General features: G+C 59.1%; 45 protein-coding genes and 3 pseudogenes (1 of these 48 only partly in view). 27 read left to right on the forward strand and 21 right to left on the reverse strand.

Going from position 1 to position 50734, the window contains the following annotated elements; translation table 11 throughout:
• A protein-coding gene (locus GRX64_RS04400; RefSeq protein WP_166264037.1) for a DUF5666 domain-containing protein crosses the window boundary here: on the forward strand, positions 1 to 973 show its 3' portion. 473 nt of this gene lie to the left of the window's left edge; the window shows 973 of its 1446 coding nt (coding positions 474-1446); the start codon falls outside the window, past its left edge; its stop codon occupies positions 971 to 973.
• 12 nt (positions 974 to 985) lie between these two features.
• On the opposite strand, the gene GRX64_RS04405 is transcribed toward GRX64_RS04400, so the two are convergent.
• Positions 986 to 1954, reverse strand: a complete 969-nt coding sequence (locus GRX64_RS04405; protein ID WP_166264039.1) for an NAD(P)H-dependent flavin oxidoreductase — start codon at positions 1952 to 1954, stop codon at positions 986 to 988.
• A gap of 102 nt (positions 1955 to 2056) precedes the next feature.
• On the opposite strand from GRX64_RS04405, the gene GRX64_RS04410 reads away from it, so the two are divergent.
• From GRX64_RS04410 to GRX64_RS04430, 5 genes are all read left to right on the forward strand, one after another.
• On the forward strand, positions 2057 to 2791 hold the full coding sequence (locus GRX64_RS04410) for a DsbA family protein (protein WP_166264041.1): 735 nt from the start codon (positions 2057 to 2059) through the stop codon (positions 2789 to 2791).
• 103 nt (positions 2792 to 2894) lie between these two features.
• On the forward strand, positions 2895 to 4298 hold the full coding sequence (locus GRX64_RS04415; RefSeq protein WP_166264043.1) for a DEAD/DEAH box helicase: 1404 nt from the start codon (positions 2895 to 2897) through the stop codon (positions 4296 to 4298).
• A gap of 14 nt (positions 4299 to 4312) precedes the next feature.
• On the forward strand, positions 4313 to 5143 hold the full coding sequence (locus GRX64_RS04420) for a CvfB family protein (RefSeq protein ID WP_166264045.1): 831 nt from the start codon (positions 4313 to 4315) through the stop codon (positions 5141 to 5143).
• Between the two features lie 84 nt (positions 5144 to 5227).
• Positions 5228 to 6250, forward strand: a complete 1023-nt coding sequence (trhO, locus tag GRX64_RS04425) for an oxygen-dependent tRNA uridine(34) hydroxylase TrhO (protein ID WP_166264047.1) — start codon at positions 5228 to 5230, stop codon at positions 6248 to 6250.
• 113 nt (positions 6251 to 6363) lie between these two features.
• The gene (locus GRX64_RS04430; protein WP_166264049.1) at positions 6364 to 7098 is read left to right on the forward strand and encodes a DUF481 domain-containing protein; all 735 of its coding nucleotides are present in this window, start codon (positions 6364 to 6366) and stop codon (positions 7096 to 7098) included.
• A gap of 14 nt (positions 7099 to 7112) precedes the next feature.
• Here GRX64_RS04430 and GRX64_RS04435 read toward each other — a convergent pair whose 3' ends face one another.
• The 4 genes from GRX64_RS04435 to GRX64_RS04450 form a co-directional block, all read right to left on the reverse strand.
• The gene (locus GRX64_RS04435) at positions 7113 to 9365 is read right to left on the reverse strand and encodes a glycosyltransferase (protein WP_166264051.1); all 2253 of its coding nucleotides are present in this window, start codon (positions 9363 to 9365) and stop codon (positions 7113 to 7115) included.
• The gene (locus tag GRX64_RS04440; protein ID WP_166264053.1) at positions 9362 to 10435 is read right to left on the reverse strand and encodes a lysylphosphatidylglycerol synthase transmembrane domain-containing protein; all 1074 of its coding nucleotides are present in this window, start codon (positions 10433 to 10435) and stop codon (positions 9362 to 9364) included. The genes GRX64_RS04435 and GRX64_RS04440 overlap by 4 nt, the downstream gene beginning before the upstream one ends.
• 130 nt (positions 10436 to 10565) lie before the next feature.
• Positions 10566 to 11567, reverse strand: coding sequence for a DUF6160 family protein (locus GRX64_RS04445; RefSeq protein ID WP_166264055.1), 1002 nt, complete (start codon positions 11565 to 11567; stop codon positions 10566 to 10568).
• A 198-nt stretch (positions 11568 to 11765) separates the two neighbouring features.
• On the reverse strand, positions 11766 to 12425 hold the full coding sequence (locus tag GRX64_RS04450; protein WP_166264057.1) for a GntR family transcriptional regulator: 660 nt from the start codon (positions 12423 to 12425) through the stop codon (positions 11766 to 11768).
• 299 nt (positions 12426 to 12724) lie between these two features.
• Between GRX64_RS04450 and GRX64_RS04455 the strand changes: the two genes are divergently transcribed.
• Together GRX64_RS04455 and gloA are read left to right on the forward strand one after the other, a co-directional pair.
• The gene (locus GRX64_RS04455; RefSeq protein ID WP_166264131.1) at positions 12725 to 13930 is read left to right on the forward strand and encodes an alkane 1-monooxygenase; all 1206 of its coding nucleotides are present in this window, start codon (positions 12725 to 12727) and stop codon (positions 13928 to 13930) included.
• A 251-nt stretch (positions 13931 to 14181) separates the two neighbouring features.
• Positions 14182 to 14730: a lactoylglutathione lyase gene (gene gloA, locus GRX64_RS04460; protein ID WP_166264059.1), complete on the forward strand. Its 549-nt coding sequence runs from the start codon at positions 14182 to 14184 to the stop codon at positions 14728 to 14730.
• Positions 14731 to 14802: 72 nt separating this feature from the next.
• Here the strand turns inward: gloA and GRX64_RS04465 are convergent, their stop codons facing one another.
• The 8 genes and pseudogenes from GRX64_RS04465 to atzF form a co-directional block, all read right to left on the reverse strand.
• Positions 14803 to 15747 carry a DMT family transporter gene (locus GRX64_RS04465; protein WP_166264061.1) on the reverse strand — a complete coding sequence of 315 codons (945 nt, stop codon included), beginning with the start codon at positions 15745 to 15747 and terminating at the stop codon, positions 14803 to 14805.
• 254 nt (positions 15748 to 16001) lie between these two features.
• Entirely contained in the window at positions 16002 to 16661 is a 660-nt protein-coding gene (locus GRX64_RS04470) for a LutC/YkgG family protein (protein ID WP_166264063.1), read from the reverse strand.
• Positions 16658 to 18136, reverse strand: coding sequence for a LutB/LldF family L-lactate oxidation iron-sulfur protein (locus GRX64_RS04475; protein ID WP_166264065.1), 1479 nt, complete (start codon positions 18134 to 18136; stop codon positions 16658 to 16660). The genes GRX64_RS04470 and GRX64_RS04475 overlap by 4 nt, the downstream gene beginning before the upstream one ends.
• Positions 18133 to 18927 (reverse strand): heterodisulfide reductase-related iron-sulfur binding cluster, encoded by a 795-nt coding sequence (locus GRX64_RS04480; RefSeq protein ID WP_166264133.1) that lies wholly within the window; start codon positions 18925 to 18927, stop codon positions 18133 to 18135. The genes GRX64_RS04475 and GRX64_RS04480 overlap by 4 nt, the downstream gene beginning before the upstream one ends.
• A gap of 264 nt (positions 18928 to 19191) precedes the next feature.
• Entirely contained in the window at positions 19192 to 19470 is a 279-nt protein-coding gene (locus GRX64_RS04485; RefSeq protein WP_166264067.1) for a ComEA family DNA-binding protein, read from the reverse strand.
• 471 nt (positions 19471 to 19941) lie between these two features.
• Positions 19942 to 20985: a 2-dehydropantoate 2-reductase gene (locus tag GRX64_RS04490; protein WP_166264069.1), complete on the reverse strand. Its 1044-nt coding sequence runs from the start codon at positions 20983 to 20985 to the stop codon at positions 19942 to 19944.
• A gap of 131 nt (positions 20986 to 21116) precedes the next feature.
• Entirely contained in the window at positions 21117 to 21857 is a 741-nt protein-coding gene (locus GRX64_RS04495; protein ID WP_166264071.1) for a GntR family transcriptional regulator, read from the reverse strand.
• A 19-nt stretch (positions 21858 to 21876) separates the two neighbouring features.
• Positions 21877 to 23712, reverse strand: a pseudogene (gene atzF / locus GRX64_RS04500) (allophanate hydrolase).
• A 477-nt stretch (positions 23713 to 24189) separates the two neighbouring features.
• Here atzF and urtA point away from each other — a divergent pair.
• The 15 genes and pseudogenes from urtA (at position 24190) to urtE (GRX64_RS04575) (ending at position 37015) form a co-directional block, all read left to right on the forward strand.
• Positions 24190 to 25500: an urea ABC transporter substrate-binding protein gene (gene urtA, locus GRX64_RS04505; RefSeq protein WP_166264073.1), complete on the forward strand. Its 1311-nt coding sequence runs from the start codon at positions 24190 to 24192 to the stop codon at positions 25498 to 25500.
• Between the two features lie 161 nt (positions 25501 to 25661).
• Positions 25662 to 27263, forward strand: a complete 1602-nt coding sequence (urtB, locus tag GRX64_RS04510) for an urea ABC transporter permease subunit UrtB (protein WP_166264075.1) — start codon at positions 25662 to 25664, stop codon at positions 27261 to 27263.
• A 192-nt stretch (positions 27264 to 27455) separates the two neighbouring features.
• Positions 27456 to 28535 (forward strand): annotated as a pseudogene (gene urtC, locus GRX64_RS04515) (urea ABC transporter permease subunit UrtC); the annotation flags it as partial.
• Between the two features lie 116 nt (positions 28536 to 28651).
• The gene (gene urtD / locus GRX64_RS04520) at positions 28652 to 29476 is read left to right on the forward strand and encodes an urea ABC transporter ATP-binding protein UrtD (protein WP_166264079.1); all 825 of its coding nucleotides are present in this window, start codon (positions 28652 to 28654) and stop codon (positions 29474 to 29476) included.
• A complete protein-coding gene (gene urtE / locus GRX64_RS04525; RefSeq protein ID WP_166264081.1) occupies positions 29476 to 30174 on the forward strand; it encodes an urea ABC transporter ATP-binding subunit UrtE in 699 nt (232 codons plus the stop codon). The genes urtD and urtE (GRX64_RS04525) overlap by 1 nt, the downstream gene beginning before the upstream one ends.
• Entirely contained in the window at positions 30171 to 31103 is a 933-nt protein-coding gene (locus GRX64_RS04530; RefSeq protein ID WP_166264083.1) for an urease accessory protein UreD, read from the forward strand. The genes urtE (GRX64_RS04525) and GRX64_RS04530 overlap by 4 nt, the downstream gene beginning before the upstream one ends.
• A 377-nt stretch (positions 31104 to 31480) precedes the next feature.
• On the forward strand, positions 31481 to 31783 hold the full coding sequence (locus GRX64_RS04535) for an urease subunit gamma (RefSeq protein WP_166264085.1): 303 nt from the start codon (positions 31481 to 31483) through the stop codon (positions 31781 to 31783).
• 10 nt (positions 31784 to 31793) lie between these two features.
• On the forward strand, positions 31794 to 32111 hold the full coding sequence (locus GRX64_RS04540) for an urease subunit beta (protein WP_166264087.1): 318 nt from the start codon (positions 31794 to 31796) through the stop codon (positions 32109 to 32111).
• Entirely contained in the window at positions 32108 to 33811 is a 1704-nt protein-coding gene (gene ureC, locus GRX64_RS04545) for an urease subunit alpha (RefSeq protein WP_166264089.1), read from the forward strand. The genes GRX64_RS04540 and ureC overlap by 4 nt, the downstream gene beginning before the upstream one ends.
• A gap of 35 nt (positions 33812 to 33846) precedes the next feature.
• Positions 33847 to 34386: an urease accessory protein UreE gene (ureE, locus tag GRX64_RS04550; protein WP_166264091.1), complete on the forward strand. Its 540-nt coding sequence runs from the start codon at positions 33847 to 33849 to the stop codon at positions 34384 to 34386.
• Entirely contained in the window at positions 34370 to 35071 is a 702-nt protein-coding gene (locus GRX64_RS04555) for an urease accessory protein UreF (RefSeq protein ID WP_166264093.1), read from the forward strand. The genes ureE and GRX64_RS04555 overlap by 17 nt, the downstream gene beginning before the upstream one ends.
• A 32-nt stretch (positions 35072 to 35103) precedes the next feature.
• Positions 35104 to 35742 carry an urease accessory protein UreG gene (gene ureG / locus GRX64_RS04560; protein WP_166264095.1) on the forward strand — a complete coding sequence of 213 codons (639 nt, stop codon included), beginning with the start codon at positions 35104 to 35106 and terminating at the stop codon, positions 35740 to 35742.
• Between the two features lie 41 nt (positions 35743 to 35783).
• Positions 35784 to 35969, forward strand: coding sequence for a hypothetical protein (locus tag GRX64_RS04565; protein ID WP_166264097.1), 186 nt, complete (start codon positions 35784 to 35786; stop codon positions 35967 to 35969).
• A gap of 111 nt (positions 35970 to 36080) precedes the next feature.
• Positions 36081 to 36317 (forward strand): annotated as a pseudogene (locus GRX64_RS04570) (ABC transporter ATP-binding protein C-terminal domain-containing protein); the annotation flags it as partial.
• Positions 36317 to 37015 carry an urea ABC transporter ATP-binding subunit UrtE gene (gene urtE / locus GRX64_RS04575; RefSeq protein ID WP_166264099.1) on the forward strand — a complete coding sequence of 233 codons (699 nt, stop codon included), beginning with the start codon at positions 36317 to 36319 and terminating at the stop codon, positions 37013 to 37015. The pseudogene GRX64_RS04570 and the gene urtE (GRX64_RS04575), both read left to right, overlap by 1 nt.
• A gap of 163 nt (positions 37016 to 37178) precedes the next feature.
• Here the strand turns inward: urtE (GRX64_RS04575) and GRX64_RS04580 are convergent, their stop codons facing one another.
• The 4 genes from GRX64_RS04580 to GRX64_RS04595 form a co-directional block, all read right to left on the reverse strand.
• Positions 37179 to 39308 carry an acetate--CoA ligase family protein gene (locus tag GRX64_RS04580; RefSeq protein ID WP_166264101.1) on the reverse strand — a complete coding sequence of 710 codons (2130 nt, stop codon included), beginning with the start codon at positions 39306 to 39308 and terminating at the stop codon, positions 37179 to 37181.
• Positions 39298 to 41247: a TRAP transporter permease gene (locus GRX64_RS04585; RefSeq protein ID WP_166264103.1), complete on the reverse strand. Its 1950-nt coding sequence runs from the start codon at positions 41245 to 41247 to the stop codon at positions 39298 to 39300. The genes GRX64_RS04580 and GRX64_RS04585 overlap by 11 nt, the downstream gene beginning before the upstream one ends.
• Before the next feature lie 86 nt (positions 41248 to 41333).
• On the reverse strand, positions 41334 to 42335 hold the full coding sequence (locus GRX64_RS04590; protein ID WP_166264105.1) for a TAXI family TRAP transporter solute-binding subunit: 1002 nt from the start codon (positions 42333 to 42335) through the stop codon (positions 41334 to 41336).
• A gap of 145 nt (positions 42336 to 42480) precedes the next feature.
• On the reverse strand, positions 42481 to 43278 hold the full coding sequence (locus tag GRX64_RS04595; RefSeq protein ID WP_166264107.1) for an enoyl-CoA hydratase/isomerase family protein: 798 nt from the start codon (positions 43276 to 43278) through the stop codon (positions 42481 to 42483).
• Between the two features lie 234 nt (positions 43279 to 43512).
• Here GRX64_RS04595 and GRX64_RS04600 point away from each other — a divergent pair, with 234 nt between their 5' ends.
• From GRX64_RS04600 to GRX64_RS04610, 3 genes are all read left to right on the forward strand, one after another.
• A complete protein-coding gene (locus tag GRX64_RS04600) occupies positions 43513 to 44463 on the forward strand; it encodes a LysR family transcriptional regulator (protein WP_166264109.1) in 951 nt (316 codons plus the stop codon).
• A gap of 242 nt (positions 44464 to 44705) precedes the next feature.
• Positions 44706 to 45551 (forward strand): transposase, encoded by an 846-nt coding sequence (locus GRX64_RS04605; RefSeq protein WP_166264111.1) that lies wholly within the window; start codon positions 44706 to 44708, stop codon positions 45549 to 45551.
• A 238-nt stretch (positions 45552 to 45789) separates the two neighbouring features.
• Positions 45790 to 46149 (forward strand): YajD family HNH nuclease, encoded by a 360-nt coding sequence (locus tag GRX64_RS04610; protein WP_137435457.1) that lies wholly within the window; start codon positions 45790 to 45792, stop codon positions 46147 to 46149.
• A 103-nt stretch (positions 46150 to 46252) separates the two neighbouring features.
• On the opposite strand, the gene GRX64_RS04620 is transcribed toward GRX64_RS04610, so the two are convergent.
• Entirely contained in the window at positions 46253 to 46597 is a 345-nt protein-coding gene (locus tag GRX64_RS04620; protein ID WP_166264113.1) for a DUF2956 domain-containing protein, read from the reverse strand.
• A 233-nt stretch (positions 46598 to 46830) separates the two neighbouring features.
• Between GRX64_RS04620 and GRX64_RS04625 the strand changes: the two genes are divergently transcribed.
• A complete protein-coding gene (locus GRX64_RS04625) occupies positions 46831 to 47550 on the forward strand; it encodes a glutathione S-transferase (RefSeq protein WP_282433926.1) in 720 nt (239 codons plus the stop codon).
• Here GRX64_RS04625 and GRX64_RS04630 read toward each other — a convergent pair.
• From GRX64_RS04630 to GRX64_RS04640, 3 genes are all read right to left on the reverse strand, one after another.
• Positions 47491 to 48690: an MFS transporter gene (locus GRX64_RS04630; protein ID WP_166264115.1), complete on the reverse strand. Its 1200-nt coding sequence runs from the start codon at positions 48688 to 48690 to the stop codon at positions 47491 to 47493. The genes GRX64_RS04625 and GRX64_RS04630 overlap by 60 nt on opposite strands.
• A gap of 131 nt (positions 48691 to 48821) precedes the next feature.
• Positions 48822 to 49490, reverse strand: coding sequence for a thiaminase II (gene tenA, locus GRX64_RS04635; RefSeq protein ID WP_166264117.1), 669 nt, complete (start codon positions 49488 to 49490; stop codon positions 48822 to 48824).
• A 68-nt stretch (positions 49491 to 49558) separates the two neighbouring features.
• Positions 49559 to 50239, reverse strand: a complete 681-nt coding sequence (locus tag GRX64_RS04640; protein WP_166264119.1) for an arginine N-succinyltransferase — start codon at positions 50237 to 50239, stop codon at positions 49559 to 49561.
• Positions 50240 to 50734 lie beyond the last annotated feature (495 nt).

The following is a 50734-nucleotide window of genomic DNA, read 5'->3' on the forward strand; positions in this document are numbered from 1 at the left end:
CGTGCGTGTAAGCGGTTGGCGACTGCAGAGCGGGCGCTTCCGTGCCAGCTTTGTGCGCGCCACCGAGACCCGTTTCGACGACCCGAACGATACCGAAATCGAAGGCCCGATTGCCAATTTGGACACGCTCGCCCAGACCTTTCAGATCGGGGGCATCACCGTTGAATACGGCATCGAAGCAGTGATGTACAGCGGACTGACGGAGGCCGACCTGGTCAATGGCCGAGCGGTGGAAGTGGAAGGGCAATTGCGGTTGGGTCGCCTGGTTGCGCACCAGATACAGAATGACGACCATCGTCGCTTCAGTAGCACCGACGGCGGCGGCGCCCTGATTGAGGGACCGGTCTCAGGCAACGTGTCCGATCGGCAATTCCTGCTGGCAGGCATTCTGGTCAGGATTGATGACAATACCCGGTTCGATGAAGGGCTCGTTGAAAGCGAACTGGGAAATGGTCTTTTGGTCCGGGTTGCGGGCGAGTTTTCCAATAATGTACTGATCGCCCGCCACATTGAGCGTCGGGATGCCGATGCCAGTGTCGATGCGGAACTGATTGCGGTGGATCGCAGCGGCAGACAGCTGAATGTTGGCGGCGTGCTGGTGAGGCTGACCAACAGCTCGCTGATTGAGGACGACGAGGGCAACAGTCAGCGTCGTACCCTGGATGACCTGATGCCGGGCGATCGGCTGGTGATTCAGGGCGTCCAGCGGCTGATGCCTGACCGGTTTCTGACCGCGTTCAAAATAGCACGCAGCGGTGCCGGCGAGACGGACTATACGCTGGAAGGGACTGTCAGCGAGACGTCGGCGGACGCCATGACGGTGCTCGGCGTCACGCTGCGGGCGACACCCGCGCAGCTCAGTGCGGTCTCGGGAGGCGACAGCGTGAGGCTGACCTACCGGATGACCGCAGGCGGCGAGTTTGAGGTGATTTCCGTTGACTGGGTTGGCGCGGCAGCCGGGCCGGGTACCTGAACCTCGCGTGGTTCAGAGCGTATCCAGCCGGTCCTTTGCGGCACGATACTGCTGTGACAGGCGTTCCACCAGTGTTGCCACCGGCACCACGTCGGTGATCTGACTGACCCCTTGCCCCGCGGACCAGACCGTTTTCCAGGCCTTGGCCTCGTCGGTTACCGGCTTCAGCTTTTCACCGTAATCAACCGCGCCGGGTTGATTCAGCTTGTCCATGGGGTAGCCGGCGGCTTCCAGGCTCTGGCGCATGAAGCTGGCCGGAATACCGGACACGGCTGGGGTGTACATGATGTCGCCGGAGACCGCGGCAATCACCATGTGCTGATACGCTTTTTCGGCCAGGGATTCGGTGGTGTTGATGAACCGCGTCCCCATGTAGCAAAGGTCGGCCCCCATGGCCTGGGCTGCCAGTAAGTCTTCGCCATTGGACAGAGCGCCCGCCAGAATAATCGTACCGTCAAACACCTCACGGATTTCATGCACCAGCACAAACGGATTGATCGTGCCGGCATGACCACCGGCACCGGCCGCCACCGCAATGATGCCATCAACGCCGGCGTCGGCCGCCTTGCGGGCGTGTTTTTGATTCGTTACGTCATGAAAGACCAACCCGCCATAGCCGTGCACGGCTTCGACGACCTGGCTGGCGGCACCCAGTGACGTGATGATGATCGGCACCTGGTGCTTAACGCACAGCGCCAGGTCGGCCTGCCACCGCGGGTTGGTCTTGTGGACGATCAGGTTGACGGCGTATGGCACGGAGGGGGCGTCCGGATAGCGCGCCTGGTGCTCCGCCAACCCATGCTCCATTTGCACCAGCCATTCTTCAAAGCCTTCACTGGTGCGCTGGTTGAGGGCCGGAAAGCTGCCCACGATACCGGCTTTACAGCAGGCCAATGCCAACTCCGGGCCGGATATCAGAAACATTGGGGCGGCGATCAACGGCAAAGATAACGGCCGTTGCAGGGATGGCGAGACGGGCATGATGGCTCCTGTTACCATGGGCGGCTGAACGTATCAGGGTCGGCCTGATCGGTGGCAATAACTGATCTTAGCCGCTTACGCATTGAATCAAAAGGAGCTGTTATGGGCGAAGCAAAGCGACGTAAAGAGAGTGGGACACCTGGCCCGCAAAAATCCGAACCGAAGAAGCGGACCTGGCTGCCAAGCGCGGCGGTATCGCTGGTCGCCATCCTTTTGATCGGGGTGTTTTTCATTACCCGGCCGCCAAGCCCGGACTCCGGTGCCCTGCCAGTTACCGCCGATGATGCGGAGGCGTTTCCAGCCCAGCTGGATCGCTACGGCGTATCCGTGGGTGCTGAAGATGCACCGGTGGTCGTGCGTGAGTTCGCCGACTACCAGTGCCCGGCCTGTGGCCGTTTTGCCAGCGCCAGTCAACGGTTGAAGAAACAGTACGTGGAGACGGGCAAAGTTCGTTTCGTGTTTTTTGATTTTCCGCTCAAGCAGCATGAAAATGCCATGCCCGCCGCCCAGGCTGCCCGTTGTGCCGGTGATCAAGACGCTTATTGGCCGATGCACGACCGCCTGTTTTCGGCTCAGTCCGAATGGAACACCAGTAGCACACCGGTTGAGGTATTTACCCGTTATGCCGGTGAGCTGGGGCTTCAGGAGCGTCGGTTTAAATCCTGCCTGACGTCGGAATTGCATCTGGAGGATGTGACTCAGAGCCGACAGGTGGCGGTTCAATTGAGGGTTGCCAGCACGCCGACCGTCATGGTTGATAACATCCGTTTGACCCAGCCGGGCTGGGCCCAGCTATCGGCGGTGGTGAAGCGCGAATTGGCCGGCGCAGTAGAATAAACACCTACCATTCCCCGAAACCGCTTTAAAACCCGTATAATCGCGCGAATAGTGGCCATCCCGTGACAGGGGTGGCCCATTCTGTTTCTTTTAGGGTTTTCTCATGTCTTTTGCCGCACTCCAGCTATCCGAACCATTGCTCGACGCACTCGAAGAGCGTGGCTACACGCAGCCGTCCCCGATTCAGGCCCAGACTATTCCGGGTATTCTGGAAGGCCGGGACATGTTGGCGGCGGCTCAGACCGGTACGGGTAAAACCGCGAGTTTTGCCTTGCCAATTTTGCAGCGCCTGTCCGGCGGTGAGTCGGCGCGCAGCAACTCCGTCCGGGCATTGATTCTGACACCGACGCGGGAACTGGCGGCCCAGGTGGGCAGCAGTGTGGCACTCTACGGCCGCCATCTCGAGTTGCGCTCCGAGGTGGTCTACGGCGGCGTTCGCATCAACCCGCAAATGATGAAGCTGCGCAAAGGCGTAGACATTCTGGTCGCCACCCCCGGTCGACTGATGGATTTGTTTCGTCAGAACGCTATCAAGTTTGACCAGCTTGAGACCCTGGTGCTGGACGAAGCCGACCGTATGCTGGATCTCGGGTTTATCACCGACATCCGGAAAATTCTCGAACTGTTACCGGAGAAGCGCCAGAATCTGCTGTTTTCCGCCACCTTGTCCGCCGATATTCGCCTGCTGGCCCGGGGCTTCATGCACCACCCGCTGGAAGTCGACGTCAGTCCAAAGCAAGTGTCCGCCAGTACGGTGCAGCACAGCCTTCACCCGGTCGACAAGAAGCGCAAAGGCGAAATGCTCAGTCACCTGATTCGCTCCAAAGGCTGGTTTCAGGCGCTGGTGTTCGTGAAAACCAAAAAAGGGGCCGATCGACTGGTTCGGGAGCTTTACGCCGATGGCATTGGCTGTACCGCCATTCATGGCGACCGCAGCCAGGCGATGAGAACCAAGGCACTGGAAGATTTCAAATCCGGCAAAATCGGTATTCTGGTGGCCACCGACGTGGCGGCCCGGGGTCTGGATATTGAAAGTCTCCCGCTGGTGGTCAACATGGACCTGCCCAAAGTCGCGGAAGATTATGTCCATCGCATCGGCCGGACCGGTCGCGCGGGCAGCAAAGGTCGTGCGGTGTCGCTGGTGAGTCATGACGAGGTGGTAGAGTTGCGCGCGATTGAGCGCCTGCTGGGTAAACGCATTGTGCGGGATAACATCAACGGCTTTGACCCCGAACACAACGTACCGGTGTCGCCCGACCCCACCGCAAAACCCAAAAAGGTTACCAAACCCAAAAAGCCCAAGCGCTCGAAACGGCCCGACGGCAAATTGGGCGCCAAGAGAGGGCCGAAAAAGGGCGGGCCGTCCAAAGCCGGCAAGGCCGGTAAACCCGGTGTGGGCAAGAAACCACAGAAGACCGGCTCGTCAGAGCCCAGACCGCCCCGACGGACGCCGCCGAAACCCGGCAACCGTCCGGCCCGTAGCGGCCCTGCGAAATCCGAACAATGAAGGCCGGAGTGACTATGATCGACGTGGGTCGTTATGCCCGTTTGAAAGTCCTGCGCATGGAGGACATTGGTGCCCGGCTGGATGCCGGCACCATGGGTGAGTTATTGCTGCCCACCCGCTACGTGCCGGAAGGCTGCCAGCCCGGTGACAAACTGATGGTGTTCGTGTCGCTGGACTCGGAAGACCGGCCGATTGCCACCATGGAAAAGCCCAAAGCGCAGGTCAACGAGTGTGCCTGGCTGAAGGTGGTTTCGGTGTCCAGCGTCGGCGCGTTCCTGGATTGGGGGCTGTCAAAAGACCTGTTCGTGCCGTTCTCCGAGCAAGGCGTGAAGATGCAGGAAGGGCGCTTCTATCTGGTCTATATCTACGAGGACAACACCGGACGGTTGGCGGCAACCACCAAACTCAACCGGTTCATCAAAGACCGTGCCGAAGGTCTGGCCAGCAATCAGGAAGTGAGCCTGCTGATCGCGGACAAGACCGATCTGGGTGTCAAAGCCGTTATCAACCACGAGTTCTGGGGGCTGCTTTACCACGACCAGTTATTTACGCCGGTGCGCAAAGGGCAGTCGGTATCGGGATACATCAAGCGCATCCGGCCCGATGGCAAGATTGAACTGAGCCTGTATCAGCCCGGCTATGGCAAGGTCAGCGACTTTGCCGAAACCATTATCGATGCACTGAAGGCGAACGAAGGCTTTTTGCCACTGAACGACAAAAGCGCACCCGATGCCATCTACGCAACCTTCAATGTCAGCAAAGGGGTGTTCAAGCAGGCCATCGGAGCCCTCTACAAAAAGCACCTGATTGTGATCGAAAAGAGTGGCATCCGGTTGATTGAATAAACAGATCGGTTAAAATTTGTCCGCCAGGATTCCTGGCGACCATATCATGCTCCGGATTTACGGTCCGGCCCGCAGGAGAACACTATGACAGACCAAGCGGTCGCAGACGTCGTTGTCTGTGCACTCTACAAATTCGCAGTACTGAATGATTACACCGCACTTCGCCAACCGTTAAGCCAACTGATGGCCCAGCATCGGGTCTGCGGCACCCTGCTGCTTGCCCGCGAGGGCATTAACGGCACGATCGCGGGCAGCCGCCAGGGCATTGACGCCATCAAGCACTGGCTGGGCCAGGATGAGCGTTTTGAGGGCATCGACTACAAAGAGTCCTATGTGGACGAGCAGCCGTTCAAGCGCAGCAAGGTCAAGCTGAAGAAAGAAATTGTCACCATGGGCGTGGACGGCATCGATCCCCGTCGCATTGTCGGCACCTATGTGCAACCGAAGGACTGGAACGACCTGATATCCGACCCTGAGGTGCTGGTGATCGATACCCGCAATCAGTACGAAGTCGAAATCGGCAGCTTCCAGCATGCGGTCAACCCGGCGACCGACACGTTCCGCGAGTTTCCCGACTACGTAAAGGACAATCTCGATCCCGCCCGGCACAAAAAAGTCGCAATGTTCTGCACCGGCGGTATTCGTTGTGAAAAATCGACCGCCTACCTGAAGGAACAGGGCTTTGATGAGGTCTATCACCTGCACGGTGGCATCCTCAAATACCTCGAAGAGGTGCCGCCGGAGCACAGTCTGTGGCAAGGCGAATGTTTTGTTTTCGATGACCGGGTCACGGTGAATCACCGTCTGGAGCGAGGGGATTTCGATCAGTGCCATGCCTGTCGCCGTCCCATTACGGAAACCGACAAGCAACGGCCGGAATATGAAAAAGGCGTCAGTTGTCACCAGTGCCTGCACACGCTGACGGCCGCCCAAAAAGCACGGTTTGCCGAGCGTGAGCATCAAATGCGCCTGGCCCAGCAACGGGGCGAGGCCCATGTTGGTGGTGAGGCCGGGCGCATGATCGCCGCCCGAAAAGCCGAAAAGCGAGCCCAGCGTGAGCAACAGGCCGAGAAAAGCCGGGCCGGGGAACAGCGTCGCAATGGCTAGCTGGCCACTGACTTGACCGGGCAAACTGCAAGGCACAGAGTGACTGGCGGTGATCGTGATGCGTCCTAACCCCGTACGTTATCGGAATCAGTCAGTTGCAGATTGGAGATGTCATGCAGTTTCCCAAAATGATGATGTGTTTGTTCATGGGGATGTGCCCGCTGGCGTTTGGCCAGAGCACGGGGGAGACCTGGGACGGCGAGGCCGAGTTGGGGGCATTGATCACCTCGGGCAACAGTGAGGAAACCAATATCAACAGTCGCCTGGGGCTGGTGCATGAGACCACCAGCTGGCGGAATTTGCTCGAACTGCGGTCGCTCTACTCCGAAGCCGACGATGAAACGACGTCCGAGCGTTACAGCGCTTCTGCGGAAACGAACTATAAATTTTCCGAGCGCCAGTACTGGTTCTTAAGGGGCGCATATGATGACAATCGGTTCACCGGTTACGATTTCCGCACCTCCGCGACCACGGGTTATGGTCACCGGGTCTGGCAGAACGGCGAACGCTCTTTCCTGGATTTATCGGTGGGTGCGGGTTATCGCTTCAACAAGCTCAAACAGCCCAATGAGGCGGGCCGGCGCAGTGAACAGGAGGCCATCGCCCGCCTGGCCGGGCAGTATGATTATGCCCTCTCTGACAACGCGCTGTTCCGACAAAAACTCAGTACCGAAGTTGGCCTGGATGGAAACAACACCATCAGTGAGTCAGAAACCTCGGTGCAGGCCTCGGTGGTGGGCAATGTGTCCATGAAAGCGGCCTATCTGGTCAAGCACGTGTCCAATCCGCCCGCCGGCGCCGAACGAATCGATACCGAAATGTCCCTGTCGCTGCTGTATGGCTTTTAGCACCCCCGACCACCTCAGGCGCCGGGCTCGGCTGCCGCCTCGGGTTTCGGTGCGGAGCGTTTGGCCTTGTCCGCCAGCACCGTGGCGTAGATCTCCTTCACATCACCGGCGAATTGCTCAATAGAGTAATCCTTGGCGAAAGCCGTAGCATTCTCCGACAGGGTCCGGCGTAGGGTGTCGTCTTCCAGCAGGCTGGTGACTCTGGCACGCCACTGGTCCCGGTTTTCAGGTGTCTTGAAGCCGTTGTAGCCCTGTCGTACCACATCATCAATACCGCTTGAGCGCACGGCCACCACCGGCAGTCCGGCCGCCATCGCTTCCAGGATAACCATCCCCTGAGTTTCGGATTTGGACGCGAACAGAAACACATCGCCAAGCCGATAGTAGGTGGCCATGTCTTCCGGCGCCACCGCGCCGACCAGAGTAAAACAGTCCTGCAGGCCAAGGTCGTCAATGCGGGCCTGCAAGCGCTCGCGCTGGTGGCCGTCACCGATCATCAGAAACCGGAATGGAATTGCGGTGTGCTCTTTCAGACTGGCGATGGCCTCGATCATGAAATCGATGTTCTTCTCATTGGACAACCGCGACACGCTGATAAACACCTTTTCATCGCCGATACCGAGACGGTTGCGCAGGGCCTCAATGTCCTTGTTCTCGACACCCTGGAAACGCTCAAATTCAATGCCCGTGGGCTGCACGTAGGTCGATGATTTGACCCCGATCATCCGCAGGTATTCCTCGGTGGAGTAAGTGGGCACAATTACCGCGTCGCACTTGTTGGCAAAGCGTTTGATCAGGGCGTGGGAGATCAGGTTGCGAAACAGCATGCCGGGCAGCGGCACAAAGTGCGCGTAGTGTTCAAGACGCGTGTGATAGGTGTAGACCGCCGGCACATTCAGCCGGTGAGCGACAAAAAGCCCCAGCGATCCCAGCCAGAAGGGGTGGTGCAAATGGATGATATCCGGCCGGAAGGCTCGCACCTGACGCCGAATCCGGCGCAAGAAGATGTTCGCCAGCCGGAACTCGCGCTTTTCCCCCATCGCCAGCAGTGATGGTACCCGCAGCACGTGGTCCTCCTCGGCGGGCTGGTCCCGGTAGCGGGGCGCGACGATCAGGGTGGCGTTGCCGGTGGCCTCCAGGCCCCGATGCAGGCGTTCAATGGAAATCGGCACGCCCCCGATAAAGGGCAGGTAATTATTGGTGAACATCGCAATGCGCAGGGGCTGCTGCAGCCAGGGCATTGGGTCCAGGTCGTAATCGGGGTAGTAATTCTTGCCCACAAAGACCAGGGCGTAGAGCTTCATTGCCACCAGTGTGAGCACGCTGACCAGCAGAATAAAATTGACGTAACCGACGTAAAACAGCGAGTAAATGAAAAACCACAGGCTTTCCAACTGCTTGAATATGGGGTGTTGGCCGATCATTAACGGCACCACTTCGGTGGTGACACCCTGTTCCGAGACCGACACCTTTACGAAATGATAGAAACTGGTGTCGTTGTTCAGTACCAGGCCGCCTGCGCCACCGGTGGTAATGAACTGGGTGCCGTCCCGGTCCTGTTCGACATACTGTGAAATATTCGCTGAGAACACTGCATCGACGTGGTGTTCCCGGATCAGTGCCAGGAGCTGGTCCCGGAATTCGGGTGGTTGCAGGTAATCGTCTTTCTGGTCAAACAGGACATCCTGGCGGCCATGCAGCACGGGGTGCCCGGTAAAGAGAAACGTGTGGGCGGCGTCCTGCTGCTGGAGAAGGTCGCGCAGCCACCGGATTTGCCAGCGCCAGGCCGTTTTGTTGGTGCTGTCCAGGAAGATAAAGCGACTGTTGCCGGTGCGGACACTGAAAAAGTGCGGCCCGAAATGCTCGTAGAACCGGAAGCTGCCAAAATTCTCATACTCGTGCTGGCCGAACGTCAGCAGGTAGGGCATCTTCAAGTGCGTCAATGTCCCGTGCAGGGCGCGGTATTTGTCTTCACTGCCGCCGCTAACCGCGTTGCCGGCCGAGACCATGAAATCCACGCCCGAGTCATTGAGCATCGGAATGATTTTGCGCTCAAAAATGCCGACAGAATTGTTGATGTTGCCCACCACGGCAAAACTAAAGCTTTTTTTATCATCGAGCTGGGCGTGGAGGCGTTCCACCTGGGTGGTGTGCACCGCCTCAAAGTTGGCTTCAAACAGGTTCAGATAGGCCTTATAGCCCACCAGTGCGCAAACGATCACCACGTTAATATAGAACAGGGCTTTGGTGCGGCTGCGACGGATCATTGAGTGTCCTTCCGGCTACGGGCCAGTTCCCTCTGTAAAATTACCAGGCCAACCGCCATGCCAATGTAAATGGTCAGCAGCCGCCACGCGACAATCACCAGTATAAGGTGATTCCCGGTCAGTATATCCCGGAAAAAACTGCCGAATACCCCTTCCGATATGCCTGACGCGCCGGGAGTGGGCGAGAAGTACATGATAAACGTTGTGACCACCAGTAACCCGATGGTGGTGAGGTAGTTGACGTCATACCCAAGGCTGTAGATGAGCAACGCCGGAAAACTGAACAGGCTCAGCAGAAAGCAGGCTGTGAAAAAGATCGACAGCAACACGCTGCGCCGCGGGCCGTGCAGATAGACGCTGAAGCTGTGAGAAAACCGCAGCATTTCGCGTCGGGCTTTGTACTGCCAGCGGTTGTGGCGGCGTTCGCCCACCAGGTGCAGCTTGCGCATCCCGTGCAAAAGTCTGGACAGCGGTCCAATCAGCCAGTGAGTTCGGAACAGCACCACCGCGAAGAAGCCCAGGTAGGCCATGATCAGGACCGCCAACGCCACACTCAGATCGTTCAGAATGGGTTGGTTGTCCAGCGCTTGCAGGGTGAGCAGAAACACCGGTGTGAGGGAAAAAATAAACGCCACCGCCAGCACGGTGCGAATGGTGGTCGCCGCCGAGGCCCGCCCAATCGGTACGCCATGGCGTTGCAGGTACCAGATTTGAGCGACTCCACCGCCCGTGGCCATGGGTGTGACGTTGGACACGAACAGGTTAATGAACACGAGACGAAACAACGCCTTGAAGCCCAGTGTGTGGCCGAGGGCCTTCAGGGTGAAATACAGGCGCAGGCCGTCGGACACAAAGTAGATCGTCAGCAGTGCCAGCAGGCTGGCGAGGCTGACGGGGTCAATCAGGCGGGCATCAAAGGCAATGCTTTTGTCGGCGAACTGGTCATACACGGCATACAGCCCGGCGCCGGTCAGGCCAATAAACAGCAAGCCGAACAGCGTCAGACGCCGCCAGGGGGTGCGGGACGACTTGTCGGTTGCGGTCTGGTCGAAAGAGGTCTGGTGTGTCATGCAAGGCCCGTCAATCTGTGACGGCGCAGTTTACTGCGTTGGATAGGGGGGCTGTCCAGTGACCGCCCCCAACAATGGCCGGGTGGGCGGTTCAGGCGTGCGCGATGCCCAGCTTGAAATGAGCAACACCTCAGTGGCCGTAAACCATCATCGAGGTGTCGGTAATGGCGAAGTCGGTGAACGATACGGCGCCAATACTGGTCCCGCCCACTCTGAAAGTCGGCATGTCAATGTCGGCACGGAACTCAACGTCGTGAATGGACAGGCCGTCGTTGCCGGTCGCCGCGCTGGTGCCGGCAGACAGTTTGGCGGTGGCACTGGCCATGCCGAAATGACCAAGTGTGTCGGCACCGCGGCGGTTATGGATCTGGAGCCCCTCAATGCCGACGGCGGCAAAGTTGAAAATCAGGAGCGCGTCGGCGGCGTCCCAGTTCAGGCGGCCGTTGGTAATTTCAAAATGGGTATCGAGCTGGAGCTCGGAACTGGAAACTTCATTGCCATTGGCCAGGGTGCGGGTGTCGGTGCCGTTATTGCGAACCACAATGTCCGTCGGGCCGACATAGCCTTCGAGCAGGACGTTCGAGAACAGCGTTGCGTTGCCATCGGACCCTTCGGTCTCAATGCTGTCCAGTGACAGCCCGAAATCAATGGCGTGCAGGTAGTCGTCAAGCTGGGTCGGGTCGCCGCTGGCAGTGGGCCCGATGTGAATCACCAGATCACCGTGGTTAAACGACTGACCAAACTGGCCACCCACCGCATAGCGTGTCAGTGCGTCGGCGACATCCGGGTTGGCGGTATTCAGCAGACCGGCATCGGCACGCCGGGCAAGTTCAGAAAAGCCGTGCTCGAGCACCTCGCCATCACCGGCCAGGTCGAGGGTGATTTTCAGGTTATCCAGTACACCGCCACCCTGACCTGACAGGCTGAGATTGTTAATGCTCAGGGTGCCTTCGTCCTGCCAACTGAGCCGTCCGACATTGACCTGGGTCTCAAGCTCAATGGTGACGCCGGCGGTGCCGGTGATGTCGCCGAGTGCCGAATCGTCGATGGCCTGAATGTCGGCGAGTGCGGGCAAGGCAAGGCTTGTTGAAACAGCAAAAAAAAGGGCGCGTCCCTGTCTGAGGCGAATCATGGCTGACCTCTTGCGTGTATCCAGTCGGGTTGTGTTTATGGGGCAATTCGGACCGCAGGGGACAGCATAACCGGCGCAGCGTTACATCCCGTTACATTAGAGGCGTTGGCAGCGTCAGTCTGTGCGTCGGGTCACAGACTGGCTTCCGCTGGCGATTGTGGGAGGCAACAAGCGACGGCCGCTCGCCCGACACAGACACTAGGGTGACAGGGCCTGCTGAATGAGCTGTTTCTGGTGGTTCGCAAATACGGCCACCTGCCGCTCCGCTTCATCGGCGTCCCGGACCAGAATTGCCTGGGTCAACTGACTAAAGAACGCACTGGTTCGGGCCAGATCCTGGTGGTAGCGGTCAGCGCAGAGGTAGTAGGTGCGACTCACCGCCGGCTTGAAATTCGTCAACGCCTCACTCAGATAGGGATTGCCGACCACCTCACAACAGGCATCCATCACTTCAAAACTGGCCTGCACCACCGCCGACACATTGGGCGTGGGGGCCTGAATGATCTGTACGACGGCGTCCACCCGAGCCATCAGACAGGTTTTGTCCTGGTCCTGCCAGCGCTCGCACAGGCGCCTCGCCAGCATAATCAGCAAGTGCATATAGACATCGTAGAGTTCCGCTGCGTGCTCGGCATCCAGCTGTGAAGCAGACGCACCCTTGCGCGGCGTGATGTCCACCAGGTGCCAGCGTTCCAGCGTGTACAATGCCTCTTTGACCGAGGCCCGGCTGACCCGAAGTTCGGCGGCGATGGTCGCCTCCTGCAGGCGCTCGCCCGGTTGCACCACACCGGTCATGATCCGGTCCGCCAGATAATTCGCGATTTGTTCGGCCAGAGTGTTGGGAACCTGAAACTCCATAACGGTGCTCTGTGCTGACGTGATGGGCCGCCAGGCCCTGGTTTGCGGTATCGCAGTTTAGCACAGTCGCGGGTGAGCGACGGCGTCGGGTTCCGCTTCAGATGGCCGCGTCAGCGGGTCGGGTGCCGGCAGATTTGAGCCGAAACAGGCAATCGTGAAAATCATTGACGTCTGTAATATTGTAGGACAATAATGCAGTTAGAATGACGACCGCCGCAGGGCAGGTCGCTGACAGGTAGTGCGCAGTGCCAACGCCCTTTACCGTGAGAGGTTTCGTCGTGAACAACACCGAAGTGACCATGACACAGGACCCGGTTCGCCGGCGCCTGTTGCTGAAACTCAAGAAATACAGCTTCCTGATTGCCATGTTGCCGTTGGCACTGCCGGCCCTGCTGCTGTCCGCCGGGACTGCGACGGACTTGATCAATGTGTTTGCCTGGGGCGTGCCGGTGGTGGTGTTTGGGCTCATACCACTGCTCGATGTCGTATTGGGGCAGGATGCGCTGAACCCGGATGAACAATCCGATGTGCCGCACATGAACAGCGAGCGGTTCTATCAGGTCATAACGCTTGGCTGGGTTGCGGCGTTTGCAGTATTGCTGGTGTGGGCGATGCAGGTGCTGGCATCCGGCGTGTTCACCGTGCCGGGCGCGATTGGCTGGGTGTTTTCCATCGGCATTGTGGGTGGCCTTGGCATCAATGTCGCCCACGAACTGATTCACAAGGATGGCACCTTTGAAACCCGGGCCGGCGGGCTGCTGTTGGCGCTGGTGTGTTATGGCGGCTTCAAGGTCGAGCACCTGCGAGGGCACCATGTGCACGTGTCCACTCCCGGAGATGCCTCGTCCGCGCGCTACAATCAGTCGCTGTACCAGTTTTTACCGCAAGCCTACGGTCGCAATTTCCTCAACGCCTGGCGGCTGGAGGCGGAGAAACTCCGGCGCAAGGGGCGGTCCCCAGTGAGCTGGCACAACGAGCTGGTGTGGTGGTACGGCATATCATTGCTGGTGCTGGCAGGTTTCACCGCGACCTTCGGATGGCTGGGTGCCGGGTACTTCCTGGGCCAGAGCTTCATCGCCTTTACCCTGCTGGAAGTGGTGAATTATCTGGAGCACTACGGCTTGCACCGTCGCATGTTGGAGAACGGACGCTACGAGCGGACCCTGCCGGAGCACAGTTGGAACTCCAGCTATTTCCTCACCAATGTGTTTCTGTTCCACCTTCAGCGCCACAGCGATCACCATGCCTTCGCCAAGCGGCGTTACCAGGTACTGCGGCATCACGATGTAGCACCGCAACTGCCCGCCGGTTACGCCTCCATGGTGGTGCTGGCCCTGCTGCCACCGCTGTGGAAAAAGGTCATGAACCCACGGGTTGAGGCCTACTACAAAGGCGAGGAGCATCAACTGAGCGAGGAGCCCGGAGGCTCAAAAGACACCAGACGCAGCGGCACCCACGGGGACATCTCAACCGCGGTTCCGGGCAATGAGGTTCGGTCCGTTTGAACCGTGTGCCTTGTCTAAGCGGACAGTACCTCAAACTGAAAGCACCGGCGGCGTTTGCGGAGCGCTTCGGTGGGTATTCAGTTGAAGGGTGGGTATTCAATTGAGGGTTGGGTATCCAACTGAGGGGCGTGTCTCTGACCGAGGGGTCCTACGACGTATTGCTGAGTGGCCGAGCGCCGGTTGCCCTTGAAAACCCCTTATCCGGCACACAAATATAATGCTTAAACCTATCACGACGGATGGAGCGTTCCATGCACCGCCATTTCGAAGAAGCCCCGGGCCTACACGACGAATCGGTTCCCGAGACCGAAGGGTACGTGTTCAATCAGACCATGATGCGCATCAAAGACCCGGAAAAGAGCCTGGATTTTTACACCCGGATAATGGGCATGCGACTGGTCCGCAAGCTCGACTTCCCGGAAATGCAGTTCACCCTGTATTTCCTCGCCTATCTGGACGACCGGCAAGCGGCGACCGTGCCCTCGGATGAGGCACACCGAACCACTTTCACGTTCGCCCGCGAAGCCATGCTGGAGCTGACCCACAACTGGGGCACGGAAACGCAGGATGACTTCAGTTACCACAATGGCAATGACCAGCCCCAGGGCTTCGGCCACATCGGTGTCGCGGTGCCGGATGTCTATCAGGCGGCAGAGCGTTTTGAGGGCTTGGGGGTTGAGTTCGTCAAACGCCCCGACGACGGCAAAATGAAGGGCCTGGCGTTCATCAAGGACCCGGACGGTTACTGGATTGAGATCCTGCAGCCCAACATGTTTGAGAAGCAACGCAAAAGCGATTGACCCTACGCCGTTTCGCCGCGGCAGCCCTGGTACCCGGCCTTAGGGGCCGGTTAAGGGGCTAGCCTGCGGCGGTTACCGGCGACGCGCGCCGGCGCTTGATGCCACCACCACGGCGGCGGTCAGCACCACCGCGCCCAAGATCCCCATGCTCCCCAGATTCTCGCCCAGAAACACCCACGCCAGGACCGCCACGAACAGCGGCTCCAATGTCACGATAATGCTGGACGTGGTGGCGGGTGTATTCTTCATGCCCGCAAAAAAGCACAGATAACCCAGGCAGGTAGGGACCAGTCCGATGTAGACGACCATCAGCCAGTCCACGACGCTCAGTCCCGGCAGGGCGGCAAACCCGCCGGAAAACCCAACCACCGGCAGCAGGACGAGGGCGCCGGTAAAGAAGCAGATAAAGGCGGTGGCAAACACCGGGGTGCCCCCGGCTGCGTGGCGGCTGGTGAGCGTAAAACCGGCGTAAACCAGGGCCGCGAGCAGGGCAACCGCAATGCCGGCAATGCGGATCTGGCCGCTGGTCTGAATGTCACCCATCACCAGCAGCACGGTGCCGCCAATGGCCGCAACCAGCGCAAGCACGGTCACCAGGCTGGGTTTTTCCCCCAGCAAAGGGGCCGCCATCAGCGCCACCAGCACCGGTGACACGCACAGTGCAATCAGGGTGGCAATCGCCGCCCCGGTCAGGTCCACCGCCACCAGATAGGTGCCCTGATACGCCGCCTGAAACAGGCCCAGTGAGGCCAGCACCAGCAGCGGCTTCAGGCCGGGCCGGGGCCGTTGTGTGGGCGCCGTTTGCCGGCGCTCGCGCAGCATCAGGAAAAAGAAACAGGGGAACGCCACACTGAGTCGCAAGAGGCCCAGGGTGATCGGATTCAGGTCCGTGCCGGTAAAGAGTGTTTTGGCCGCAATACTGGTTGTCGCCCACAGCGCCGCGGCAACCGCAATCAATAACGCGCCCCGCAGAACGCTGGCACGTTGACGGCTAAGGCTGGATTCTGCGTCGGTCATTCACACGGCTCTCGGATGGTTGCAGGGCGGCGTCCCATGGAACGGCACAGGTTACCTGAATTACCCGCCACCTTGCAGCGCATTGGTGACTGACGGGCCTGGGTATTGAATTCAAGACGCGGAGGCAAAACGCCCGCGGGGAAACCCGTGTGCCCGACGCCCGGCGTAACACCGATGAGCGGGCACGAGCATGGCACCCAAGAGGCTGCAACGGGTCTGAATTCAGATCCGTTGCAGGTCCTCCCGGCCGGACGCTAGTCCGCCCCCACCACGATAACAATCAGCTCTTTCGGGCCGTGGACGCCGTAAGCCAGCGTCTGCTCGATGTCGGCGGTTTTGGACGGGCCTGAGACCAGCAGCGCATTGGTGGGCATCCGGGACGCCCAGTTTTGCAGCGCGATGGCTTCCTGGAACGTCGAGAATATCTGGTCGGCTTCCAGGATGGCAATGTGCACGGGCGGCACCAGGCTCATCAGGCGAGGCTCGTCGGCGGTGGGCCACACGATCAGGGTGCCGGTCTCGGCGATGGCGCCGCGGGTGGACGTCACCGCCGCATCGACGTCGTTGAACAGGGTTGGCCGCCAGTCTTCAATCGGCGCGTCGTAGTGCAGCAGTTCGGGCAAGCCCGGGTGATCCGATGCCAGGATCTGCGCGCCGATGTCGTGCAGGCGGGGAATCAGCAGGTTCCGCGCGCCGCGCTTTTCGAGCACGTCGGCCAGGGTGTCGATCCAGTCCGTTGCCGAGGTGCGATGGACTTCGCCATGCACGGATTCCATCAACTGTTGAAACCGGTCGAGTTTTTCGGCCGCGCTCCAGTCCCGTACCATGCTGGTGGTCAGGCTGGCGGGCACCTCTGGCACGGGGCCGTCACGGCGTTCCCGGAGGCGTTGCAGAATTTGCTCGCGCGCGCTCATCGTGTGGCCTCCCGGTGTGGCTGCTGGGACGTGTTAGCGGCCGTAGGGGTGCGCTTTTGCATCATCTGATGCAGTGTTTGCGGGGCCAGCCGGGGCGCCGAACGATAGCGGGTCCAGGCGCCGAGTTTTTGGGGCACCAGGGCCCGCAGCCGGGCGGACACGGCGGTTCCCAGGCGGTACAGTTGCGGCCGGCTGTGCATCCATTGCCAGCCGAGCCAGGCCAGAGACTCCACGCGCCTGCGCTTGACGCCGTGGCCGCGCACCTCGCTGACTCGTAGCTTGTCGCCATCCACCGACTCGCGGCGCAGCCGGACCAACAGATCCGGAATCGGAATTTTCACCGGGCACACTTCGCCGCAGGCACCGCACAGCGACGATGCCGTTGGCATGTGCTGGGTTTCGTCCAGACCCAGTAAATGCGGCATCAGGATCGAGCCAATAGGGCCGGGATAGGTGGTGCCGTAGGTGTGACCGCCCACCCGCGTGTACACCGGGCAATGGTTCATGCAGGCGCCGCAACGGATGCAGCGCAGGGTTTCCAGCAGTTCGTTGTCCTGGTAGATCGACGAGCGCCCATTATCCACCAGCACCAGATGCACGGCCTCCGGGCCATCCTGTTCGCCGGGTTGTCGGGGCCGGGAAATCATATTGAAGTAGGTGGTGATGTGCTGGCCGGTGGCGGACCGGGTCAGCAGCGCGAGCAGCGGCGGCACATCGTCCAGTTTTTCCAGCACCTTCTCGATGCCGGTCACGGCAATGTGGCAGGCCGGTGCCGTGGTGGTCATGCGGCCATTGCCTTCGTTCTCCACCAGGCACAGCGTGCCGGTTTCGGCGACCGCGAAATTGACCCCGGACACCCCGACGTCCGCCTGCATGAATTTTTCCCGCAGTTGCTGGCGTGCGCTGGCGGTGAGGTAGTTCACGTCATGGGAGCGCTCGGTGCCGGTCTTGTCATGGAGCAGGTCGGAAATCTCGGTGGTGTTCTTATGGATCGCCGGCATGATGATGTGCGAGGGCGTTTCCTCCGCCAGTTGCACAATGTACTCGCCCAGATCCGATTCCAGCGCTTCAATGCCCTGGGCTTCCAGGTAATGGTTGAGCTCCATTTCCTCGGACACCATGGACTTGCCCTTGATGACCTTTTTTGCCTCCCGGGCCACACAGATGTCGCGAATGATCTGGCAGGCCTCGTCACCGTCATTGGCCCAGTGTACCTGCACCCCGTTGGCGGTGAGATTGGCTTCCAGCTGTTCCAGCAAGTCCGGGAGCTTGCTCAGCGCCCGCTGCCGGATATTGGCGCCCAAATCCCGCAACGCCTCCAGCTCCCACCCCTCAAACGCCGTCTGGCGTTTGGTCATCAGGCCGTCCATGGCCTTGCGGAAGTTGGCGCGGATCTGCGGATTGGCCAGGGCTTCACGGGCCCGGGGGTGAAATTCCTGCACAACCGAATGAGGGTGCTGGGATGGCTGGTTCATGACTGTGCTCCGTCATCATTGCCCGGTGCGGGTGTCGATACCCGTTGCCAGAGAAAACTGAGAATGTGTTGCCCGGTGAGCGGGCGCTCGGCCTTTTCCGCGCAGCCGGCAATGTTCATCAGGCAGCCACAATCGGTGGTGACAAATTCCGGGGCACCGGCGGTAATCATGCTTTCGACCTTGTCGGTGACCATCGCACCGGAGATTTCCGGGTGCCGGACCGCAAAGGTGCCGCCGAATCCGCAGCACTCTTCCGGCCGGGCCTGCTCCACCCGGGTCACGTTCTTGAGCTGGTCCAGCAGCCGTGGGCCAACGTCGGCCACGCCCATTTCACGGCGGGCCGAACAGGACGTGTGCAGGGCCACCGTGGTGGGTTCGCCCAGGTCATCCAGTTTGATATGGCAGACGTTGAGCAAAAAGTCCGTCAGTTCCCAGACCCGGCCGGCCACCGCATTGGCACTGTCGGCCTGGGGGGTGCCCCGGAACAGGTCCGGGTAGTGTTTGCGCATCATGCCGCCGCAGGATCCGGAGGGCACCACAATGGGCCAGTCGTCCGGAAACAGCCCCAGTTGCGAGGCCGCCACTGCGCGCGCTTCATCATGATAGCCGGAGGTGTAGGCCGGCTGGCCACAGCAGGTCTGGTTCTGCGGGAACACCACCTCAATGCCTTCGCGCTCCAGTAATTGCACACCGGCCAATCCGGCATCCGGATAAAACAGGTCAATCAGGCAGGTGCCGTAGAAATAGACTTTGCGTGGTTTTGGGGGATAAACCCTGATGGCATCGGTCATGATGATTTTCACTTGTTCCGGCGTTTGCAAAACGGTACTGGTCGAGTCAACCGCAATGCCTGAATAGAAGTACAGGATACGTAGGGTCTCACGGGTCAACGTGCAGACCAGCGTGTGAGCCTGAATTATTATAGGTCGTGTCTACACGATAGGTAGGCAAGTTTGGGCTGTCTAGGCGACTTTGGCAGCAATACAATGCGGGTGGGTAGAGCGGGGTCCGGCAGGGCGTGGAAACCGGCCCCGGTTAGCCGGGGCCGGCGGTTATCACTTAACGGTCAGGCGGGCGGCGTTATTTTCCACCGTCTTTTTGCCAATGCCACTGACCTTGCTGAGATCGCTGACGGTTGCGAACGGGCCGTGTTCATCGCGATACGCAACGATGGCGTCGGCTTTGGCATCGCCAATGCCGTCGAGGCTGGCCAGGGTGACCGCGTCGGCGGAGTTGATGTCGACCGGCGCCGTGGCGGCGGCATCGGCCTGGGCAAAGCCGGACATCAGTGAAAACAACAGGACCAACGTGGCCAAAAGCGGGTTACGTGTCATCAGTGCTGAACTCCTTGGAATTGAATTTGGAAGATAAGGTCTGACAGCAGAGTGAGGCGGGCACCGCAACGAACAGAGCCACAACGGGCAGGATGAGAGCGAAAACCGGAAGTCAAAGGCACAAACGAGGCTGCAGAGCGCAACCAGGTTGCGGTAGGTGAGGGTGAAGCAAGAAAATAAAGCCAGCGGAGTCACGGAGAAGGACAGTCCCTGTACCTCCTCCGTGGTTAACCCGTTAGCCTGATCCATCAGGCATTGACCATCCCTGTCTGTCGTCCTTGAACATTATCCCTGTTCTGCATCCTGCAGACCCGAGTCCATTCGGGTGGCGCATCCATGCAATGTCGGCGATCCGTGCAAACATTGCTTCCCTGCTACCGACCAGTCTACGGGGTTGCGTGAGACATAAAACCGGACTTAGTTACCAGCAAGCGTGCGAGATTGCTCACAGCGGTGTAGTCCGGCCAGTTTTCAGCCTTTAACCGGGTGATAATCGTCCAGGGCCTGCTTCAGGTATTTGAGCAGCGCCTCGGCCGGCCAGTCCTGGCGCTGGCCCTGCTCGTGCTGATGCACCAGGTTGGCCAGGGTCTGGTTAATGGGTGCCCGCACCGACAGTTGCTCGGCCAGGTTGACCACCTCGCCATTGATCCAGTCAACCTCGGTCGGGCGGCCGGCCTCAAGATCCTCCCACATGGACGACCGGGCAATCGGGTCAATGGCCAGCATTTTCCTGGCCAGTCGTGAGAACAGCCAGTCCGGCGATTTCATCAGGTAGGGAATCAGTTGCATGGGCACCGGTGTCAGGTTCACCGTCTTGATGCCGGCCATCTCCAGCAGGGTCAGCGTTTCCTGCTGGGCCATGGCCAGACAACGGCGGTAATCCCGTTGCGCCAGCTGTTCCAGCAAGGGCACACCGGACAGCGCGTTGATCGGATTGTTCAGGTTCAACAGCAGCTTGGACCACATCACGTCCGGCATGTCGGCCCGGGTCTCGATCGGCAGACCCGCACGCTGGAACCAGGCCAGGGCCTCGTCCAGGCTGGGGTGTTGCGTCGCCATCAGGTGGCCTTCGGTGCCATGGTGGAAATGGCCCGGGGCTTTTTGCACGACGTTGAACGGAATCATACCGGCCAGCACGGTGCAATCGGGCAACATGGCCTGCAGCCGCTCGGCGTTGCTGATGCCGTTTTGCAGGCTGATCACCGGGGTGCCGGGCTTGAGGACATCGGCAAGCTGGCGGCCGGCGTCTTCGGTGGCGGCCGACTTGGTGGTCACCAGCACCAGATCGGCGTCCTTGGCCTGCGCCACGTCCGTCGAGTATTGCGCCGGGGTCAGCGATGTCTGGTGTTCAAACCCCTCATAGTCAGTGACCTTCAGGGGCTGTTCCTGAAACACCGAGGCCAGACGGGGCCGGCCGATCATGGTGACACTGGCATCGGCGGACAGCAGACGCCCGCCAACGTAACAACCGACACTGCCGGCGCCAAAAATCACAATTCGATAGGGATGAGACATAGGCGGACCTTTTCGGTTCTTCTGATGAATGCATGACAAGCAACGGTGAACGCTTGTTTTTATTTACTATACAGCATGGCACAGGGAATGAATGTCTGGGGCGAAGCGGGGCGCTGCCCCGGGTGAGGGTTTTACTCGTCGAGTGCCTGGCGTTGCTGGTGAGCCTCTGCCGCCGCCTGAATTTTCTCCATGGTGATGTCGCGCACGGAGGCCTGGCTGGCCAGGATATGGTGCGTGAGTTTCTCTGCGGCCATTTGCGGCTGGTTGTCCGCCAGCGCGTCGAGAATCTCGCCGTGTTCGGTGTAAGTCGCGTCCACCCGGTATGGGCGAGTGAAATCCAGCCGTCGCACGATTCTCAGCCGTTCGGTAATCTCCAGATGGATGCGCGTCATTTCCCGGTTACCGGCGGCCGCCACCAAATCGCAGTGAAAGCGTTCGTCCAGTACCCGTACGGTGCTGCCAATCGCCCGCTCCGAGGGATGGTCGGGGTGCCAGATGGCCTGCAGTTGCTGCAGCACCGCCGGCGGCGACGTCAGCCGGCAGATCTTGTGCACGGCGGCCCGTTCCAACGTGATGCGCAGGTCATACAGTTCCTCGATCTGTCTGAAATCGAATGGCTTGATCTGCCAGCCGCTGCGGAACCGCACGTCCACGTGGCCCTCCCGTTGCAGCCGGTACAAGGCTTCCCGCACCGGGGTCCGGCTGACCGCCAGCCGGCTGGCAATATCGCCCTCGCTGAACTTGTCGCCGGGAATCAGCCGGAATTCGGCGATGCCCTCTTTCAGGGCGGCATACACTTCGTTCGCCGCGCTGTTCTTGCGGCGGGGTTTGGCGCCGGCCTTCGAGTCAGGCTGCCGTGGCGCTTTGCTCACACGCGCACTCGTGGGGTCATCAGCATTCTCCTTCGGCCGTCAGCGCCTTGATGTAGGCGCGCCAGCCACCAAATTCGGTCACATCCCGGGCCTGCTCCAGCGCATAGCCTTCACAGATAAACCCGTTCACCCATCGGCCATCGGCCAACTCCACATTACCCATACCCAGTGGCGCCGGAATCAGATCAACAAAGGAGCCAAAAGCGCTGGCCGGAATCTGCCATACCTCCACAATGATGGCCTCGCCTTCGCCTCCGGCCATCCGCCGCAAACCCGGTTTTGGCGGTGTGGTGTCGGGCAGCGCATACAGCCGGTAGGCCGGGGCGGTGGTGGTTTCCTCCAGCAGTGTCGCGTTGCGTTCGGTCAGTTGCGGGTTCAGTGGCATGCCGGACAGGTGGGCTCCCACCACGGCCACGGTCAGGGTGTCGGTCGAGGACATTTAAACAGTCTCCTTGGGGCGTTCACGGTCGGTGGCGCCCAGCAGTGTGGGGTAGGTGTTGAGCCAGTGGCGGGCCAGACGCTGCAAATCCCCATCTCGCCAGGCACCGGCAATCAGGGTGATGCCAAAAGGCAGGCCGTCGTTGCGAAAGCCCGCCGGAATCGCCAGGGCCGCCAGATCCGCCAGATTCACAAAATTGGTGTAGGTGCCCAGCCGGCTGTTGAGTCGCACCGGGTCATCGTTGACGGCGGCAATGGTGGGGGCAATCGGGGCCGTCGGCACCAGCAGGGCGTCCACGTCGGCCAGCAGGTGGTCGATGGCGCGCACCAGTTCCGCTTTGCGGTACAGCGCCTTGAAGGTGTCGGTGGCCGAGAACTGGTCGGCCTTGGCGATGATCCCGCGCACCACCGGATGAATGGCGTCGGCGTGGCTGGCCATGAAGGCTTCGATGGCGGCATGGCGTTCAGCCACCCAGGGCCCTTCGTACAACAGCGCCGCCAGCTCCGACAGCAGACTGAAGTCGGTCGGCACCAGCTCGACCCCCAGCGAGGACCAGCGGCCCAGGGCGGTGTCCCAGGCGTCGGCGGCAGCGGCGTCGCCAAACCAGTCCGGCGCCTGGGGAATGGCCAGGCGCGTGATGGTGCCGGGGCGTCGGATGGCGGGCGGCGTGTCCGGCAGCACCGTGGGCCGGGCGCGGGAGAAAGCGTCTGCGGGCTCGTATTGAGCCACATGCCCGAAGACCCGGCTGGCGTCGTCCACGGTGAGGGCAAAAATGGACACGCAGTCCAGTGACCGACACGCCGGGACGACGCCCTGAATGCTGATCGCGCCTTTGGTGGGCTTGAGCCCCACCAGATTGTTCAGCCCCGCCGGCACCCGGCCAGAGCCGGCCGTGTCTGTGCCCAGTGCGAAGGGCACCAGGCCGCGCGCCACCACCGAGGCGGAGCCCGAACTGGAGCCGCCACTGACCACGTCCGCCCGGAACGTATTGGGGACGGCGCCATAGGGTGAACGTGTGCCCACCAGCCCGGTGGCAAACTGATCAAGGTTGGTCTTGCCAATCACCACGGCGCCGGCGACCTTTAACCGCGCCACGACCGCGGCATCCTGTGCCGGCAGGTAAGCATAGCGGGGGCAGCCGGCGGTGGTCTCAAAGCCGGTGGCATCGATGTTGTCTTTGACCGCGCACGGCACCCCATAGAGCGGCAGCCGGGCCAGGTCGCCCCCGACCTCCTCCCGCCGTTGCGCCAGTTCGGCGAGGGCCGTGGCCAGGGTGTGGGGTGTGAGTGTGGCGATCCAGGCCGGGTCGTCGTCAGGCAGGGCATCCACCAGGGCTGACAGCAGTGTGTCCGGTGTTGCGCCTTCCTGATAAGCGGTGTGCCAATCCTGGAGTGTCCATCCGAGTGTTGCAGGCATGTTGTGGTCCCGTTCGGTCAGTCAACTTGTATACAACCGCTACCGCAATGCTCATGCCACCCCGTGGAATATTTTGATTGCTTATTCAAAACAGAAGGTTAAGAAACCGTCGGCGAGGCCTTCCGGTAGCGGGGTGCACTATTGCGGGGCGCGGCTGATTCGTCAGGCGCCATCCGGGGGCGTGGGATTTTACGGCGGGCGCCAGCGCGCCGGCTTCCCGTTACTGACTGGTTTCAATGATTATTTTGGTCATCAGAGACGGCTGGAGGGTGGGCAGAGTGTTGTCGCGTGGCCCGCTTTTGCGGTGCCGGATGACGCCAAGTGGTGCGCTTTGACCCGGGGCAGGGTCTGGTTTGGGCGCTTGTATACTAGCTAATTTGTTGTTTTTAAAAGGGTATAAGGGAGGGTGGAACGCCTGATGCAGAGGTCGGTTGGTGTTAAGAAGTACAACATTTTAACTAAAAAAGGACGCACACTATGACGCTCAAAAAACATGTGAAAGCCGGGCTCTCCGCACTCGCACTGTCCATTGCCGTTTCCCTTGCACCCACCGCAACCGCTGCGGAAGACCCGATCAAAGTCGGTATTCTGCACTCGCTGTCCGGCACCATGGCGATCAGTGAATCCACCCTGAAAGACACCATGCTGATGCTGATTGAAAAGCAGAACGCCGCCGGTGGCATTGAAGGCCGCATGCTGGAGCCGGTGGTGGTGGACCCTGCCTCCAACTGGCCGCTGTTCGCCGAGAAAGCCCGTGAACTGCTGGCGAAAGAGAAAGTCGACGTCATCTTCGGCAATTGGACCTCGGTGTCCCGTAAATCGGTGCTGCCGGTGATCGAGGAACTGAACGGCCTGCTGTTCTACCCGGTGCAGTACGAAGGTGAGGAATCGTCCGAGAACGTGTTCTACACCGGGGCGGCGCCCAACCAGCAGGCGATCCCGGCGGTGGATTACCTGATGAACGACATCGGCGTGAAGCGCTGGGTACTGGCGGGTACCGACTACGTCTACCCCCGCACCACCAACAAGATTCTGGAAACCTACCTGAAAGATCACGGTGTGGCCGCAGCGGACATCATGATCAACTACACCCCGTTCGGGCATTCCAACTGGCAGTCCATCGTGTCGGACATCAAGACCTTCGGCAGCCAGGGTAAGAAGACCGCCGTGGTTTCCACCATCAACGGCGACGCCAACGTGCCGTTCTACCGCGAGCTGGCCAACCAGGGCCTCGCCGCGTCCGACATTCCAGTGGTGGCGTTCTCCGTGGGTGAGCAGGAACTGTCCGGTATCGACACCGCACCGCTGGTCGGCCACCTGGCGGCCTGGAACTACTTCATGAGCGTGGACAACGACGCCAATTACGACTTCATCGATGCCTGGGTGGCCTACACAGGCAAGGACGACGCCGTCACCAATGACCCGATGGAAGCGCACTACATTGGCTTCAACATGTACGTCGAAGCGGTCAAGAAAGCCGGCACCACCGAGGTGAACGCGGTCAAAGACGCCATCATCGGTGTGTCCGTGCCCAACCTGACCGGCGGCTACGCCACCATGATGCCCAACCACCACATCACCAAGCCGGTGCTGATCGGCGAAATCCAGGACAACGGCCAGTTCACCACCGTGTGGCAGACACCGTCGACCGTGGCTGGCGATGCCTGGTCTGACTTCCTGCCGGGTTCCAAGGACCTGATCAGTGACTGGCGCAAGCCGCTGTTCTGCGGCAACTACAACGTTGTCGAAGGCACCTGCGGCGGCAAGTCCAAAGTGGCGGCCAACTAAGCCGACAGCGGGGTAAACCCACCCGCCGTTGGAGACAGTCACAGCGGGCGCCGGATTCGGTGCCCGCTGTGGTCTTGCCACCGTTCAACCCGAGCCTCTGGCCGCGCTGAACACCGATTGACCGGACGTATCGATAGCCACCAATACAACAGGACGGAACCATGAGCATCCTTCGATCGCTCACGCAGCTGTTTGTCGTCTGCTGCCTGTCATTACCACTGCTGGCGCACGCACAGGACACCCGGGAAGAAGGCCCGGCACTGCTGCAAGCCCTGGCAGAGGCCTCCAGCGCCGACAAAGGCGACGTCATCAGCCGCATCGCCAAAAGCGGCGACGAGCGCGCCCGGGACTGGCTGGCGGCGTTTGCCGACGGCAAGCTCAGCCGCATCGAAGACTCCGGCCAATTCGTCATCGTGCTGGAAAACCGGGGCCGCAACTGGACAGTCGCCGACGCCCTGACCGGCGAACCCATGGGCGAAGTCTCCCGCCGTGAGCTGGACACCATCCGCATCAACAACGCCCTGCGCCGCGAACTGGACAGCATTCTCTCCGTCATTGACCTCACCGTGAACAACGCCGAGCGTCGCCTCGAGGCCGCCCGTGCCCTGCGGGGCCGTGTCGATGCCGCGCTGTCGAAACGCCTCGCCGAGCTGCTGCCAGACGAATCCGACGACCGCGTGCGCACCGTGTTGCAGGACGCGCTTGCCATCTACCGCCTGGAGCAGGGCGACATCACCGCCGTCGCACCCCTGTCCGGCAGCCTGAATTCCGAAGTCCGGGCGGCCCTGACCTCCGCCGCCCGCAGTGATGACCCCAAACTGGTCGCCGCCGCCAACGACGCGCTGGCCAGCATTGAACAGAAGCTCAAATTCAACCGCGCCGCCGAAACCCTGTACTTCGGCCTGTCGCTGGGTTCGGTGCTGGTGCTGGCCGCCATTGGCCTGGCCATCACCTTCGGCGTCATGGGCGTGATCAACATGGCCCACGGCGAGCTGATCATGCTGGGCGCCTACACCACCTGGGGCATGCAGCAACTGCTGCCGGGCCAGCCCGGGCTGGCGCTGGTGCTGTCGATTCCCGCCGGCTTCCTGGTGTCGGCACTGGCCGGGGTCGCCATTGAGCGCAGCGTGATCCAGTTTCTCAAGGGCCGGCCGCTGGAAACCCTGCTGGCCACCTTCGGCGTCAGCCTGATACTGCAGCAACTGGTGCGCACGGTGATTTCCCCGCTTAACCGCACGGTCATCACGCCGGAGTGGATGAGCGGCTCGGTGATGATCAACGAAGCCCTGTCGCTGACCCTGAATCGTCTCTATGTGCTCGGCTTCGCCCTGGTGGTGTTTGCCGGGCTGATGCTGATCATGCGCAAGACCCGGCTCGGCCTGGAAGTGCGCGCGGTCACCCAGAACCGGGCCATGGCCCGCTCCATGGGCATCAAGGCCACCCGGGTCGACATCATGACCTTCGCGCTGGGCTCCGGCGTCGCCGGGCTGGCCGGGGTGGCGTTGTCCCAGCTCACCAACGTCGGCCCTAACCTCGGCCAGAACTACATCATCGACTCATTCATGGTGGTGGTGTTCGGCGGCGTTGGCAGCCTCTGGGGCACGCTGGTCGCCGGGCTGTCACTGGGCACCATCAACCAGTTGCTGGAACCCTGGGCCGGGGCCGTGCTGGCCAAGATCGTGGTGCTGGTCTTTATCATCCTGTTCATTCAAAAACGCCCGCGCGGACTGTTCCCGCAAAAGGGCCGTGCCGCGGAGGGTTAGGGTGTCTCGTCCAGCCAAGTCTTTCATCCACGGCGTGACCCAAGCGTCACGCCCTTCGGGAGCCTTTAAGCGCCTTGACAGCGGCCTTGCGGCGCCCCGATCTGGAACCACCCAACCTTCGCTACCGCGCCATGCTGTCAAAATTTTCCCGAGGCCCGGTAAATCAACCAATCCGCCAGAAGGGACACCCGTATGTGGTTAACCCGACCTCTGAGTGAGCGTTCGACCCAGCTGTTCCTGGGCATTCTGTTCATCGCCATGCTACTGGTAACGGTACTGCACGTGGCGCTGCCGGAAGGCCACGCGCTGCACGTCAGCGCCTACACCGTCACCCTGCTGGGCAAGTACCTGTGTTACGCCCTGCTGGCGGTGGCGGTGGATCTGGTCTGGGGCTACCTGGGCATTCTCAGTCTGGGCCACGGCGCCTTTTTTGCGCTCGGTGGCTACGCCATGGGCATGTACCTGATGCGTCAGATCGGCGATCGCGGCGTCTACGGCGACCCGCTGCTGCCGGACTTCATGGTGTTCCTGAACTGGGACGCGCTGCCGTGGTACTGGCAGGGCTTCGACATGGCCTGGTTCGCCGTGATTATGGTGCTGCTGGCGCCGGGCCTGCTGGCGCTGGTGTTCGGTTTCCTGGCGTTCCGCTCCCGGGTGACCGGGGTCTACCTGTCGATCATCACCCAGGCGCTGACCTTCGCGCTGATGCTGGCGTTCTTCCGCAACGAGATGGGCTTTGGCGGCAACAACGGCCTGACCGACTTCAAGGACATTCTGGGCTTTAACCTGCGCACCGACGCCACCCGGCTGGGGCTGTTCCTTGCCACCGGCGTGGCGCTGGCGGTGGGCTACATCGTCTGCCGCGCCATCGTCGCCAGCAAGCTGGGCCGGGTCAGTATTGCCTGCCGGGACGCCGAGGCCCGCACCCGCTTCCTGGGTTACCGGGTGGAGCGGGTGCAGCTGTTCGTGTTCGTGGTGTCGGCCATGCTGGCGGGGGTCGCGGGCGCCCTGTACGTGCCGCAGGTGGGCATCATCAACCCCAGCGAGTTCTCGCCGCTGTTTTCCATTGAGATCGTGGTGTGGGTCGCCCTCGGCGGTCGCGCCACACTGTATGGCGCAGTGATCGGGGCGGTGCTGGTGAACTACGCCAAAACCGTGTTCACCGGCATCATGCCGGACGCCTGGCTGTTCGCCCTCGGCGCCCTGTTCGTGCTGGTTACCGTGTTCCTGCCCAAGGGCATTGCCGGCCTGTTGCCCTCGCTCCGTCGACCGAAGGTTGGGGACGATCCGGCGGCGCCCGGTCCGGGCCATGACCCGGGCTATGATCCGGACCACGACCCGGACCAAGCCGCCGATGCCCAGAGCCCCGCCAACCGGGAGGCCACCGTATGAGTTTCATTTCGGAGCTGAGCCACCGCGACCGGGTGTTTGATTTTCTCACCCCGACCCTGTCGCCGGTGGATGTCCGCCACGGCCCGATCCTGTACATGGACGGCGTCACCGTGACCTTTGACGGTTTCCGGGCCATCAACGACCTGAGCCTGACCATCGACGACGGCGAGCTGCGCTGCATCATCGGGCCCAACGGCGCCGGCAAAACCACCATGATGGACATCATCACCGGCAAGACCCGGCCCGACACCGGCTCGGTCTGGTTCGGCAGCCGCCACAACCTGCTCACCAAAAGCGAGCCCGACATCGCCAGCCTGGGCATCGGCCGCAAATTCCAGAAGCCGACGGTGTTTGAAGCCCTGTCGATCTTTGAAAACCTGGAATTGGCGATGTCGGCGGACAAGCGGGTGTTCCCGTCCCTGACCGCCCGCATGACCGGCGAGACCATTGACCGCATCGAGGAGGTACTGACCACCGTCGGTCTGACCCGGCTGCGCCATCGGGCCGCCGGCATTCTGTCCCACGGCCAGAAGCAGTGGCTGGAAATCGGCATGCTGCTGATGCAGAAACCACGGCTGCTCTTGGTAGACGAACCCGTCGCCGGCATGACCGAGCAGGAAATGGAACGCACCGCCGAACTGCTCACCAGCCTCGCCGGCAAACAGTCGGTGGTGGTGGTGGAGCACGACATGGGTTTTGTGCGCTCCATCGCCCGCACGGTCACCGTGTTGCACCAGGGCAGCGTGCTGGCGGAAGGCACCATGGACCAGGTCTCCAACGACCCCAAGGTCATCGAAGTTTATCTGGGGGAGGGTGCCTGATGCTGAAGATCGAGAAACTCAACCAGTTCTACGGCGAAAGCCACACCCTGTGGGACCTGGAACTGAACGTGCCCGAGGGCCAGTGCACCTGCGTGATGGGCCGCAACGGCGTCGGCAAGACCACGCTGATGAAGTGCGTGATGGGCGAGGAAACCGTCAAGGACGGCCACCTGATGTTCAACGGCGACACCGACCTGACCCGGCGCAAAATCGAAGACCGCTCCCGCCTCGGCATCGGCTACGTGCCCCAGGGCCGGCAAATATTCCCGCTGATGACGGTGGAAGAAAACCTGCGCACCGGCCTGGCGGCCCGCAGCGACGGCCGCAAAACCATTCCGGACCGGGTCTACGAACTGTTCCCGGTGTTGAAGGAAATGAAAAGCCGGCGCGGCGGCGACCTGTCCGGCGGCCAGCAACAGCAGCTCGCCATTGGCCGGGCACTGGTGATCGAACCCCGCTTGCTGATCCTGGACGAGCCCGGGGAGGGCATCCAGCCCAACATCGTGGCGCAGATTGGCGAAGTCATTCGCACGCTGATCGCCGAAGACGGCCTGACGGTGCTGCTGGTGGAGCAGAAGTTGCCCTTCGCCCGCAAATACGCCGACAACTTCGTGATCATGGACCGGGGCCGCCGGGTCTCCCAGGGCAGCATTGCCGAGCTGTCCGACGCCCTCATCAAGAAGCACCTGACGGTATGACCATCTACACGCCGCCCGTCCCGCCCTTCGACCCGGCCCGGCTGGCAACCGCCGAGCCGGCCAACGATTCCGGCCATCGCTTCGATGCCGGCCGGCATTGGGCGGCCTCCATCGAGCTGGGTTTTGAGGCCCGCCACGAACACGGCGACCGCATCACCCGGCTGACCCGCCGCCGGCATCAGGGCCCGCTGCGGGTGCAGCGGCCATTCTACCCCGAGGGCAAAACCGGTTGCTGCCACGTCTATCTGTTGCACCCACCGGGTGGTCTGGTCAGTGGCGATGCCCTGCACATCAACGCCAACGTCGGGCCCGGGGCGCAGGTGCTGCTCACCACCCCGGCCGCCGCCAAACTCTATAAGGCCGACAGCCACGGCGTGGCCTGGGCGCAGCACACCCACCTCACAGTTGCCGACGGCGCGACGCTGGAATGGCTGCCCCAGGAAACCCTGGCCTTCGATGGCTCCCGGGGGGAGCAGACCACCACCGTGGACCTGACCGGCGACGCCCGCTGCCTGGGCTGGGAAATCCTCGCCCTGGGCCGGCCCGCCAGTGACCTGCCCTTTGTCAGCGGCCATCTGGAACAACGCTTCCGGCTCAGCCGTGACGGTCGCCCGCTGTGGCTGGAGCGCCAGCCCATGGACCCCAAACACCCGCGCTTCAAAGGCAAATGGGGGCAGGGCGGCGCCACCGTGCAGGCGACATTATGGGCGGCAGGCCTGACCGACGACGCCGAGGCCATCGACGCCGTGCGCGCGGCCCTGCCAGCCAGCCCGCGCTGGGCCGTCACCCGGCGCCGGGGCGTGCTGTTGCTGCGCTACCTGGGCCACGAACGCAACGAAGCCTGGGCCCTGTGTCAGCAGGCGTGGGAAACCCTGCGGCCCCGCCTGACCGGGCAACCGGCGCAGACACCGAGAATCTGGCTGACGTAGCCGCAGTGGATCAATCCGGCGGCTACGGGAGAACAAAGCGGCAACGGCCAATGTGGCAGTTGCAGACAACTGCCGCGGCCGCAGACCAAGGCCGCTGGCACAGACCAAGGCCACTGGCACGGAGCAATGCCGCTGGCACAGACCAAGGCCGCTGGCGCGGACAAAGGTCGCTGGCACAGACCAAGGCCACTGGCACGGACCAAGGCCGCTGGCACAGACCAAGGCCACTGGCACGGACCAATGTAGCCGACGCTTCAGCTTCGGAGGCGTCGTCAGACGCCCGCATGGCAATCGGCAGGTCCGGGGCCTGCACCGAAGCGGAAGCGTCGGCTACGAAAGATTGAAACAGGAACATCCAAAATAACGGAGTGACAACAATGGAACTCACACCCAGAGACAAAGACAAGCTCATGCTGTTCACCGCTGCCTTGCTGGCGGAACGGCGCAAGGCCCGGGGCCTGAAACTCAATTACCCGGAGGCGGTCGCGCTGATCAGCGCCGAAATCATGGAAGGTGCCCGGGACGGGCGCACGGTCGCCGAACTGATGAGTTCCGGCACCGAAATCCTGACCCGCGACGACGTCATGGACGGCGTGGCCGACATGGTGGCCGAAGTCCAGGTCGAGGCCACCTTCCCCGATGGCACCAAGCTGGTCACGGTCCACAACCCCATTATTTAAGGAGCCTGAGATGATACCCGGCGAATACCAACTCAAAGACGGCGACATCGAACTCTGCGAAGGCCGCGAACGCATCCAGATCGACGTGGCCAACACCGGCGACCGACCGGTCCAGATCGGCTCCCATTACCACTTCGCCGAAGCCAATCCCGCTCTCGATTTCGACCGCGCCAAGGCCCGGGGCTACCGATTGGACGTCGCCGCAGGCACCGCCATCCGCTTCGAACCCGGCCAAAGCCGCGAAGTCACGCTGATTCCGTTTACCGGCGGCAGGGAAATCTACGGTTTCCGTCAGGAAGTCATGGGCAAACTGGAGGGCCAGAAATGAAAATCACCAGGCAAGCCTACGCCGACATGTACGGCCCAACCACCGGCGACCGGGTAAGGCTCGGCGACACCGACCTGTGGATCGAAGTGGAAAGCGACACCGCCCACTACGGCGACGAAGTAAAATTCGGCGGCGGCAAAGTCATCCGCGACGGCATGGGCCAGAGCCAGCGCGCCGATGACTCCGTGATGGACACCGTCATCACCAACGCCCTGATCCTCGATTGGTGGGGCATCGTCAAAGCCGACGTCGGCATCCAGAAAGGCCGCATCGCCGCCATCGGCAAAGCCGGCAACCCCGACACCCAGCCTGACGTCACCATCGTCATCGGCCCCGGCACTGAAATCATCGCCGGTGAAGGCAAAATCCTCACCGCCGGCGGCATCGACGCCCACATCCATTTCATCTGCCCCCAGCAGATCGAAGAAGCCCTGATGAGCGGCGTCACCACCATGCTCGGTGGCGGCACCGGCCCGGCCACCGGCACCAACGCCACCACCTGCACCCCGGGCCCCTGGCACATCGGCAAAATGCTTCAGGCCGTGGATTCCCTGCCCATGAACATCGGCTTCCTCGGCAAAGGCAACGCCAGCCTGCCGGAATCCCTGGAACTGCAAATCCAGGCCGGCGCCATGGGCCTGAAACTGCACGAAGACTGGGGCACCACCCCGGCCTCCATCGACAACTGCCTCACCGTGGCGGACAAATACGATGTGCAGGTGGCCATCCACACCGACACCCTGAACGAATCCGGGTTCGTGGAAGACACCCTGGCGGCGTTCAAGGAACGCTGCATCCACACCTACCACACCGAAGGCGCCGGCGGCGGCCACGCACCGGACATCATCACCGCCTGCTCCAAACCCTACGTGCTGCCGTCCTCCACCAACCCGACGCGGCCCTACACCGTGAACACCATCGACGAACACCTCGACATGCTGATGGTGTGCCACCACCTGGATCCGAACATCCCGGAAGACGTCGCCTTCGCCGACTCCCGCATCCGCCGCGAGACCATCGCCGCCGAAGACATCCTCCACGACCTGGGCGTGATCTCCATGATCGCCTCTGATTCCCAGGCCATGGGCCGGGTAGGGGAAGTGGTGTGCCGCACCTGGCAGACCGCCCACAAGATGAAACAGCAGCGCGGCCTGCTGCCGGAAGACGAAGCCCTGGGCGCCGACAACCTGCGCGCCAAACGCTACATTGCCAAGTACACCATCAACCCCGCCATCACCCACGGCATCGCGCACGAAGTGGGCTCCGTGGAAGTGGGCAAGCTGGCGGACCTGGTGCTGTGGAGCCCGGCGTTCTTCGGCGTGAAGCCGGCCACCATCCTCAAGGGCGGCATGATTGCCGCGGCGCCCATGGGCGACCCGAACGCCTCCATACCGACACCCCAGCCGGTGCATTACCGCATGATGTTCGGCGCCTTCGGCAAGGCCGCCAGTGCCACCCGCCTGAGCTTTGTCAGCCAGGCCGCCATTGACGCCGGCATTGGCAAGGAACTGGGGCTGGACAGCCCGCTGTCCGCCTGCAAGGGCGTGCGCACCGTGCGTAAGAGCGACATGAAGCTGAACGACGCCTGCCCGCACATCACCGTAGACCCGCAAACCTACGAAGTGCACGCCGACGGCGAACTGCTTACCTGTGAGCCGGCCACCGAACTGCCGCTGGCCCAGCGCTATCACCTTTTTTAAAAAAAAACAGCTCATGGCTGTTCCAGGAGACCGACATGCTTGAACTTACCCAAAGGGTCGGACCGGTCGAGACCGCAGAAATCCACGACCACCTTACGCTGCCCTTCGAGCTGCGCATGCGCGGCCGCCTGCGCGCTAAAACCGACACCGGTTACGACGTCGGCCTGTTTCTCGACCGCGGCCCGGTGCTGCGCGAAGGCGCCTTCCTGCAGGCGGAGAGTGGCGAGATCATCCGCATCCGCGCTGCTGATGAGCCGGTAGTCACCGCTTACATCGAGCCGGGCCTGGCCATGGCGCGGCTGTGCTATCACCTGGGCAACCGCCACGTGGCGCTCCAAATTGGCGCCACCGGCAGTGACGACCAGGCCAAAACTGGTAAGACCGGTTGGGTACGCTTCCCGCCGGACCACGTGCTGGAAGAACTGGCCGAACGCCTGGGTGCCACACTGGAGCATCACCGGGCACCGTTTGATCCGGAGCCGGGCGCCTACGCCCAGGCAGGCGAGGGCAAGTCTCACGGCCATTCCCACAGTCACAGCCATAGCCACGGGCACGGCCATGACCACTCCCACTGACAGCAACCAGACCCCGGTGGGCGATCTCGCCCTGCTGGGATTACTGCAACTGGTCAGCCCCGCGCTGCCCATCGGCGCCTTTGCCTGGTCCCAGGGCCTGGAAAGCGCCTTTGAACTGGGCTGGGTGAACAACGAAGACGAGCTGGGTGACTGGCTGGAAGGCGTGCTGGAAGACGGCCTCACCCGCTGCGAACTGCCACTGCTTCAACGAATGCAGCAAGCCTGGGAAAGTGGAGACGGCGAGGCGGTGGCCGAGTGGAACGACTGGTTGCACGCCACCCGGGAAACCGCCGAACTGACGGACGAGGACATCCGCCTCGGAGCCGCCCTGGTGCGCCTGCTCGGCAGCCTGGAGCTGTTACCGGCGAACGATCTGCTCCCGGAAGACCCCGGCTACGTCACCCTGTTCGCCTGGGCCGCCCACATGCGCCGCGTACCGGCACGGCAAACCCTGCTCGGCTTCGCCTGGGCCTGGCTGGAGAACCAGCTCGCCGTTGCCTGCAAGGCCATGCCCCTGGGCCACACCGCAGCCCAGCGCCTGACCGAACGGCTGCGCCCGCAACTGGTGATGGCCGTGGATAATGCTTTGGAGAAAGAAGATCACGAGCTTGGCCCCGTAATACCGGGCCTGGCGCTCGGCAGCGCCCTGCATGAAACCCAGTATTCACGGCTTTTCAGAAGCTGAACCAACAAAGAACAGAAACAGGAGAACACGCCATGAAACATTGCCTGAGAGTAGGCGTCGGCGGCCCGGTCGGCTCCGGCAAAACCGCCCTGCTGCGCCAGCTGTGCAAGGCCCTGAAAGACCACTACGACATCGCCGTGGTCACCAACGACATCTACACCCGGGAAGACGCCGACTTCCTGCTCAAACACGACGCCCTGCCGGCGGACCGCATCCTCGGCGTGGAAACCGGCGGCTGCCCGCACACCGCCATCCGCGAAGATGCCTCCATGAACCTGGCGGCCATCGACGACCTGCAGAGCCGCCACCCGAACCTGGAACTGGTGCTGGTGGAATCCGGCGGCGACAACCTCTCCGCCACCTTCAGCCCGGAACTGTCGGACCTCACCCTGTATGTGATCGACGTGTCCGCCGGCGACAAGATCCCCCGCAAGGGCGGCCCCGGCATCACCAAATCCGACCTGCTGATCATCAACAAGATCGATATTGCTGAGCAGGTGCATGCCTCCCTCGACATCATGGAGCGGGACTCCCAAAAAATGCGCGGCGAGCGGCCGTTTGTGTTCGCCAATCTGTACGACGGGGTAGGGCTGGAGACCATTATCAGCTTTATTCTGGAGCGAGGGATGTTGCCGGAGCGCCGGCCTGGGAAAGTGGCGGAAAGCGCCTGAAATACGAATTTACAGCCAATTAAAGATCAGGAGATATAGAAATGAAATTTAAAACACAAATTGCCACTGCCACCAGTTTGCTGCTGGCCGCTACTGTTGCTTCCGGCCATTCAGGTCACGAAGCCCTGGGCGACGGAGTGCACATGGAATATCTGTTTGCGATTGGGGCTGCCTGTATTGTTGCGATCTATGCATTGATTCAGCACAAACGAGATAGGCAAGACTAGGGTTTGTATTAGCGTTACCTAACTCCTCGACACAACATGCAGTGATGTGTCGGTAATGGTGGATTTCTGAGCCAAATGGTTGGACTTGTGTCCGCAATAGAGCGGTATTCGGTAGATGACCCCGTAGCCGGCATGACCGAACAGGAAATGGAGCGCACCGCCGAACTGCTCACCAGCCTGGCCGGTAAACAGTCCGTGGTGGTGGTGGAACACGACATGGGCTTTGTGCGCTCCATCGCCCGCAAGGTGACCGTGCTACACCAGGGCAGCGTGCTGGCCGAAGGCACCATGGACCAGGTCTCCAACGACCCGGAAGTGATCAAGGTTTACCTGGGGGAGGAGGCGTAATGCTGAAGATCCAGAAGCTCAACCAGTTCTACGGCGAAAGCCACACCCTCTGGGATCTGGACCTGGACGTACCCCAGGGCCAGTGCACCTGCGTAATGGGCCGCAACGGCGTGGGCAAAACCACCCTGATGAAATGCATCATGGGTGAGGAAACCACCAAGAGCGGCAGCATTGAATTCGCTGGCGATGTGGAGCTCACCAAGAAGAAAATCGAAGACCGCTCACGCCTCGGAATCGGCTACGTGCCCCAGGGAAGGCAGATATTTCCGCTGCTGACCGTGGAAGAAAACCTCCGCACCGGCCTGGCCGTGCGCCAAGACGGTAGCAAGAAAATCCCCAAGCGAGTCTACGAACTCTTTCCCGTACTCAAGGAAATGAAAAACCGCCGTGGCGGTGACCTCTCCGGCGGGCAGCAACAACAGCTCGCCATCGGCCGCGCCCTCGTCATCGAACCCCGCATGCTGATCCTGGATGAACCGGGGGAGGGCATCCAGCCCAACATCGTCGCCCAGATCGGCGAAGTCATCCGCAAGCTCATCGAAGAAGACGGCCTGACCGTGTTGCTGGTGGAGCAGAAGCTGCCGTTTGCGCGGAAGTATGCGGACCGGTTTGCGATTATGGATCGGGGGAGGCGGGTTGCTGAGGGAAGGATTGGGGAGTTGAGTGATGAACTCATCAAAAAGTATTTGACGGTATAGCCCCCTGGCTAACATCCTGCCTCATCAAGCATAGCAGTCCTATCTTTCGAAAACTCTGCGGCCGGAAATTTCCGGCGCGGAGTTTTTGTATTTATGTAATCCCCAGGGCTCCAATTCAGAAACGGGCAGCGTCAGCTGTCCCGCTCCTATTCTGTTACTGTTGCTAATGGTTCAGACGAACTAATGCGTCGACAATTCGAACCCCTTCTCCTTTCTTCATGACAAAGACTGGATTGATGTCTAGCTCCTCTACCTGCGATCCTTCCTGTACTAACATCAGCGAAAGCGAGCTGATCAATTCAGCTAAGGCTTCAGTGTCTAATACATCTCGGCCTCTTGCACCCTCTAGAATTGGTGACGAGACCAAGTTCTTGATAGCGTGCATTGCAGTAGGCACATCTACAGGCGGAATAAGCAGCTGAAAGTCCTTCAGGATCTCTATGTAAATTCCCCCGGAAGCCACCATAAGCACTGGGCCAAATATTTGGTCTCTTTTGATGCCAAGCGAAACTTCGAAGCCTGCTTGGAGCATTTCCTGAACCAGGACACCTTCTACTTTGTCCATTCCTACATGCTCGGCTCCTTTTGCCAACAGATCGGTGGTCACAGACCTCAACTGCTGCTCATTCTGGACGTTAAGCACCAGTCCGCCTAATTCGGTTTTATGCTGAACAGCTGCAGAACAGATTTTTACTGCCACGGGGTAGCCAATGGTACTCGCTGCACCTACCGCCTCTGCTTCAGTTCTGGCCAGGACTTCACAGCTGACGGGGAGCCCCCATTTTTTTAACAGCTCCTTACTTTTATGCTCACTCAGAAAGCCATCTACTGAACAGGCTCTGTACTCCTCCAAGCTGCCGACGACGCCTTCGGTTTTCCCAAGACGCGGTTGCTCCTCGCTACTTCCCACCTCAAGCCCTAGGGAAAAATCCGCAAAGCTGGCAACTGCGTTCACGCACATGGTTGCATTCTCGAAGACTGGAACGTCAGCACGACTGAACTCTTCGATCACTCCGGATTGCCCTCCTACCCAAGCGACTGCCATGATCTGCCTGCTAACTCTGTTGGCTTCTGCGATGTCTCGGATTATAGCGGGGATGTCATACCCTTTTCCCATAATGCCAAGCCCGAAGAGAATAATGTCCACGCCAGGGTCCCGCGTAAGGACCGGAAGCGCATTCGAAAGCAATTCCTTATCATTGAGCAACTGGGCAGTTAGATCAATTGGGTTCTCTGCAGAAGCAAAGTCCGGCAGCATATTCGTCAACTCATCAATAGTGGACATGGATAACTTTGCAAGCCCCAGTCCCAGCTCCCTGCATTGATCTACCATCATGACCCCGAGCCCTCCCGAATTGCTCAGTATGGCCACGTTCCGCCCAACTGCTCTCTTTTGCTGAGAGAAGAGCACGGGGAAGTTCGCCAACTCATGGACGTCCCGTACACGGACAATTCCGGACTGGCGGAACACTGCATCTACAACCGCGTCTTCTCCCGCTAACGCCCCAGTGTGTGAGCTTGCTGCTTTTTTCCCTTCTGGTGTTTTACCCGACTTCAACGCCAGGATAGGCTTAGCCATGTGTCTGGCCTTGCGTGCAGCGCTTATTAGAACGCTGGGTTTTTTTACGTCCTCCATATAAACCTGTACAACTCGCACGTCGGTATCATCCAGGACCTTATCCAATAACTCGGACACCGAGACGTCCGCCTCGTTGCCCGTAGCTATCCAATACTTGATGCCCCCGGCCCACTCCTTCTGGAGGTTGTAAACCATTGCAGCTACGGCCCCACTTTGGCTTATAATTGCAGAGTACCCGGTCCTTAACCCGGCTTCTGCAAAGCAGGTGGAGAAGGATGCGACGCTTTTCTGCTGAAGATTAACGACTCCCTGGCAGTTTGGTCCTAGTACGCGCATACCAGACTGAGTAGCGATGTCGCTAATCTGCCGCTGTATCTCTTTCCCTTCCTCCCCAGATTCAGCAAAGCCCGAGCTGAAGATTATGCAAGATCTTACGTGTTGCTCTGCACATTCCTCGAGAGCGTGTATTACTGATTTTCCCGGGATTGCGATGATAGCTAAGTCTACTGTACCGGGAACCGCTGCAATAGATGGATAACACTGCAGTCCCTGGACAGTTTCCCGCCTTGGGTTGACAGGACAGATTTCGCCTTGAAATCCGTACCTCTTCAAGTATTCGATCGGCCTTCCGCTAATCTTTCCCGTATCGTCTGAAGCTCCGATTATCGCAATCTTTTCAGGGCTAAGCAGTCCATCTAGTGCATCAGTTCCCACGTTGTTCTCCTGTTTTCATCTGCGGTTCTCTTATTATGCAATGCTCGCCTGGCTCTCCAGATCGACTTCCGCTCTTGTGTCGAATGCCCCAGAGAATTATACCCAGCAGGACAATTATCCCCATCCCAAGGAGATCAGTTCGTTGTTCTGGAACAATTAAAAGCAGAGCCCCTACTACTGCAACACAAGAACTCCAGACACCGAGGGGTGCGAGGAAATATCTCTGAAGGCCAACAGACAGCGCAAAAATACCCAAAACGGCACTTCCGATCCCGAGGACAATTTCAGTGATTCCCCCCTGTAATATCAGCGCGGGGTTGTAGGCGAACATAAACGGTAGAATGAAAGCAGCTATTCCGAGTCGGAATGCAGTTATGCTCGTCGGCCACATCTTCTCCTGGGCAATGCCTGCAGCTACCAAGGATGCGAGTGCGACGGGGGGGGTAATGGCTGAGATTATACCGAAGTAGAAAATAAACAGATGAGCTGCTAATGCATTGACTCCTAGCTCGATCAAGGCAGGCGCGACTGTCACGCTCAGTACAAGGTATGCCGCGACGGTAGGCAACCCCATACCCAAGATGAGAGAAGCGCACATTGTTAAAAACAGCAAGGCTAATAGGCTACCACCCGACGCTCCAATCAATAATGAGGACAACTGGTACCCCAGGCCCGTCTGAAGAATGACGCCGACAACCATTCCCACGCTGGCACAGGCTACCGTCACTTCCAGCGTACCTAGAGCCCCTTGCCTCATAATCTCTATTACTTGGCTGATAGAGACACGATTTTTAGGATTAATCACCATCGCGATGAGCGTGATGATAATCGTCCAAAAGGCGGCACTCATAGGGGACCACTGCAAGAACAATAGTAAGTAAACCAAGACCACTGGCGACACCAGAAGGTGCCAGCTTTGGGCTAGTGCAGGCCTCACCGCAGGCATTTCATCTTTACTAACGCCTTTGATCCCTTTCTTTGCGGCCTCAAGGTCTACCATAAAGAAGAGAGCCAAATAGTAGAGTACTGCTGGTACCGTAGCTGCCAGAGCCACCTCCCAGAAGGGAACAGCTAATACTTCAGCAATGAGAAAGGCAGAGGCGCCCATCAAAGGAGGCATGAACTGACCTCCGCTCGAGGCAACAGCCTCCACCGCCCCGGCAAATCGTCCCGAATAGCCGAGCTTCTTCATGAGAGGAATAGTAAAGTTTCCAGTTCCGGCCACGTTCGCAACCGCACTGCCAGAGATTGAGCCGAAAAGCGCACTTGCTACAATGCCAATTTTCGCTGGTCCACCTCTGACCCCGCCAAATAACCGGGTCGCAATCACGATGAACAATTGCCCTGCCCCACTAACGTTGAGGAGGGCTGCATACAGAATGAACAGGAAGATGAATGTAGCTACTACTCCGAGCGCTACCCCAAATACGCCCTGTAGACTGAGTGCTTGATAGAGCGCAATTTCGCCCAAAGAATAGCCGCGGTGGCTGATAATGAACGGGAAATAGTCACCGAAATACGCATATCCTAGGAAGGCTACGCCTATTCCCGGGATTGCCCATCCGATTGACCTCCTTGCTGCTTCTAATATAAGTAGGATAAGAGTGAGACCCAACACAGTCTGGAACGACGTTGCGGCGTTGGTTTGCGTCCATAAATCATGATAGTTTATGGCCACATAAGCGACTGGAATTATAGAAATCAGCGCCAAGCCGACCTTCTCAAAACTGAAACGGTGCTTCAGATCGTCGCGGGTTGGATTAAAAGGATATATCAGGAATACTAAAAACAGCGCAAACATCAGGTGGACAGAGCGTTGTTGTAATGCGGGTAAGACTCCAGTAGCGGCGGTGTATAGTTGAAATGAGCTCCAGGCTACGCATACGGTCGTAACTGTAGCTTCGAACAGTGAAAATTCTCGACCCCGAAAGTGCAACACGCGCTCACCCTCTTATTTGTTTTTGGTATACCGCGGAATTACAGTTCGTCGATTACGGCTGACTCGTAATCGACGCTGGCAAACTGCTATTTTTCTGCTCCGGGGTTTGGCTCCAGTTTGAACCCGGCCTCTTTAAAATACTTTTTAGCCCCTGGGTGAAGGATTGCTGGGTCGAGTATCCCTGCCTCAAGATACTCTCTGGTTTTTTCTGGAGTCACCTGCTTACCGGCTGGATGCACCGCAGCGACTTGGTCTCGATTCTCGAAAATAGCTTTAACAATCCTGTATACGTCGTCTTCGGGGGTATTTTTGTTAGCTATAAGTGACGCGAATACGGTGTAGAAAGCTGCGTCTTCCTCTACCCCTGGGTATGTGCCGCCCGGAATAGTTCTGAAGCCATTTAGTGGTGTTTGTGCGTTCCACTTCTTTTTCACGTCCTCCTCAACCTCAAGGAAGCGCACGCCAACGGTAGAGGCTAGTCCCTCAAGTGTGCCGTTCTTCGGGTATCCCGTGATGGTCCCTATGTCTATGTGGCCATCTCGGAGAGCCGCGGCGATTTCAGAATAGCTGAGGTAAACCCACTCTATTTCGCTCTCCGGCACACCAGCCATTTCATACACAGCTGCAACCACTAGTTTCGTTGATTCAGATGGCACGCCGATACTGAGACCAGATGCTTCGTTTACATTAGTTAGAGACGAATCCTCCAGTACAATCTGCGACATCACGTTGTCGTACAAGCCCATGACTACCCGAACGTTAGACTGAGGCTCATCGTATTCTCCCTTCCCTTTAGTCGCCCGCTCCACCATGTCCAACTGGACAATACCGAACAGGGCCTTTTCGTTATTTATCTGAACAGGTGTTACAGATACGGAAGGAGGATTGCTAGGGTTGAGGCGAACCTTTTCAGCGTTCTGGTTGATTGTGTTAGCTAAGCCCCCACCAAGCACATCGTAAACGCCCCCAGTACTCCCGGTCAGAAACTGCCCAACTAGCGGCGCAGCAGACAGAGCTGCGGATGAGAGAGATAACACAAGAGCTCCAGCTACTGCTGTGATTCTGTTTCTGTATTTATTGTTGTACATTGAACCGTCCTCTTATTGTTGCAACGCCCCTAGCGGGCCGTATTGATGCGCCGGAGTGGCGCGCTTTCCGATTCTGTGCCGTAATCGCACCTCGACAAAGCCAAGCTCTATCTCGACGTTTGAACATAGGCTTCGCCAGACCTAATCATGCCTTGCTACTCTCCTTTTCTTTTGTTTGCCCCCGGGCTGCACGTTCTTCTAAGAAACGCCCCATCATCTGCTGGGGCTCACCACTCGCATAGTCTTCGAGATGATAAGCGGCTACGGCTTGACAAGCTTCCTCGAAGCTCGCCTGTGTCAGCGAACGGAAGCGCTTTTTCGTAAGCCGAAGCGCATTTGGTGGAAGTCGGCAGAACTCAGCCGCAATATCCATGGCTTTCGGTAGAACCTGCTCTTGGGACACTAAATCACTGATTAGGCCGATCTCGTAGCCTCTGGAGCCCGTGATCAAATTACCCATCAAGGAGAGGTTCACGTTGTGCGAATGCCCTACATGCAAGCTCATCAAGTAAGAGCCAAGAATGCTGGCTAGGCCCACACGAACTTCAGGCTGCCCGAGTTTCATTTCTGGATAACCGACTCGTACATCACAGAGCAATCCCAACTGAAAGCCGATCCCGGCAGCAGTCCCGTTGAATGCCGCGACAATGGGCTTGTCCAGATCCCGTACTGCGCTCAGTAAGGCTCCTTGGTGCTGCATCCAGCTTTCGATGTCTTCTGGTTGGAAACGTGCAGCCTCTGCCAGATCTTGCCCCGCAGAAAAGGCACGCTCGCCGGCCCCTGTCAGAACCAGGGCTCGTACGCCCGGGTCAGCGTTCAGGGATGCCAGTTGTGTTATCAGCTCATCTCGCATCTGGCTGTTAACAGCGTTAAGTGCATCAGGGCGATTAAGAGTCACCACCACCGTGCTATCGTGAAATTCAAGCGCTATTAGCTGTGCCATACGTCCTCTCTATTTTGATTATGGGCGTGTTGCAAGCACCAACTTCCCTATGTGGTGCTGTATTAGATTTTGTTCTGGTCGGTGCAGTGCCAAGGGCTACTATTGACGCCGTCACGCTGTCCATATCAATCAGCTGAATGGAAGATCTATACCTTCGTAACGTAGCCCTACGGTGGACTTTTTGTAAGCTACGAGTGTTAATATCAGATATGTGAAAAATGCATGGGGAGTGAGATGGATCTAAAGCTATATGAGATCTTCATAGCTGTGGCAGAAACAGGAAGCCTTACCAAGGCAGCTGTTATGCTCGGCACGACTCAACCTGCAGTCAGCCGTTCTATTGCTGGCCTGGAGAAGTATTTTGGCGAACCTTTATTGTCTCGCACTGGTCGCGGCGTGGTACTTACAGAGACCGGGGAGGTGGCCCTACCCCGGGTACGAGCGCTATTAAACCAAGCCGAAGAGCTCTCTGTCGATTTGCGCGAACTGGGCCGTTCACCAGGAGGGACGGTTTCCCTGGGGATACTTCCATCCCTGGTACAACCATTGGCTGGAAAGCTCTTTGCACAACTCCGCCTGAACTTTCCTCGCGTTCGGCTATGTATTTTTGAGGGTTACAGTGACCAGATAGAGGAATGGATTGCGGCAGGCCGCGTAGATATAGGTTTGCTTGCCCGGTATCGGCCTAGGCATACGAACGGTCAAGAACTGCTCAACTCCCGACTAATGTTAGTCGGCCCCCCGGATATTTGTACTTCTCCTGAAGTCGACTTCATGGAGATGTCAGACGTACCTTTAGTCTTGCCGGCAATTCCGAATGGCTTGCGCATGCTTGTTGACGAGGCCGCGCAGAGGCTAGGCTTAGAGCTTAACGTGGTAATGGATGCGGACTGCCTTGGAGCGCCCAAAGAACTGGCACGCCACCACGGTTGCTTTACCATTCTCAGTCCTGAAGCCATATGGGAAGAACTTTCTCTTGGAAGTCTATCGGCCTCATACATTGTCAACCCGGAACTAAACAGACAGATCTCCATCGCAACGACAACTCATCACCCCTTAAGCCGAGCTTCTCGCGAGGTTTTAAGATCTATTCACCAGATCGGCCACAACCTCAATAATCATTCACAACAGCAACCTTCTGGGGGGGCAAGTCGCTGCACCTCATCTTTGCCTACTGATCAGTAGGCGAATCCATTACGCCCACCGACCCGCTCGATGTAGTCGCCGCCGCCATCAGCGATGGTAAGTATAATGCGGCAAAAACCGGGACACCCATTTGGCAGCCGGGGTCAAGACACAACAAAAGACCTGACCGCATCCAAGCACAGGTGCCGGGGTCAGGTCTTGCGTTTTGCCCCGCCTTGCCATTTCGATCTGATCCCCGCAGTCTATCCCGCCCCAAGTAAAACCACGGAAGGAGCCAAGGAATGGCCAGACCGTTGCGACTGGAGTTTGCCGGCGCGTTGTATCATGTGACGTCTCGCGGAAACCGACGGGAGATGATCTATGAATCAGACGAAGATCGGCGCGCCTGGTTGTCGACCCTTGATGAGGTATGCGAGACCTTCAACTGGGTTTGCCATGCTTATTGTCTGATGGGCAATCATTATCATCTGTTGATTGAAACGCCTGAAGGCAATCTGTCGAAAGGTATGCGCCTGCTAAACGGCGTCTATACGCAGGTTTTCAATAGGCACCACGGCCGGGTAGGGCATGTTTTCCAGGGGCGCTATAAGGCGATTTTGGTTGAGAAGGACAGCTACCTATTGGAACTGTGCCGCTACATCGTGCTCAATCCTGTTCGTGCAGCGATGGTTCGATCGGCTGTGGAATGGCCTTGGAGCAGCTACCGCGCAACGGCGGGTTATGAAAGGGGCATAAAGGCACTTGATGTTGATTGGATTTTGTCTGCTTTTAATGATCGGCGGGCCAGGTCAGTAGAGAGCTACGAACAGTTTGTTGCTGACGGCAAGAACCAGCCGTCTCCATGGGAGAAGCTCAAGAACCAAGTCTATCTTGGAAGCGATCAATTCGTTGACGACATGCAGAGGCGAATTGATGGGGCAGAATATCTCTGCGAAATACCTACTAGTCAGCGCCGCCCTTTGGCCAAGCCGCTGCAATGGTACTGGGATTCTGCTTCGTCCCGAAATGGAGCGATCCATTTAGCGTATGCGAGTGGCGGTTACAGCTTGAAGGAAATAGGTGATTTTTTTGGGCTCCACTATTCCCGAGTAAGTCGGATTGTTAGGGAGGCAAAACGCAAGACCTGACCCCGGGGTTGAGACCTGACCCCGGGGTTGGTGACCCCGGGGTTGGGCGCAGGAGCGGATCTGGGATTAACAAGTTAAGAAAACCGGGACAGACCTATTTCCCCGTAAAGACAAAAAATTTAATAAAGAAGATAATTAGACCTAACCAGTCGCTGGTGGTGACGCCACTCGTTGGCGATCACGGCGCGCCACAGCTTTAACTTGGCTGTAAGGAAACGATAAGGACTCAGGTTTCGCTATGAATAAAAAAACCACTTTCGACCAAGTTCGGGCTGAACAGCTGAAATACAACGCGAAGCGAGCTTCGGGCTATCGAGAGCAGGCGCTGAAACTCTTTCCCCATATTTGTGGCCGCTGTGCGCGGGAGTTTGCTGGCAAGAATCTATCGGAGTTAACTGTGCATCATGTCGACCATAACCACGATAACAATCCGCCGGACGGCAGTAATTGGGAACTCTTGTGTCTTTATTGCCACGATGAGGAGCACTCAAAATTTGAAAATCTCGTGCGTTATGGCAGTAGAAAAGAAAGCAATCAAGCCCCGGCAACCCATAATCCCTTCGCAGATTTAAAGGAAAAAATGGATCAGAAGAAGTAGCTCGGACATAAAACCGGGACAGATCTATTTTTTGAAACCGGCGGTCGCCTGCACACCGCCATCCGCGAAGACGCCAGCATGAACCTGGCCGCCATTGATTCGTTTAGCCCCCCAGGCCCAAGCCCAGTATATAGAGACCGATTCCAGTCCAGGTGATCAGTAGCAGCGCCCAAGGTAGCCATGGGGTTCGATAGTGGATCTCGGATTTTGCAGGATTTTGTTCCGCGCTTTCGGTCGCTGTTTGGTGTTGTCCTTTTTTGCGCTGTTTGTCTTTTTCCCGGGCTTTGGCTTTTTGCTGTTTTTTATACTGATCAATGCCCTTCTCGATACCCTGCGCGATCATTTTTGTCTGCTCCTTGCTTTGCCGGGGCCGCTGAGTCGCCTTTGCCATGGCGAAGGCTTCCTCCTGAGTTTGCGGTGACGGTGGCTGCTTTTTGATTTTTGCCATAGGGCTCGGCTCGGGTTGTTGGTGAATGGGCTATTGGAGCGCATCGCAGGGGTCGGCGTCGAATGTTTCCACGATCACCGTGCTTCGGTTAAGATCGGCGTCCAGCGCAGAAAGGATTCTGTGTTTGAAAAGCAGGGAGAAGCTGATGCCAACACAGGCCAGGGTGATTGTGCTTGGTTTTGCCCATTATCAGCTTCGTTTATTCAGCCAGGAGCCACGCCATTACCTTTCCGCTGCCTCGTTTATATTCTTTCCGTCGTTGTCCTTACGCTATGCGCGCTCGGCTCGGGATCTTGTTTGCCGGACTGACCGTGGAGCTGCGGGAAATCGTGTTAAAAAACAAGCCGGCGCAGATGCTGGCGGTCAGTCCCAAAGGCACGGTTCCTGTTCTGGAGCTGGCAGGAGGTGATCGTTCTGAGAGGCTCGTTATTGAGGAAAGCAGGGAAATCGTCGAATGGGCGTTGCGGCAGAGTGATCCGAAGGGTTTGTTGAACACTGATTTAGTAAGCGCTAATGCCCTGATCGACCGCAACGATAACGAATTCAAACACTGGCTGGATCGCTATAAATACGCGGATCGCCATCCAGAACTCTCCCAGTTGGATTACCAGCAAAAGGGTGAGGTGTTTTTGCAGGCGTTGGAAAGCCTATTAGCCAAGAACCGGTATCTCCTGGGGAGCAACATCAGCATCGCTGATATTGGCATCATGCCCTTTGTACGCCAGTTCGCCCATGTCGATCGGGAGGTGTTTTACAGTCTGCCCTATCCGAATTTACAGAAATGGCTGAGGGATTGGCTGGAACATCCAGTGTTCCTGCAGGCCATGAGCAAATTCCCGTCTTGGCAGGAAGGCGATGATGAGGTGGTATTTCCACAAATAACCGGGACAGATCTATTTTCCCCCTGCCCGTTCCCGCCGAATCAGCAGTACCAAAGCCAGCGCCGCCAGTGACCCCATCACAGCGGCGAAAGTGATCCCAGTCGTCATCAGGCTGGTCATGCTCGCCATCAATCCCAGGCCGATCACCGGCACCGAGATAGCGATATAGGCCACGACAAAGAACGTGGACGTCACCGCTGCCTTCTCCCCTGCAGGGCTGGCCGCAGCGATGGCACCCATGCCGGCGCGGAATGAGATGCCCTGGCCGATACCGGCAATCACAGCACCGGCGATGAACAGCGCGAGGGACTGGGTGTATATGCCTAGCGCTATCGGAATCACACCGAGCATCAGGGAAACGCAGCCCAGAGGCAGGCGCAGCCTGAGCGGCAGTGTGCCCTGCAGGAACTGACCCAGGGTTGAGGCGATGAAGATGCTGCCGGCCACAACGCCGATCAACAACCGATTGTCGTAGCCCAGCACCTTGCCCATCATCGCCGGGGCGATGGATGTGAAGAAGCCGCACATGGCAAAGCCCGCGAAACCTGCAATAGCGGCGGGAATAAATACACCGCGGACTTCCGCTGGCACGTTCAGTCGCTGGATAGACAGTTTTGGGCGAACGGGTTTCGAGACGGTCTCAGGCGCTGCCCAGATGCAGCACACGGCCAGCACCGCCATGACAATGTGCACCAGAAAGGTCAGGTGCAGTGGCCAGGGCAGGTACTGGGAAAGAGCGCCAGCTAACATCGGCCCCAGGCCCAGCCCGCCCATGTTTGCCGCCGTGGCAAAGAAAGTGGCCTTCTCCCGCCAGTGGGGCGGGGCCAGTTCAATGACTGCCACCGTGGCTGTGCCGGTAAAGATCCCTGCGGACAGCCCCGACAGCACCCGGCCGGTCAGGATCATCGCCAGGCCATCGGCCTGCACGAACACCAGGTCACTGATGATGGAGCAAGCCAGGCCCGCAAATAGTAAGGGCCGGCGGCCTATCTGATCAGACCAGCGCCCAGTCAGTATCAGTGCGGCGATCACACCAAAGGCATAGGCGGCAAAGATGATGGTGATCATCAGGTCGGAAAACCCGAAACTGTCCTGGTAGATCGGGTAAAGCGGCGTCGGCATGGTGGTGCCGATCATCGTGACACTGAAGGTGAAGGCTGCGCCCAGGAAAATAAGCAGCGGAAACCAGCGGTGTTGCTTGGGTGAGGGCATGCAGGATTCCCGGTCGGCGATCTTTAAAGGCTGGCTACCCTATCAGAGGGGGCGGGCGAATCGAAGGAGGAGCCGATGCCATGACAGGCCAGGGTGGTTGTGCCTGGTTTGAATAGTTTCCAGGCATCTGCCTAGTCGCTCAGTGTAAGCCCCATTTCCCAGAAGTCGATCTCCAGCCGCGTGGCGTCCCGGAAAATTCGGGTGAGTTGTTCGAATCGGGCGGGGGATACTTCGGCGAGTCGGTCATCCAGCCAGCGAATTTCTGCGTGCATTGCCTCCTGGAATTCGTCGCTTTCATACATGGCGATCCAGGCATCGTAGGGGTTGGATTCGCCACGAAGGGTCTCGCTGCGGTGGTTCAGCCAGTTGGCGATTTCACCATAGCCGACCATGCAGGGTGATAGGGCGACGTGCAGGTCTAGCAGGTCGCCGCGGTTGCCGGTGTCGAGAACGTATCGGGTATAGGCCAGTGTGGCGCGAGCTTCCGGGAGGTTGGCCAGTTCGTCCTCAGAGATACCCCAGTCTTTGCAGAAGTCGATATGCAAGCCCAGTTCGGTATCCAGGATGGCCTGCATGCCATCCTTGGCCTGGCGCAAATCGGCCAGGGTGGGGCTTTTGTAGGCGGCCAGTGCAAAGGCGCGGGCAAACTGTATCAGGAACAGATAATCCTGTTTGAGGTAATGCTGAAATGCGTCCGCAGCCAGCGTGGCATCGCCTAACTGAGTAACGAAGCTGTGTTGAATGTAGTCTCGCCACTCTTCTGGGCAGGCTTTTTTGAGGTCTTCGAACTGATAAACCATTTCGTTGCTCCAACTTGGGTTTACGCGAAGTATTTCAGAGGATAAACCGGGACAGATTTATTTCCCCGCTATTCCTTCAGCCGGACGAGCAGTCGGCCGTTCTCAACCTGGATATAATCCACACCGGCTGCAAAAGATTGCCAGAATCCTGGGTTGGCGCCGAACTCGTTGACCAGGTCCACGTTCTTGAGGTTACCCAGCCAGGCGTTGGGAATGGGAACGCCCATGAGGCTGACGCCCCTTAACTTAACCAGGGGACGACCGTTGGCAAAGGAGAGTTCTACGCCAGCATTCACTCGCAGGGTTCTGCCGCCGAGCACAGGGAAGTTCTCTTCAAGAGGCACCAGAAGGACGGCGCTCAACAGATCGTCTGAAAGGTCGACGGCGAGTCTCTGGGCCAGATCGGTGTTGTTGGCCAGCAAACCGTTGAGTTCCCGCTCGCTAAAATGGACCTCCCGGCTGGCGCCTTCCTCACTGTAGGCTTCCGGCTGCAATGGGCGGCCAGATTCGCCGCCCTGGGTATCAATACCCAGACTATTCAGCTTGTTGTTAAGTGAGTCCTGTTCACTGGCATCCAGGGTTACGGGTTCGAAGTTTTCAGGAAACACATAGTGGCTTAACCACCAGTAACCAACGCCGACGGTGGCAACGATGGTGAGCAGGACAATGCCAAAGACATGCAAGCCACTGAAGCCCTTCTTTGTGGGTGGCGTCGCTGGTGCTGTTTTGTTCTCGGTTGTTTCACTCATTGCCAATGCCACCTGATTGCTCTTTGAAACTGCTTTGACGCTGTCTTTGGAACAATACCCTAACACCAGACATTGTTTTATCGTGTATTCAGGTGAATGTGATGCAACAAAGGGCGAGTGCTATGGAGAGTGATATGACGACACCAGGCGATCAGCTTCGCGTGTTCTACGATGGCGCCTGCCCGAGCTGTGTCAATGATAACGGGGTCAGGTCTTGCCTTTTGCTCTCTTGTACTAAAGGGGTCAGATCGCATTAAAATTGATCAGCTCGGCCTGAGAGCGTTGTTCAGGTAGAATTAAATCGATCTGACCCCTTTGAGCCGAGCTGATCAAAATAAAATCAATCTGACCCCTTTAAGCTCGACCCCTTTAAGCCCTGTCGGAAAAACGTGATTTCTTCATGCAGAATCTCTGAATCGCCCCCGGTATTCTAGACACCGGTCAGGCTCTGAAAGTAACGCCGCTCGTACTCTACCGGCGACAGATTATCACTCG

Source organism: Marinobacter caseinilyticus (assembly GCF_011074955.1).
Classification (GTDB): Bacteria; Pseudomonadota; Gammaproteobacteria; order Pseudomonadales; family Oleiphilaceae; genus Marinobacter; species Marinobacter caseinilyticus.

Excerpts from the sequence above, each read along its gene's own strand:
- GRX64_RS04490 (WP_166264069.1), bottom strand. The coding sequence starts at position 20,985 with ATGTCTCATCCCTATCGAATTGTGATTTTTGGCGCCGGCAGTGTCGGT.
- GRX64_RS04620 (WP_166264113.1), bottom strand. The coding sequence starts at position 46,597 with ATGGCAAAAATCAAAAAGCAGCCACCGTCACCGCAAACTCAGGAGGAA.
- gloA (WP_166264059.1), top strand. The coding sequence starts at position 14,182 with ATGCACCGCCATTTCGAAGAAGCCCCGGGCCTACACGACGAATCGGTT.
- GRX64_RS04475 (WP_166264065.1), bottom strand. The coding sequence starts at position 18,136 with ATGAACCAGCCATCCCAGCACCCTCATTCGGTTGTGCAGGAATTTCAC.
- GRX64_RS04455 (WP_166264131.1), top strand. The coding sequence starts at position 12,725 with ATGACACAGGACCCGGTTCGCCGGCGCCTGTTGCTGAAACTCAAGAAA.
- GRX64_RS04450 (WP_166264057.1), bottom strand. The coding sequence starts at position 12,425 with ATGGAGTTTCAGGTTCCCAACACTCTGGCCGAACAAATCGCGAATTAT.
- GRX64_RS04590 (WP_166264105.1), bottom strand. The coding sequence starts at position 42,335 with ATGTACAACAATAAATACAGAAACAGAATCACAGCAGTAGCTGGAGCT.
- GRX64_RS04565 (WP_166264097.1), top strand. The coding sequence starts at position 35,784 with ATGAAATTTAAAACACAAATTGCCACTGCCACCAGTTTGCTGCTGGCC.
- GRX64_RS04430 (WP_166264049.1), top strand. The coding sequence starts at position 6,364 with ATGCAGTTTCCCAAAATGATGATGTGTTTGTTCATGGGGATGTGCCCG.
- urtB (WP_166264075.1), top strand. The coding sequence starts at position 25,662 with ATGAGCATCCTTCGATCGCTCACGCAGCTGTTTGTCGTCTGCTGCCTG.
- GRX64_RS04535 (WP_166264085.1), top strand. The coding sequence starts at position 31,481 with ATGGAACTCACACCCAGAGACAAAGACAAGCTCATGCTGTTCACCGCT.
- GRX64_RS04530 (WP_166264083.1), top strand. The coding sequence starts at position 30,171 with ATGACCATCTACACGCCGCCCGTCCCGCCCTTCGACCCGGCCCGGCTG.
- GRX64_RS04470 (WP_166264063.1), bottom strand. The coding sequence starts at position 16,661 with ATGAGCGCGCGCGAGCAAATTCTGCAACGCCTCCGGGAACGCCGTGAC.
- urtE (WP_166264099.1), top strand. The coding sequence starts at position 36,317 with ATGCTGAAGATCCAGAAGCTCAACCAGTTCTACGGCGAAAGCCACACC.
- GRX64_RS04485 (WP_166264067.1), bottom strand. The coding sequence starts at position 19,470 with ATGACACGTAACCCGCTTTTGGCCACGTTGGTCCTGTTGTTTTCACTG.
- GRX64_RS04595 (WP_166264107.1), bottom strand. The coding sequence starts at position 43,278 with ATGGCACAGCTAATAGCGCTTGAATTTCACGATAGCACGGTGGTGGTG.
- ureC (WP_166264089.1), top strand. The coding sequence starts at position 32,108 with ATGAAAATCACCAGGCAAGCCTACGCCGACATGTACGGCCCAACCACC.
- GRX64_RS04480 (WP_166264133.1), bottom strand. The coding sequence starts at position 18,927 with ATGACCGATGCCATCAGGGTTTATCCCCCAAAACCACGCAAAGTCTAT.
- GRX64_RS04610 (WP_137435457.1), top strand. The coding sequence starts at position 45,790 with ATGAATAAAAAAACCACTTTCGACCAAGTTCGGGCTGAACAGCTGAAA.
- urtA (WP_166264073.1), top strand. The coding sequence starts at position 24,190 with ATGACGCTCAAAAAACATGTGAAAGCCGGGCTCTCCGCACTCGCACTG.
- GRX64_RS04600 (WP_166264109.1), top strand. The coding sequence starts at position 43,513 with ATGGATCTAAAGCTATATGAGATCTTCATAGCTGTGGCAGAAACAGGA.
- GRX64_RS04605 (WP_166264111.1), top strand. The coding sequence starts at position 44,706 with ATGGCCAGACCGTTGCGACTGGAGTTTGCCGGCGCGTTGTATCATGTG.
- GRX64_RS04410 (WP_166264041.1), top strand. The coding sequence starts at position 2,057 with ATGGGCGAAGCAAAGCGACGTAAAGAGAGTGGGACACCTGGCCCGCAA.
- ureE (WP_166264091.1), top strand. The coding sequence starts at position 33,847 with ATGCTTGAACTTACCCAAAGGGTCGGACCGGTCGAGACCGCAGAAATC.
- GRX64_RS04465 (WP_166264061.1), bottom strand. The coding sequence starts at position 15,747 with ATGACCGACGCAGAATCCAGCCTTAGCCGTCAACGTGCCAGCGTTCTG.
- tenA (WP_166264117.1), bottom strand. The coding sequence starts at position 49,490 with ATGGTTTATCAGTTCGAAGACCTCAAAAAAGCCTGCCCAGAAGAGTGG.
- ureG (WP_166264095.1), top strand. The coding sequence starts at position 35,104 with ATGAAACATTGCCTGAGAGTAGGCGTCGGCGGCCCGGTCGGCTCCGGC.
- GRX64_RS04420 (WP_166264045.1), top strand. The coding sequence starts at position 4,313 with ATGATCGACGTGGGTCGTTATGCCCGTTTGAAAGTCCTGCGCATGGAG.
- GRX64_RS04405 (WP_166264039.1), bottom strand. The coding sequence starts at position 1,954 with ATGCCCGTCTCGCCATCCCTGCAACGGCCGTTATCTTTGCCGTTGATC.
- GRX64_RS04630 (WP_166264115.1), bottom strand. The coding sequence starts at position 48,690 with ATGCCCTCACCCAAGCAACACCGCTGGTTTCCGCTGCTTATTTTCCTG.
- GRX64_RS04415 (WP_166264043.1), top strand. The coding sequence starts at position 2,895 with ATGTCTTTTGCCGCACTCCAGCTATCCGAACCATTGCTCGACGCACTC.
- urtE (WP_166264081.1), top strand. The coding sequence starts at position 29,476 with ATGCTGAAGATCGAGAAACTCAACCAGTTCTACGGCGAAAGCCACACC.
- GRX64_RS04555 (WP_166264093.1), top strand. The coding sequence starts at position 34,370 with ATGACCACTCCCACTGACAGCAACCAGACCCCGGTGGGCGATCTCGCC.
- GRX64_RS04440 (WP_166264053.1), bottom strand. The coding sequence starts at position 10,435 with ATGACACACCAGACCTCTTTCGACCAGACCGCAACCGACAAGTCGTCC.
- GRX64_RS04435 (WP_166264051.1), bottom strand. The coding sequence starts at position 9,365 with ATGATCCGTCGCAGCCGCACCAAAGCCCTGTTCTATATTAACGTGGTG.
- GRX64_RS04445 (WP_166264055.1), bottom strand. The coding sequence starts at position 11,567 with ATGATTCGCCTCAGACAGGGACGCGCCCTTTTTTTTGCTGTTTCAACA.
- GRX64_RS04540 (WP_166264087.1), top strand. The coding sequence starts at position 31,794 with ATGATACCCGGCGAATACCAACTCAAAGACGGCGACATCGAACTCTGC.
- trhO (WP_166264047.1), top strand. The coding sequence starts at position 5,228 with ATGACAGACCAAGCGGTCGCAGACGTCGTTGTCTGTGCACTCTACAAA.
- urtD (WP_166264079.1), top strand. The coding sequence starts at position 28,652 with ATGAGTTTCATTTCGGAGCTGAGCCACCGCGACCGGGTGTTTGATTTT.
- GRX64_RS04640 (WP_166264119.1), bottom strand. The coding sequence starts at position 50,239 with ATGAGTGAAACAACCGAGAACAAAACAGCACCAGCGACGCCACCCACA.